The sequence below is a fragment of the Paenibacillus beijingensis genome (assembly GCF_000961095.1).
Lineage (GTDB): Bacteria > Bacillota > Bacilli > Paenibacillales > Paenibacillaceae > Paenibacillus_O > Paenibacillus_O beijingensis.
The window spans coordinates 5,308,610-5,366,280 of sequence record NZ_CP011058.1; the positions used below are offsets into that span (position 1 = coordinate 5,308,610).

A 57,671-nucleotide genomic window follows, 5' to 3' on the forward strand; every position below is an offset into this window, starting at 1 on the left:
CATCGCGCGGAGTCATCTCGACAATCGTCCCGTCAGCCGTGCAAATGATAAAGGCTGTCAAACGAGTCAAGCCGGCGGGAGCGGGGGTCAGCGCGGATAGCTCCATTTCAAGCTCCACATCGACCAAACTTCCACGCGCTTCCATTTTCGGATAAAAGGCATGAAAACGAAGCTCGTTCCACTCGTCGGAACCGTATCGGATCATGGTTACCCTCCCCTTTCAATAACTTCGGCACGTTGAACTGCCATTTTTTTCGTCCTCTCAGCAGTGCCGGTTTAACTGTTATCGGGTATGTTAAACAGATAGAAAAAGCGCCCTGCAGGCGCCTTTTCGTTTAGCAATATTAAATATCCGTTCCAAACACTACTGGCTGCTTAAGGAAGCATCGAAGAGCCCATTAAATACTTGTCCACTTCGCGGGCAGCTTCGCGTCCTTCATTGATCGCCCAAACGATCAGACTTTGACCGCGGCGCATATCGCCGGCAGCAAATACTTTGTCCACGTTCGTCCGGTAATCGCCGTAACGAGCCTTCACGTTGGAGCGGCGGTCCTGTTCGAGCGCGAATTGATCGATCAGCGTGTTCTCCGGACCTTCAAAACCGACGGCAACAAGCACAAGTTCGGCCGGCCAAACTTTTTCCGTTCCCGGAATTTCTTTATAAATTTTGCGGCCCGTTTCGTCGACAATCCGTTCGATTTGCACCGTGTGCAGCTCTTTCAGGTTGCCGTTATCGTCGCCGACAAATTTCTTGGTCAGAACGGAAAATGCGCGCGGATCTTCGCCATACAACGCTTTTGCCTCTTCATGCGCATAATCGAGCGTGTACACATGCGGGAACTCCGGCCAAGGGTTCTGAATCGGATCGCGCTGCAGCGGCGCTTTGGCATGCGTACCGAATTGGGTGACGGACTTGCAGCCGTGACGAAGCGCGGTTGCGACACAGTCCGTTCCGGTATCCCCGCCGCCGATCACGATGACGTTTTTATCTTTTGCCGAAATATAATTGCCGTCTTCCAGGTTCGAATCCAGATAACTCTTGATCGTACCGTTCAAGTAGTCCATCGCCATATGAACGCCGTTCAGATCGTGGCCTTCGATATCCAGTCCGCGTGCTTTCGTTGCGCCGCCGCACAGAACGATGGCGTCGAATTCCGCTTTCAGCTCGTCAGCCTGTACATCCTTGCCGATTTCCGTGTTGACGACGAAGTTAACGCCCTCTTCCGCCAAAATATCGACACGGCGCTGTACAATGCCTTTATCCAGCTTCATCGTCGGAATGCCGTAGGTGAGCAGGCCGCCGATACGATCCGCACGCTCATATACCGTTACCGTATGACCGGCCTTGTTCAGCTGCGCCGCGCAGGCAAGTCCCGCAGGACCGGAGCCGACGACGGCTACCTTTTTGCCGGTGCGCATCTTCGGAGGCTGCGGCACTACCCAGCCTTCTTCAAAGCCGCGGTCGATAATCGCTTGTTCGATCGTCTTGATCGTAACCGGATCGCCAATAAGGCCGACCGTACAGGAACCTTCACATGGCGCCGGACATACGCGTCCGGTAAATTCCGGGAAGTTGTTCGTTTTATGCAGTCTCTCGAGCGCTTCCCGCCACAAGCCGCGGTAAATCAAATTGTTCCATTCCGGAATAAGGTTGTTGACCGGACAGCCGGAAGCAGATCCCGCAAGTTCCATCCCCGTATGGCAGTAAGGCGTGCCGCAATCCATACAGCGGGCGCCCTGCGTCCGAAGCTGGTCGTCCGAGAAATGCTTATGAAATTCATCCCAATCCTTAATCCGTTCTATCGGGTCACGATCTGCAGGCAGCTCGCGTTTGTATTCCATAAAACCAGTTGGTGTAGACATTTTCGCATTTCCTCCATCCTTGAAATCCCGTTAAACCGTGTTGCTCTCTATAAAACTATATCGGTAAACTTGTCAGAATTCAACCACAAACTTTTGTATTTTCATTCGAAATACCGAATTAAAATGCGGAAATAAATGAATATCCAATAAATGGGTATGCCATGTCACCATAGCCGACATCAACTGCAAAAATATAACACAAACATTTCGTATCGCGTTAGAAAACTGCCGGCTCTCATCCGGAAAGAAGTCAGGCTCGATCCCGGTCCGTTCAGATGCGGACGTAAGTTTGAAAGTTGAAGTCGTACTTGTTTTTCTCATCCCGCTGTCCCGGTACGCTTGCGTCCAGTTTCCACTCGCGTTCATCAAGCTCCGGAAAATAAGCGTCCGTGCCTCCAAACGCCTCGTCGATCTCGGTCAGCAGCACCCGATCCGCATAGGGCAGCAGCTGGCGGTAAATATCCTCCCCGCCGATGACCATCAGCTCCCCGTCGCCGGCATAACGGCCGAGCGCTTCCTCGATCGACGAAACGGTCTCCGCACCCTCGGGACGATAGTCGGCGCTGCGAGTTAATATAACGTTGCGGCGGTCTTTTAGAGGTTTTTCCCCGAACGACTGAAACGTCTTGCGGCCCATCAGAACCGTTTTGCCCGTCGTCTGCCGAATAAAATACTTCATATCCGCCGGCAGCCTCCACGGCAGCCCGTTGTTTGTTCCGATCGCCCGGTTGCGGTCCATTGCCGCAATCAGTGTGATGGACATCCTTGATGACCCCTTTCTATACGGATACATCCGCCTTGATCGTCGGGTGATGCGCATAATCAAGCAGTTCAAAATCGTCAAACCGGTAGTCGAATATGGAATCCGGCTTGCGCTTGATGAGCAGCTTCGGCAGCGGAAACGGCTCCCGCGTTAGCTGAAGCTTCACCTGGTCCAGGTGATTGGAATAAATATGGACGTCGGATCCGGAATAAATGAGTTCCCCCGGTTCAAGACCGCACTGCTCGGCGATCATATGCGTCAGCAGCGCATATTGCGCAAGATTAAACGGCAGGCCGAGGAACGTATCCGAGGAGCGCATCGTAAACATGCAGCTCAGCTTCCCGCCGCTGACATAAAATTGAAAAACATAATGGCATGGCGGAAGCTTCATTTCGTCGATCTTCGCGACGTTCCATGCGCTCACCATATGCCGGCGGGAGTCGGGATTGTTGCGGATCGACTCTACGACGGCCGCAATTTGGTCGTAAAGACGTCCGTCTTCCCCTTCCCAGGCCCGCCACTGGGAGCCGTAGACCGGCCCAAGATCGCCGTTTTCGTCCGCCCACTCGTTCCAGATGCGCACTCCGTTTTCCTGCAAATAGCGGACGTTCGTATCGCCGCTCAAAAACCAGAGCAGCTCATGAACGATCGATTTCATATGAACCCGCTTCGTCGTTACAATCGGAAAGCCCTCGCTCAAGTCAAAGCGGAGCATGCGTCCAAACACCGAAATGGTGCCGGTGCCGGTGCGGTCATCTTTAACCGTACCGTTCTCCAAAATATCCTTTAGCAAATCCAAATACGCTTTCACAAATCTGCACCGCCTGTCACCTATTGATATCCAACTATCGTACCATTATTCAGCCGGTCCGTGTGCGACATTTCATACCAATCGAAATGCATCTCGTTTCAAATACGCGCAGTATTCTTACGGAAAGTATGATCCGAATATACGCAGCGGAACACCATCACGGCGAATGTAAAAGGAAGAAAAAAGAGGCCGGCAGACATCGAGCCTGCGCAGCCTCTGAAATATCCGATTATCCGCGTCCGCTGCCCGATTCCGGCGGCAGACGGACAAACCGGCGGATTAGGTTACTTTACAAACGTATGGATCGGATGGCCAAGCGCCACTTCCGCAGCATCCAGCACAATTTCGCCGAGAGTCGGGTGAGCATGAATGGTGAGTGCGATATCTTCGAGCGTCGCGCCCATTTCAATCGCCAGTCCCAGCTCCGCAATCATGTTGGAAGCTTCGATGCCGGCAATGTGAGCACCGAGCACGAAGCCGCTGTCCGCGTCGGCAACGATCTTCACAAAACCTTCCGCTCCGTTAAGAGACAAGGCGCGGCCGTTGGCGGCAAACGGGAATTTGCCGACCTTCACGTTGTGGCCTTTCTCCTTCGCTTCCTTCTCCGTGTAACCGACGCTTGCGCATTCCGGATCCGAGAAGCAGACGGCAGGCATGCACTTGTAGTCCACTTTGCTCGGCAGCCCCGCAATGACTTCGGCTGCAACGCGGCCCTCATACATTGCTTTGTGAGCGAGCGCGAGTCCCGGAACAATATCGCCGATAGCGAAAATATGCGGAATGCTCGTACGGCCTTCGTCATTCACTTCGATCAGACCGCGATCGGTCATTTTCAGGTTGATCAGATCAAGACCGAGATCGCCGTCGGTGTTCGGACGGCGACCGACCGTAACAAGCAGGTAATCAGCCGTAATTTTCTCTTCCTTGTCGCCGACCGAATACGTGACGGTAACGTCTTTGTCGGTTTGCTCCGCGCCTTTGGCCTGTGCGCCCGTAATGATCGTCGCATCTTTGCCTTTCAGCTTCTTCGCCACGAGTGAGGACATGTCTTTGTCGAAGCCCGGCAGGATGGAGTCGGAGCCTTCGATGACCGTCACTTTCGTGCCGAATTTGGAGAACATTTGGCTGAGCTCGATTCCGATATAACCGCCGCCGATAACGACGAGGCTCTTCGGAATTTCCGGCAGCGACAGCGCGCCGGTCGACGAAACGATACGGCCGCCGAACGGGAATGCTTTCAGCTCGATCGGGCGGGAGCCGGTCGCGATGATGCAGTTTTTGAACCGGTAGCGCGGCGCTTCCTGGTCGTTGAAAACGCGGGCTTCATTTTCGTTGATGAACATCACTTCGCCGTTGAAATATTGAACTTTGTTCGCTTTCAGCAGAGAAGCAACGCCGCCGGTCAGCTTTTTCACTACGCCGCCTTTGAATTCTTGCACTTTGGACCAATCGACCGAAGCGTTGTCCGCCGTGATGCCCATGGAAGCGGCATGACCGATGGACTCATATTGATGGGAAGCCGAAATGAGCGCTTTGGACGGAATACAGCCGACGTTCAAGCAGACGCCGCCGACGTATTCTTTTTCCACGCACAGTACGCTTTGGCCCAGCTGGGCGGCACGGATTGCCGCCACATAGCCGCCGGGGCCGGCGCCGATGACCAGTGTATCGATATCGAGAGATGCGTCTCCTACTACCATGGATTAAACCTCCATAACGAGCAGTTCCGGATCGGCCAGAAGCTGCTTAATATAGTTCATAAAGTTTTGTGCGGTTGCGCCGTCGATCAGACGATGGTCGAAGCTGAGCGACAGAGCCATTACCGATGCAGGCACAATTTCGCCGTTTTTAACAACCGGTTTCTGCGAAATGCGGCCCGTGCCGAGAATCGCCACTTCAGGGAAGTTGATGACAGGCGTAAAGAACATGCCGCCGGCGGAGCCGATGTTCGAAATTGTAATCGTGCTTCCTTTCAGCTCGTTTCCGGCAAGCTTGCCGTCGCGGCCGCGCACGGCCAAATCTTTGATTTTCTCGGCGATCATCCATACGTTTTTGCGGTCGGCATGCTCGATTACCGGCACGATCAGACCGTTCTCCGTATCGGTAGCAATCCCGATGTTATAGTATTTGCGCAGTACGATTTCCTGATTTTCTTCGTCCAGCGTCGCGTTCATGATCGGGAATTGACGGCACGCCGCGACCAGCGCCTTCACGATGAAAGGCAGGTAAGTCAGCTTCACGCCTTTCTTCTCGGCAACCGGCTTCGCTTTCGTGCGCAGCTCAACAAGCGCGGTTACGTCCACTTCGTCCATGATCGTAACGTGAGGAGCGGTGTAGACCGATTTGGACATTGCGTTTGCAATGATTTTGCGGATGCCTTTGAACGGCAGCCGCTCTTCCGGACGGTCTCCGCCTTGCGCAGCAACCGGAGCCGCTTTCGCTTCGGCAGCGCCCTTGGCCGCTGCAGCCGCGTTGTCGGCCGCGGCAGGAGCCGCCGCGCCGCCGGTGAACGATTCCACGTCTTCGCGGGTAATTCGGCCGTTTTTGCCGGTGCCGCTCACTGCGGCAATATCGACGCCTTTTTCGCGTGCAAACTTGCGGATGCTCGGCGTTGCGAGCACAAGCGCGCCCGCCGGCTTCGAAGCTTCCGCTCCGCCTGCTGCCGGTACTTCTTTCGCCTTCACTTCGGCGTCGGCTTTGACCGCGCCCGGAGCGACGGATTCGGCTTCAGCCTTCGCAACTTCCGCGCTGCTGTCTTCTCCAGGCACCGCGCCTTCCGGCAGATCGCCTTCCGCGTCGATGACGGCAACCACTTCACCGACTTTGCACACTTGACCGTCTTTTGCTTTTACTTCCAAAATGGTACCGTTCACAGGGCACGGAACCTCGACAATCGCCTTGTCGTTTTGGACTTCCATAATAATATCGTCATCTGTTACTTTATCGCCGGGCTTGATGTGCATCTTAATAATTTCGCCTTCATGCAACCCTTCGCCCAGCTCTGGAAACCGGTATTCAAATTTCGCCACCTTGCGAGCCTCCTTCATATCTGCACTGCCATAAAAATCCATTACTGCGGGACAAGCCGAGTCTGCAGCCGGACTAACGCCCGGCTGCAGACTGGGTGCCGTTCCACGACATACTGGCAAGCGGTGCTGTCAGTTTCGTCTATTGTTGCCGTTAAGAAATAGGAAAGGGATTAAAATTCCAGCACATTTTTGGCAGCCGCCACAATACGGGCAGGTGTAGGCAGCCAAGCATCTTCGATTTGAGCGAACGGATAAACGGTATCCGGGCCTGCTACCCGCAGCACGGGAGCTTCAAGATGAAGAATCGCTTTTTCGTTAATTTGCGCGATGATTTCCGCAGCCGCACCGGACGTTTTTTGTGCTTCCTGCACAACGATTGCCCGGTTCGTTTTTTGGATGGAAGCAACGATCGTGTCGATATCAAGCGGCAGCAGCGTACGCAGGTCGATGACTTCCGCTTTGATGCCGTTCTTTTCAAGCTCGTCGGCCGCTTTGACGGCGGTATGAACCATCATGCCGTAAGCGATAATCGTAACATCCGTGCCTTCGCGAACGACGTTCGCTTTGCCGATCGGCACCGTGTACTCGCCTTCCGGAACTTCGGCGCGGAATGCCCGGTACAGATTGAGGTGCTCCATGAAAAAGACAGGGTCGTTGTCGCGGATCGCCGAGATCATCAAGCCTTTGGCATCGTACGGGTTGGAAGGCACGATAACTTTGATGCCCGGCGTTTGCAGCGCGAGACCTTCCAGGGAATCGGTATGCAGCTCGGCAGCTTTTACCCCGCCGCCGAACGGCGTGCGGAATACGATCGGGGCGTTGTAGCGTCCGCCGGAGCGGTAACGCATGCGCGCCGCCTGAACGAACATTTGGTCAAGCGCTTCATAAATGAAGCCGACAAACTGGATTTCCGCGATGGGACGGAAGCCTTGCACGCCCATCCCGACCGCCATACCGGCGATAGCGGATTCGGCCAGCGGCGTATCGAAGACGCGGTCTTCGCCGAATTCTTTCTGCAGCCCTTCCGTTACCCGGAACACGCCGCCCGTATGACCGACGTCCTCGCCGAAAATAAACACGTTTGGATCGTTTTTAAGCTCCGTCCGCATGGCGTCGCGGAGTGCTTCAAGCATATTCATTTGAGCCATGATTACAGGTTCCTCCTTCAATCGATCAGCGAATTCAGCAATCTATATTATTGGAAATCGGATTTTTGCTCTTCCAGATGTTGCGGTGTTTGTTCAAACATCGTGTCGATCAGGCCGGCAACCGTCATTTTTTCCGTCGCTTCGGCTTTCTTGATGTTTTCGTTTACAGCCGCTTTCGCTTCCTCTTTGACGCGCTCCGTATCTTCTTCCGACCAAAGACCTTTCTTGGCCAGGTACTTGCCGAAACGGATAATCGGATCCTTCAGGCTCCATTCGCCTTCTTCGTCTTTCGTACGGTATTTGGTCGTGTCGTCAGCCAAGGAGTGCGGACGGAAACGGTACGTCAGCAGCTCGATCAGCGTTGCGCCTTCGCCGTTGCGGCCGCGCTCCGCCGCTTCCGATACCGCTTTGTAAACCGCAAGAACGTCCATGCCGTCGACTTGAACGCCTTTAATGCCGGCGGCAAGCGCTTTGTGGGCGATCGATTGGGCAGCCGTCTGTTTCTCGTACGGAGTCGTAATCGCGTAGCGGTTGTTTTGAACCGTGTAAATGACCGGCAGCTTGTAAGCACCGGCAAAGTTCAAGCCTTCGTAGAAATCGCCTTCGGAAGAACCGCCATCGCCGGTATACGTAATCGCGACGCGCTTCTCGCCTTTTTTCTTAAACGCCATCGCAACTCCGGTTGCATGCAAAATTTGCGCGCCGATAATGATCTGCGGCATCAAAACATGCACGTCTTCCGGAATTTGTCCGCCGTGCTGATGACCGCGGGAATACAGAAACGCCTGGTACAACGGCAGTCCGTGCCATACGATCTGCGGCATATCGCGGTAGCCCGGGCAAATGAAGTCGTCTTTGTTCAGCGCGTATTCGCTGCCGATCATGGAAGCTTCCTGGCCGGATACCGGCGCATAGAAGCCGAGACGTCCTTGACGGCCGAGATTAACGGCGCGTTCGTCCCATGTACGGGTAAATACCATACGGTACATTAATTCTTTCAATTGTTCGTCGCTCAAATTCGGCATCAGATCAGGATTTACAACTTCGCCCTCCGGCGATAAAATCGTCAGCGCTTCAACGTCTGGACTTTCAACTTCGTAAGGAACTTTGTTAAGCAGCTTGCTCATAATCAACGATCACCTCGATCAAAATATTTGAATATCGTTGTCTTCTGTTATAGAATTATTATAAACCTGTTTAGCGAAATTGGTCAAAATAAAAAAGTGAAAATACCGCATTTTTCATTGATTTGGGCTTTTTTTCGGGGAAATTGTATGTGTAACAGTTTAACAAAATCAATAATACAGAGTAGTACAATAGCGTTTTCACCGATCCGGCACCGCAGCCGCAGCACGGGGCCTTTGAATGCCCTAATTCCGATGCTGTATCTCATTCTATTGTTTACCCGAAAGCGTATCATTCCATGCAGCAAATAAAGGAGAAATCGAAATGACGGACGACCGCTATTTAAAACGGACGATTGTAAAAGAAACGGCCGTAAGCTCCTTTCTTCCGGAAGGAAGCCGCGACCTGCGCATTTATTTGCCGCCCGGTTACAACGAAGTGCTCAGTTATCCGGCCGTGTACTGCCAGGACGGCGAAGACTTCTTCAACTTCGGGCGGATCGCCACGATTGCCAACAAGCTGATCCTGGACGGCGAGCTGGAGCCTTTTGTTATTATTGGCGTCGATGTGAACAAAAAACTGCGTACGAGCGAGTATTCGCCTGACGGCGGGCGTCACGAGGCATATGTACGCTTCTTCGGCGAAGAATTGGTTCCTTTCCTGGAATCGCGGTACCCGATCCGCCGGGAACGCTCGGAGCGGCTGCTTGCCGGCGATTCGCTGGGAGGCACGGTATCGCTGCATCTGGCGCTGCGCTATCCGGATCTGTTCTCCAACATTTTGTCCCTTTCCGGCGCTTTTTATGAAGCTTCCCAGGCAATCGTGGCAGCAGCTGACAATCTTGCCGGGCTGAATCTGTACATGCATGTCGGGCTCCAGGAAACCGCTTATGAGACCGATCACGGGACGTTCGACTTCGTAACGCTGAATCGGCAGATGAAAGAGTTGCTTGAAGCGCGCGGCGCCAGCCTCCATTATACCGAGAAAGACGGCAAACACCAGTGGGGCTCTTGGCAAAAGGAGCTTCCGGACGGTCTCGCCTACTTTTTGGACTAACCGCGAAAGCAGGCTCTAGACATAATGAAACCCCCGGACTTGGCGGACTGCCAAGCTCGGGGGTTTTCCATATTACCGGGATTCGCTCACAATCCGTTCAAGCAGCCGCTCGCAACCGGCGCGGACCAGCTCATACACTTCATCAAAATTACCGGTGTAATAAGGGTCTGGCACACCGTCAACTCCCTTGTCAGGCACCAGATCGGTTAACTTGAACACCTTCCCGGAAGCGGAAAGCCCATGCTTCGCAGCCGCCACCAGCACACCGGATACATTGCTGTCGTCCATACATACCAAGTAGTCGAACGTCTCCAGGTCGCCGCGGCGAAGCTGCCGCGCAATGAGGCCGTCCGCGCGGATGCCTTCCCTTTCAAGTAGCTGTCTCGTCCCTTTATGAGGCGGATGACCGACATGCCAATCCCCCGTTCCGGCGGAATCAACCTTAATCGAGCCGGCGAGCCCTCTTTCCTCAATCAAATGCCGCATGACCGCTTCCGCCATTGGAGAACGGCAAATATTGCCCAAGCATACAAACAGCACGCTGACCGGTTTATGATCCATACGTTTCTCTCCCCTTCCCATTAACGCTCGCCGTCTCCGCCGATGCGGCCCTTGACTCGCTTTCCTCCGAACAGACTGGCGAAAAGGGCAGGTCTGCCGTGAATGAGCGAAACGTTCGGTTCCGCCGAAAAGCCGTACAGCGAACGCCTCGGCAGCTTCCATTTAAACGTGACCGAGAGCATGCGCACCACAATGACGGATACAAACAGCAGCATCAGTTCAACGGTCGTTTGAACCCATCCAAAGCCTACTGCCGCTCCGGCCAGCATCGCCCATACCGCGTAAATTTCGTCTCTGAGCACAAGCGGCTTGCGGCCGGCAAGAATATCGCGGATCATGCCTCCGCCGATGCCGGTCAGTACCGCCGCTACGAGCACTGCGCTGAGCGGATGCTTCATCTCCGTTGCGTAAATCGCACCCTGTATGGCAAAAGCCGAAAGGCCGATGGCGTCAAACAGCGCTTCGCCTCTCCTCCACGTCTTCAGCCATCCCTTCGGCATTAAAAATGCGACGGCTGTTGCGGCCAGCGCCACTTTAAGCAGCGTCCCCTGATTCCACAGCGTCGATGCCGGCACTCCGATGAGCAGATTGCGGATAACCCCGCCGCCGAATGCGGTCACAAGCCCAAGCACAAATACGCCCAATATGTCGTATTCCTCTTCCATGGCGACAACCGCGCCGCTGATGGCGAAAGCGGCCGTACCGATAATGCTGAATATTGTAAAAATTTCCGTATCCAATTGCTTCTTCCTCCGAATTTTAGTTAACAATCGAAACCATTTTTTGTTTTATGCCCGTTCTATTGTATCGCCAGCCGCCGCTTCGCGCAATAACGCATTTTACGCCTTCCGGTTGCCCCCTGCCGCCAGCACGGGTATACTTTCTAACATCATGAATTGCTTTTCGCGGAAAGGACGAATGCGATATGGACCTTCAGATGAGCAGCAGCCGCGTTGTGATCTTCACGGGGGGCAACCTCGGTGATTGGGCGCTGCGGCTGCCGCAGCCGGGCGATTATTTGATAGGTGCAGACAAAGGCGCATTTTTTCTGCTGGAGGCCGGTTTCACGCCCGATCTCGCCGTCGGCGACTTCGACACCGTTACGCCGGAGCAGCTCGAGGCGGTTCGCAGCGGCAGCCGCGTTTTTCGCGGCTTCGATCCGATCGACAAAGATTACACCGATACCGAGCTCGCTTTCCGGATTGCGCTGGAACGTGCGCCTGCGCAAATCGTCATTGCCGGGGGCTCGGAAGCCGTTTTGACCACTCGCTTGCCAATGTGCATCTGCTTCGAACCGCGGGTGAAGCGGGTGTTGACACCGTCGTGATGGATGCCGACAATGCCGTGCGTCTCATCGGCCCCCGCGGGGCGCTCTGCATTCGCAGCGAAGGCTACGATCAAGTTTCGCTGCTGCCGCTGTCGCCTGTCGTTACGGGCATTACATTAACCGGATTTCAGTATCCGCTGACGGATGCGGAGCTGACAATCGGGCAATCGCTCGGCATCAGCAACCGGCTTTTGGACCGCACCGGCACCATTTCCATCTCCGAAGGGCATCTGCTCGTTATCCAAAGCAGGGGCTGATTAGCCCCTTTTCCCCCATAACGCTCATTTTCCGAACCGACCTCCCGGGTGCTCCCTTTTTCTTCCGAAAACATACACTAACGTTAATATCTTAGAGGTGAAACATTTTGCACGCAAAGGTATAATATTTAAGGTTATAGCCAGCAACTGCTTTCACCGTCCTATTGGCGATCGAAGTTTCGCGCCGCAATGTGAAAGTTAAAGTGTGCAGCTAAAAATGTTCTTATCTTTAATCAAGGCGCAGGGAAGTGATCAATTGAAAGCGCAGCGGCTCCTAACTTATTATTTGCGGTCAAAAGCGTTCTACTACTTGTTCGCCATTCTGTTGATTGCGGCAGGCAACGTGATTCAAGCCTACTACCCCAAAGTGCTCGGACAGTTTACCGACCGCCTGAAAAGCGGCAGCATCACCATTCCCGACATCGAACGGTACGGACTTATTCTGCTGGTGATCGGCCTGCTGTACGGCTCGATGGCCGGGCTCGGCCAATATGTCATTATGCGGCTGGGACGCGGGTTCGAGCTCTTGACTCGCGGCAGCCTGTTCCGCCACTTCACAAGCTTAAGCGAATCGTATTATTCCAAACATGGAGTCGGACAGATGCTCAGCTACGTTATGAATGACGTCACCTCTGTCCGGGAATCGATTTCCGTTTGTCTCAACCATACGACGAATGCTTCCATCCTCATTTTGTCCGCCGTCGTCATGATGCTGACCAGCTCCATCCCTCCGTTTCTAATCGTTACCTGCGTCGCTCCGCTGCTGTTCATTCCATGGCTGGTCGTCCGGTTCGGCCCGCAAATCCGGCAGCGTTCGATGACCGTGCAAAATTCGCTCGGCGCCATGACCGAAGCGGCGGAAGAACAGTTCGGCGGCATCCGGGTAACGAAAAAATTCGCCGTGGAACGGATTATGATTACCCGTTTCGGCGCCAAGGTGGACGATATTAAAGCGAATCAGCTGCAGCTCGTACGGATCTCCTCGGTTTTTCAGGCGCTGCTTCCGTTTCTCGGCACGCTTTCGCTTATCGTGACGATCGCATACGGCGGGTTTTTGACGATGCGGGGAAGCATCTCGATGGGCAGCTTCGTGTCGCTGACGCTGTACGTCCGGCTCATGATTAACCCCCTTCAACAAATCGGCAACGTCATCAACACGATGCAGCGCTCGCGCGCATCGCTGGAGCGCATCGGGAAGCTGCTGGCTACCGAAGGCGACATCCAAGAGCAGAAGGAAGCGGCGCCGCTGCTTCAGCATAGTGCGGATATCCACATCCGTTCCCTGTCGTTCCGTTATCCCGGGTCCGGCCGCGATGCGCTTCTCGGCATCAATCTTACGATACCGGACGGAAAAACAGTCGGCATCATCGGCAAAACAGGCAGCGGCAAAACGACGCTCGTCAAGCTGCTGCTGCGCATTTACGACGCGCCAGCAGGCACGATATATATCGGCGGGCGCGAAATCCGCACCGTTACGCTCGAAAGTTTGCGCGGCGACATCGCTTACGTTCCGCAGGACGGATTTCTGTTCAGCACGACGCTGCGGGACAATATCGCCTTCTCGCAGCGGGACGCATCGCTTGCGGCTGTGGAAGCGGCGTCCAAAGAAGCGCACATTTATGACAGCATAATGGGCTTCAAGGAAGGCTTCGGCACGAAGCTGGGCGAACGGGGAGTCACCCTCTCCGGCGGTCAGCGGCAGCGCACTTCGCTTGCGAGAGGACTGATCAAAGACGCGCCCATTCTCATTCTGGACGACAGCGTCAGCGCCGTCGACGCCGTCACGGAAACGGCGATTATCGGCAACATCCGGCGGCTGCGCAAAAAGAAGACGACGCTCATTATCGCTCACCGGATCAGCGCGCTGAAGCACGCCGATGAAATCATCGTGCTCGATGAAGGGCGGATCGCGCAGCGGGGAACGCACAGCAAGCTGCTGCTGGAGGAAGGAATATACCGGGAGCTGTATCGCCTGCAGGAAGGAGGCGCGAAAAATGCGTCCGCAACGTAACCGCACAGACAGCCGAAACGAGGGCACAGGCAGTATCGCTCCCGCCGTATCCGGCAACAACGCGATACCGGGAAAAGCGTCTTTCAAAGGCATTCTCGCTTATGCCAAGCCGCACCGCAAAACATTCTTCGGCGTCTTCGGCTGCACGCTCATTGCCATTTCCGCCGATTTGCTGCAGCCTTATCTCGTCAAAATCGCCATCGACGACAACCTGATGATCGGCCGCAACGATTACGGCATGCTGCTTATTATTTGCGGCATTTATTTGCTGCTGTCGCTGCTCAGTTTCCTGTTCTCCTATTTGCAGAGCAACCTGATCCAATTCGCCGGCCAGAGCATCGTCGCCCGCATCCGCAAAGATCTGTTTGCGCATATTACGCGGTTGTCTCCGTCGTTTTTCGACCGCTTCTCCAGCGGAAGCCTCGTCACCCACGTGTCGAGCGACACCGAGACGATCAACCAGTTTTTTACGCAAGTTTGTCTCAGTCTCATGCGCGACGGTATGACGTTAATTTTTATTATCGTGCTGATGTTCCAGCTCGATCCCGTATTGGCCGGATACAGCATGTTGCTGCTGCCGGTCATTGCGCTGATTGCGGTCTCGTTCCGCTCCTATATGCGCAAAACGTACCAAGCGTCACGTTCCCGGCTCTCTCGCCTGATCGCTTTCGTGGCGGAAAATTTGGCAGGCATGAACCTTATTCAGGCGTTTCACCAGGAAAAGGAGCAGCAGCTCGAGTTTGACGAGCGGAACCGGTTCTATTACAAAGCGAATCTGCGGGAAATCCGCACAAGCGTGCTCTTCAACCGTTCCTTCGATCTGCTCGGCAATCTGTCCATCGCTTTTTTGACGTGGATCGGCGGCAGGGCGGTTTTTCATCACACGATCGAATTCGGCGTCTTGTACGCGTTCATTACGTATATCCGCCAGTTTTTTCAGCCGATCAACGCCATTACCCAGCAGTGGAACACGCTCCAATCGGCGTCGGTTTCAATGGAGCGGATCTGGAATCTGTTCCGCACGGAACCGGATGTGAAGGAAGCAGCCCGCCCATTATCGATGCCGGAATCACCAGTTCAGGGGCAAATCGATTACAACCGCGTCGTGTTCGGCTACAATGCGGAGGAACCGGTGCTGAAGGGGCTCGAACTTCATATCGCCCCTGGAGAAATGATCGGGATCGTCGGCACGACGGGCGCGGGCAAAAGCTCGCTGATCAGCCTGCTGTGCCGGTTTTATGACGTGCAGCAGGGCAGCGTGCGGATCGACGGCACCGACATCCGTGACATTCCGCTTGAGCAGCTGCAGCGGACGGTCGGGCTGGTGCAGCAGGAGCCGTATCTTTATTCCGGAAGCATCCTGGATAATGTGAGGCTGTTCGATGAAAGCATATCGAGGGAAGATGTCATTAGCGCCTGCCGTTTCGTCGGCGCGGACGATCTGGTGCGCAGGCTGCCCGCAGGCTATGAAACGATGCTGTCGGATAAAGGAAGCGGCTTGTCGGCCGGCGAAAGGCAGCTGATATCGTTTGCCCGGATCGTCGTATTCCAGCCGGCCATTCTTATACTGGACGAGGCGACGGCCAATCTCGATTCCCGGACAGAGCAGACGGTGCAGCAGGCGCTGCAGGCGGTTTCCAAGGGCAGAACGACACTTGTTATCGCCCACCGCCTCTCCACCGTTATGGGGGCCGACCGCATCATCGTAATGAGCGCCGGCATGATTGTCGAGGAAGGTACGCATGCGCAGCTGCTGCGCATGCGGGGTTACTACGAGCAGCTGTACCGGCATTCGCAGGGCAGCGCCGAGATGGGGATCGGGTAGCACGTATTTAAAAATAGAGCGGAAGACAGCGGTTGTAACCGGCTGTCTTCCGCTTTTTTAAATCTCCACCTTCATCCCCGTGCGCGCAAACTGCATTTGTTGCGGAAGTTCGTAGTCTTTGCGCAAATCAATGTCATGAGACAGATGAGTCAGTATCATTCGGCCCGGACGAAGTTCGTTCAGCAGCTCCATCGCTTCCGTTACGTCATATACCGACCGCGTTTCGTACGGATACGGTTCGTGATAAAAGCTGGTGCCCAATATGAACAAATCAAGGTCTTCGAAAGGGCGCTTCTGCTCCGCTGTCAAGCCGATCGAATCCGAGCAGTAAGCAAAGGCTCGCCCCGTCGTTTTATGTTCAAAACGGAAGGCGTAGGCATAGCCGTTTTTCCCATGATGAACTCTCCACGAGGAGACCTCCCAGTCGCCGAACATACGCGGGGCGTCCAGTTCATGGAAATCGATCTGTCCCTTCAACCATGGAAAGCGTCCCAACACTTCGGCAATAACCTCGGAAGGCGCATATGCCTGTCCTCTCGATTCGGTCCAGCGGCAGGCGTCCGCCCACTCGACAAGCCCGCCGATATGATCGAAATGAGCATGCGTGATCAGGATCCGCTTCGTTTGCCGCAGTCCCGCCGCCTCCATCTGTCTTCCCCAGTCGGGGCCGCAGTCAATGAGAATCGTGTTTTCTTCCTCGGTTCCATCCAAACCGTCAATCTGCAGCAGCGAGCGCAGCCTGCGGTTGCCGCCGACGGCCCGCGCCTCCTCGCAAACGGCGCAGGGGCAGTATACACGGGGCACTCCCATAGAGTCTCCGGTTCCCCGAAACGTTAATATAGCCACGGCTGTTCTCCCTTTTCATCGCTAAGTTTTGTCTATATGAGCATATCATTGTTGCTCATATTTGCGCAAAATATTGGCCGGAATTGTGCATTTCAAGCGTTATCAACCACCATCAGCCATAAACGCGTTGCATGAATAAGCACCGCTTGGGTCCGTTACAATATTCATGCGCTTTTTATTTCCTGCAAAAAAGCATCTGCCGAGTCCGAAAGGAATGTTTATTCATTTAGAATTAGAAAATTCTCACTCAATTCTCATAAAGACGTCTGAGACGCCGTAGATCAACACTTCCATCCTTCTTGGTAAATATTAGGTTATATAAATTATGGTAAAGTAACACTCAGATAAAGGATATTTCAGTCAGCATGATGGAGGGACAACAATAACTATGCGCAGCATGAGATGGATTCGTAAAGTCGTCGGCGTCAGCCTCTGCGCCGCCATCGGGTTTTCCTCGTTTGCTTTCGGCACTTCCGACAAGGCAGAAGCCGCCACTCCGAAAGCGGAAAAAATCCTCAAAACGGGCAAACAATATTTGGGCGTCAAATACCGCCTCGGCGCTCCGAGCGGCGTTACATACGCATTCGATTGTTCCTCGTTCATTCAATATATTTATAAGAAAAACGGAATTTCCCTTCCGCGGACGACACGGCAGCAAGTCACAAAGGGCAAAAAAGTTTCGCGCGGTTATTTGAGCAAAGGCGATCTTGTTTTCTTCACCGGCAGGTCGGGCAGGAGCATCGGCCATGTGGGCGTTTATGCAGGCGCTAACCGGATCTTGCATACATACGGCAAAACCGGAGTCACCATATCCAGCTTGGGTACATCTTATTGGAAAAATCATTACGCAACGGCACGCCGCGTCATCCTTTAGATAAACGGCTGAATACTGCCAATTGGTACCACCAGGATGAGTCAACCGCAGCAAAATGCAAAAGAACCTTCAGAACCACTATATATCGTGGGACTGAAGGTTCTTTGCATGTTATGGGAAAAACAGGGGCTGCTGCGTCGAATTACGAACGGGTAATGTCGGGAAACTGCAGCGTGATGGTCGTTCCTTTGCCGGGCTTGCTGAACACGTCGATCTGGCCTTCGTGCATATCGACGATCCGCTTGGCGATCGACAGTCCGAGCCCGACGCCGCCGGTCGTTCTTCTGCGCGCGCCATCCACCCGGTAAAACCGTTCAAACAAGAACGGGATATCATTTTCGGGGATGCCCATCCCTTTGTCCGTCACCAGAACACGCACCGTATGCCGGACGGAGCTGATCGTCACATCGATCGGCTCTTTGCTGTATTTAAGCGCATTGTCCAGCAAAATGACGAGCAGCTGGCGGATTTTGTCCTTGTCTCCGGTCATCTTCACGCCGGTTGCGACGGTGTGAACCCGGATTGGCCGCTGAAACGTGGCATGCAGCATTCCCGCCAGCTCGTCCACGAGCTGCACGACATCGAACGTTTGCAGGTTCAGCCAATCCTCCTGCTCCGCTTCCGCCAGCATAAGCATCGACTTGGTCAAATTTTGCAGCCGCTCCGCTTCCTTCGCGATCGCCTCGATCGCTTCGTTGCGCACGTTAACGTCGTCACTGCCCCACCGCTTCAACATGCCCGCATAGCTGCTGATGACCGTCAACGGTGTCTTCAATTCATGCGAGGCATCGGCGACGAACTGCTTCTGGCGCGCAAAGGTGCGGTCGAGACGGTCGATCATCTGGTTAAACGCCCGGATCAGCTGCAGCAGCTCTGCCGATTCCTCCTTGTCTCCCATCTCGATTTTGCGCAGCTTGCCGCTGCGGTCGATCTCCCGCATTGTCTGCACCATATGCTGGATCGGCGCAGTCAGACGCGATGTGAACCAGTACGTGCCGAAGATCGCAAACAGAATCGCTCCGCTGCTCGTAACGGCAAGCGCCACGACCAGCACCTGCAGATAGCTGTCGAGCGAATTCAGCTTGCGGTCGATCTCCAGCATCCCGATAATTTCCGTTCCGACATAAAGCGGAAACTTCGTATACAGGACCCGTTTGCCCGAAACCCTCATTTGCCCGGATTGGTGGATCGGCTGAAAGGTGGCGGGAATGGAAAGCAGCTCGTTGTCCGAGCCTTGAACGTTGACGGTCTTGCCGCTTGGCGTCACGATGCGGATTAACTCGTTCACATTATAAAATTCCCGGAGCAGCCCGGGATCGGCCAGCTGGCCGGCCGATTGAATTTTCGTGTTCTCCAAAATTAAGTTCATTTTGTTCGCCATCAGCTGCTGTTCGCTGCGCGTCGTAATTTTGATGACAAACAAATAAACGAAAATATTAAACAAAATCAGAATAAAAATAAGCCAAAAAATTGTAAATAAAGTAAACCGCTTGCGAAGAGTCATGCGTCCGGCTCCTTCATCATATAACCGACGCCCCGTACCGTATGAATCAGTTTATGGCGGAACCCTTTGTCCAGCTTCTGACGCAAGTACCGGATATAAACATCGACCAAATTTGTTTCGCCCATGAAGTCGTAGCCCCATACTTGCGACAAAATATCTTCACGGGATTTTTCCTCGTTCTTGTTCTCCGCCAAAAAAACGAGCAGCTCGAATTCCCGCGGCGTCAAATCGATGGCCAGCTCTTTGCGGTACACTTTGCGGGTGCGCAGCTCGATCGTCAAATCGCCGATCTTGATCAGGTCGGAGCCTTCCGATTCCTTCGGATTTTGCTGAAAAATGCGCAGCAGATTCCGTACCCTGGCGAGCAGCTCCTCCATTGCAAACGGCTTCGTCACATAGTCGTTGGCGCCGTGCTCAAAGCCGCTCACTTTGTCCGGCACCGTGTCGCGGGCAGTAATCAAAATAACGGGAATCGGATTGCCGGCCTGGCGCAGCCGCCTCAGCACCTCGATGCCGTTAAGCTCCGGCAGCATCACATCCAGCAGCACCAGATCCCATTCGTTGGAAGTGGCCATCGTAAAGCCCGTACGGCCATCGGTCGCATGTCCGACCGTATACCCTTCATGCTCGAGCTCAAGCTGCAATACACGTGCGATGCTTTCTTCGTCTTCAATGACCAATACGCGTTCATTCATCTTGATGTCTCACCTTCGCTCCTCCGGTCTTTCGTCCGTAAGAAGGACGCTATCTGTTATGCGCAAAGCAGCCTAAAAGTTGAAGAATCTTTTTCATCTATCGTAAAAAGAACGGCAGTCGCAATCAAACGGAGCTTAAGCGTTCATCGACCACGTCTCCACGTCCCACACCTTGGTCACCCAATCCTCGTAAAAATCGGGTTCGTGGGAAACGAGCACAACCGTGCCCTTGAACGCCTTCATTGCGCGCTTCAGTTCTTCTTTGGCCACAACATCCAAGTGGTTGGTCGGCTCGTCAAACGCAATCCAATTGCTTTCGCGCAGCATCAGCTTGCACAGCCGCACTTTGGCCTGCTCGCCGCCGCTGAGCTGATTCAGGTTGCGGGTAATATGCTCGTTTTTCAAGCCGCAGCGAGCCAGCGCGGCGCGAACTTCATGCTGGTTCATATGCGAAAATTCGTTCCACACGTCGTCCAGCGGCGTCATTTGCTGCGCCTTAACTTCCTGCTGGAAATAAGCCGGCAGCAAATAGTCGCCGTGGTAAACCGTACCCCCGAGCGGTTCGATCACGCCGAGAATCGTCTTCAGCAGCGTCGATTTGCCGACGCCGTTGCAGCCGACGATGGCGATTTTGTCTCCGCGTTCGATCAGCATGTCCATCTTCGGCAGGAGCGGCCGGTTGTAGCCGATGAGCAGCCCGCTGGCCTCGAACACCGTCTTGCCGCTCGTCCGGCCCTCCTTGAAGTTGAACGTCGGCTTGGCGGCTTCTTCCGGACGGTCGATCCGTTCGATCCTGTCAAGCTGCTTCTCCCGGCTCTTCGCCCGGCCGGAAGTGGATGCGCGCGCCTTGTTGCGCTGGATGAAATCTTCCTGCTTGCGGATATAATCCTGCTGCTTCTCATACGCATCGATATGCTGAGTTTTATTGATTTCCGCCATCTCCAGAAACTTCTCGTAGTTGCCGGTATAACGATTAAGCTTTGCAAATTCGAGATGATAAATAACATCGACGATCTGGTTCATAAAGGAGGTGTCATGGGAAATCAAAATAAAGGCATGCGGGTAATTGCGCAAATAACCGGCAAGCCACGAAATATGCTCATCGTCCAAATAGTTCGTCGGTTCGTCCAGAAGCAGTACGGTCGGTTTTTCCAGCAGCAGCTTTGCCAGCAGCACTTTCGTGCGCTGCCCGCCGCTGAGCGCGGCGACGTCGCGTTCCAGTCCGATCGCGTTCAAGCCGAGACCGTTAGCCATTTCATCGACCTTCACGTCCAGCAGGTAGAAATCGCCGATTTCCAGCTCCTCCTGGATTTCGCCCATCCGTACAAGCAGCTCCTCCAGCTTGTCGGGATCGGCATCGCCCATCGCTGCGGTTACTTCGCCGAGCTCCTGCTCCAGCTTAAGCAGCGGCAGGAAGGCTTCCTTCAGCACATCGCGGATCGTTTTGCCAGGTGTCAGCTTCGTATGCTGGTCCAGATAGCCGTACTGAACCTTGGGCGTCCATTCCACCCTGCCCTCGTCTTTGAGCAGATTGCCCGTCAAAATATTCATCAGCGTCGATTTGCCGGTGCCGTTGGCACCGACGAGCCCGACATGCTCGCCAGGCAGCAGACGGAACGAAACGTCCTTAAATAATACACGGTCACCGAATGTATGGGATAAATGTTCAACTGTAAGCAAACTCATTGCTGAATCTCCGTTTCTGTATAAACTTGTTCACATAGAATGAATCCCGACTATTGTACCATACGTTGAGGGTTAATGGATATTTTCATCGCAAATTGGGCGTTTCCGTTTGTTGTTTGCGCACCATATCGACGATCAGTCCGGTCACCCGTCCCAGCGCCCGGCCTACCGGCGCATACAGCTTGGGCGCATCATTCAGCCAGCCGCCGCTCCAGAGCTGCCGGTTCCATTCTCCGGTCGGCAGATGAGGCACGACGGCCGCCGGCGCGGACGGCAGCAGCCGCAGCCACTGTTCCCGCTGGGGAAATGCGGCGTCTTTGTTCGCGATCCATACCGTTTGCCGTCCCGCCTGCTCCCTCTCGCGGACAAGGTCGCGCATGACGCGCATCCGCTCAATCGTCCATCTTGCGGGGTTCGGATCGGCAACGACAACGAGCAGATCGGACGCAAGCAGCCCGTCTCTTCCGCTGCCGCCGAGCCAGCGCGACGAATAATCGACGACCGCCGCCGCTTCCCGCAACCCTGCCGCTAGCAGACGAAATTTCAAATCGTCATCCCGGCTATCCGTTTGCCTTGCGTGCGGCAGCAGCGTTTTCCACGTAACGCCTCCGTTTTTCCAGCCGGCATAACGGCTGTCCGCCTCAGACGGGTGCCCGCCCGGAGGGGAATGCCTATCTCCGCTTAGCAGCGCGTACCACTCCGGCTCGCAGACGGGGGCTTCAACCGCGGCGCAAGGAATTCGTTTATCCGCCAGCATATGAGCGAGCGTGATCGCAATGAATGTGGCCCCCGCGCCGGGGGAGATCGAGGCGACGGCTGCGGTCGGCGCAGTAATTGCGCCTTCGGCAGCGATATGGCCGGGCAGGATCCGTTTGGCAGATTGCCCGCGGTCCGCTACTGTCCCGGAATCGTACCACTTCCGCGGTCTGCGCTCCGCTTCGGTCGCGGGATCGTACCACTTCCGCAGCTCCCGCTCCGCTTCCTCCATCGTCCTGTACCGCAGCTCCTTGCGGCCGGCTACCATCGTTTCCAGCACATCGTTCAGTGGCTGCGGGATGCCCGGAAGGCAGAGGTCCCCGTCCTCCGCCCGGTAATGCCGTCCGCCGCTCAGCAAATAAACGAGCAGCGCGCCCAGTCCGTACACATCCGTCCGCTCGTCGCTCTGCCCTTCCCCCGCCTGCTCCGGCGCGGCGAAACCGGGCGTGCCGAGCAGAGCCGTATCTCGAAGCGAGCCGTCCTTGTAAGTGCGCGCAATTCCAAAATCGATCAAACGGACGTTTCCACGTGAATCAATCATAATGTTAGACGGCTTCAGGTCCCGGTGCACAATCGGCGGATGCTGCCGGTGCAGGTACGTAAGCGCTCCGCACAGCTGCAGCGCAATCGACAGCGCTTCCTTGAGGGGCACTGCGCCTCCCGATGCGCGAAACCGCTGCTCCAGCGTGACGCCGTCGATGTAATCCATTACCATAATTTCCATCCCGTCTTCATCAGGCGGAAAATAATCGAGCAGGTGCGGCAGATGCGGATGGCTGAGCCGCATCAGCAGCTCCGCTTCCTCCGCGCAGCCGCTCCTGTCGGAAAGGTTAACGGCATGCGTCTTTAACGCCCTTAATTTTCCTTGCAGCCGCAAATCCTCGGCGGCATATACACGGCCCATTCCGCCCTGTCCGATCAGGCAGCTGATGCGGTAACGTCCTCCTACGAGCGTTCCAATATCGAGCAGCCGCTGTTTCCGGGACCACTCGCGATTATCGTGATTCATCGGATCATCCTCCTTGCGAATTATGCATGAGCCGGCGACCAGGCTTATCCGTCTGGTGTCAATAAAAAAAGCATCCCGAAACCGGCGCGGCTGCCGCGCGGCTTCGGGATGCTTTCCCGTTCGGAAGTTTTTTCTAAGCACTTTGATCTGCTTCCGAGATTACCTTCAATCAGACTATATCTTCTTGCTTATTTCCTTGCTTACTTCTTGCTTATTCCAGTGCTTCTAAGAATCCTTCGACTTACTTCTTCGTCAAGTAAAGCGTAATTTCCTCCCGGTTGTGAAAAAGCTGCTTCGCCCTGTTTACCGTAAAGGACTCTTCCAGCTTCGCGATTACGTCCCGGATCGTTTGCAGCGGCTTGCGGTGCATCAGCTTGACGGTGACGATCGCTGCGGCGCCGGCTTTCAGCGACGGCGTCAAATCGAGCACCAGCCTGCACATTTGCATCGGACTCCAGCTCATGTCGCAAACGAGCAGATCGAAAGTTTCCGGGACAAACTTAACTTCGGAGGCGTTCTTTTTCAGCACGGTCAACGTCCGGTACTGAAGCAGCGAAGGATGCAGCTCGGCCGGATCGACGGCCGTCACGCGCAGTCCCCTTTCGAGCAGAAGCGACGTCCAGCCTCCCGGAGCTGCACCGATATCGAGCGCTTCGGAAAAGTCGGCATAGTTAAGCCCGAACTCCCGCTCCGCTTCCAGCAGCTTAAATTTCGCGCGCGAAATCTGGCCCTCTTCGCGCTGAAACCGGACCGCCCCTCCTGGCCAGTCCGAAAGCATGTCTGCAACCGAGCCGATGCCGATATACAGCTGTTCGCGGCCCGCATAGACGGCGACGAGCATGTCCGGCGACCTGACCTCCGGCTCCGCGCCGCTTTCCGCCAGCACCGCGTCGAGCACTGCTTTCGTATCGGCCGCGGAATAAGCAAACGGACTGCCTTCCGCGCGTCTGACATGAATTCCGGTCCGTTGTCCTTCCAGCTTGGAGCGGGAAAGCCGGACCGCGTCCGACAGCCAGTCCAAATCGTCGGCGTCGCCGGAGATTGTTCTCGATCCGTCAACAGGCTGCAAATAACGCAAAAAAACAGGCTCGCTGCGATGAATTTCCGTCAGCACCTCCTGGCGATCGAGCGGTATTTCCATCTTGAACGTCTCACCCGGAGCCAGCTGCGAAATATTCATCCCCTGGAAACGTTTGCGCAATTCCTCCATCGCATAGGATGCATAATTCCGGTTAGCCGTTCCAATCCAATGACTCACTTTATCCCTCCGCTTTCCGGCTTTACTTTCAGCCACGGCCGTCCATAACTCCAGTCCACCTCCAGCGGGAGCCCGTAGGCGCGGCTCAGCACTTCCGGGGTCAGCACTTCGGTTTTGGGACCGGCGGCGATCACTTCCCCGTCCGCAATGAGCGCAACGTGGGAGAACATCGGCATAATTTCTTCCATATGATGCGTCACATAGATGACCGTCATCCTGCGGGAAGCAAGCTTCTCCGTCTCAAGCAGCAGCTTTTCACGCTCATACAGATCAAGGCCCGAGCACGGCTCGTCCATAATAAGCAGCTCCGGCTCCGACATGAGCGCGCGGGCGAGCAGCACTTTTTTGCGCTCTCCCTGCGAAAGTGTCCCGAAAGGCTGCAAAGCAGCAGCTCCAAGACCGACTTCGTGCAGCAAACCGACCGCTTTGAGGCGTACTTGTTCCGGAATTTCCTGATAAAAGCGTAAAAACGCATATTCGCCGGTTGCGACCACTTCCCACACCGGGTCGCTCAGCGACAGCTTTTCGATGAGCGACTGGCTGATGTATCCGATCCGCTTGCGTACTTCCCTCACGTCGCACTCGCCGAACCGGCTGCCGAGTACGTCGACCGTTCCCGAAGTCGGAAACATATAACCCGTCATCATCTCGAGCAGCGTCGTTTTTCCGGAACCGTTGCGCCCCAGAATGACCCACTGTTCACCCCCCGAAATACGCAGGCTCGCCCCATTCAAAATCGTCCTCTCATCGCGCTGCAAAACTAAATCGTTCATGTCCACAACCGTTTGCGGCGATTGTTCCCCCATCTTCATATCCCCCGTCCTTCGGCCACCTCGCGCAGCCGCTCCTCCCGCATCGGACCTCCGAACAGCTTTACGCCGTCCGGAATATGTCGGGATAACAGCTCATACATCTGCATGCGGCCGGCATCGCTGGAAGTATGCAAGTAAATTTCCTGCGGATATTTCCCGATCTCCACCAAATGCCTGGCGACTTCATATCCTGTCGGCTCTCCCCAGCCCAAATCGTAATCCAGGGACAGAACGCCGATCGGACCTGCTTCGATCAGCAGCTTGCATTCTTCCGCCGTTTTGGCAGCCGTAAACCCTTGCGGGCATTTGCGGAAATCGTCCAAATAAACATGAATCAAGCCCGGTTCCCCCATTCCTGCATCGTCTTCAGCTGAGCTTTATGCGTCCCGTCGCCATCCGGCGCCGTTTCCAGCACAAAAGGCGCTTCCCGCAGCGCCGGAAGCGTGAGCAGCCAGCGCAGACCCGCCTCTCCGATCAATCCGCTCCCAATCTGCGCATGCCGGTCGCGTTTGGATCCGGACGGAAACAGCGAATCGTTGAAATGAACGGCCGCTATTTCCCGGAGCACGCCAAGCTTCTCCGCGGTTTCCGCCCATTTCGCATCCGGGTCGCCCTTCCAGACGCCGCTGGCGAACAAGTGGCACGAATCGAGACAAAACCCGATCCGCTCCGGATTTCGGCTCAAATTCCGGACTTGCGCAAGCTCTTCAAACGTCGTTCCCATATTCGCATGGTCGCCGGCCTGATTCTCAATAAGCAGCTTGGCGCTGCCGTTCCAGTTCGACGTAATTTCGTCCAGCGCGGCGATGATGTTGCGGTAGCCCTGCAATATATCCGGTCCTTTGTAGATGCCGAAATGAACGACGACGCCCACCGAGCCGCACGCCTCGGCAATGTCCAAATCGTTCAGCAGCGACAAAACCGTCCGTTTCCGCACGCCGTCGTCTTCCGACGCCAAATTGCAAGGATATGGCGAATGCGCGACCGAGACGATCCTGAGGCTCCGCGACAAAGAAGCGCAGCGTCCGGCATCTGTGCGGTCAAACGTTTTCGGCGCAAGCGATCGCGGGTTTTTCGGAAAATATTGAAACGATCCCGCTCCAAGCCGCTGCGCTTCCTTTACGGCGGCGGCATAACCTTTGCGGATGCTCAAGTGACTGCCGTACCGCATGGGCATCGCCGATCACCGTTCCTTCTGGCAGCTTGGACAGAAAAACACTTTGCGTGAGGACACCTCATGCTGCTCAATCGTTCCGCCGCAGCGGTAGCAGATCTCTCCCGGCCGGTCGTACACTTTGCAATCGTCGTTGTAGCCGCCCGTCAGCTCGTCGCCGGCATAAAGCGGGTGCTCCATATAACCGCCCTTGGATGCGGCCTCTTGGAGCATCGTATGCATGCCGGCGTACAGCCGCTCGAACGACTCCGGCGTCAAGCCGGTCAGCTTCGCATCCGGTCTTAGAGCGGCTTCATAAGCGATCTCGTCGGCATAGCAATTGCCGATGCCCGCAATGACCCGCTGGTCGACGAGCGCGGTCTTCAGCGTCCCGCGCTTGCCTTTGAACCGTTCGCGGAACCGCTCCAGCGTGAGCCGTTTGTCGAACGGCTCGGGTCCGAGCTCGGACAGCTTCGCATCGGCTTCTTTGGCGGACAGCAGATGCAAGTAACCGAGCCGCAAACCGATAAAATACAGATTGCCGCTCGGAAACGAAAGCGTCACTTGAACGGTCCGCTCCGGACGCTGCTCTTCCGTTCCGTAAAACAGCCAGCCGCCCAGCATCAAATGGAGAACGAGACGCTCACCGTTGTCGAGGTGAAAAAGAAGATGCTTGCCCCTGCGCTCCACGAACCAGACGCTTCGTCCGATCAGGCGCTGCCGGAATTGCTCCGGTGCGATATTGATTGATTTGTCTCTTGTAACTTTCGCTCCGACGATTTGCTGCCCCGCAATCCGTTCGCCGAGCAGCTGTCGGTAATGTTCCATCTCGGGGTATTCCGGCATGAATGCTTCTCTTCCCTTCTTTGCTGTTTGCTGCATTTGTTACTCTTATGACCTCATGAAAGAGGAAATATACGACATAAGCTCGGATAAATCGCCGCAAATAACGTCCGGCTCGCATCCGGCCGCTCTGGCATACTGTTCATAGTTGCCGCGTGTCGTCAGGCCGGTCAGCACGAGAATCGTCCCGCAGTCCGCCGCTTTGCCCGCCGCAATATCGGTCGCCATATTATCGCCGACGACCCACGTCTCTGCCGCATCCATCCCCAGCTCGGCAAGCGCATAATCCATCAAAATCGAGGACGGCTTGCCGATGACGACCGGCTTCTTGCCACCGGCCGCCGCGATCATCGCGCCGATGGAGCCGGCGCCGGGCTTAAGGCCGGATTCCGTCGGCAGCAGCAGATCGGGGTTGGTCATGACGAAGTCGGCGCCGCCGAGAATCGCCGCAACCGCCTCTGCCGCTTTTTCATATGTAAAAGCCCGGTCGATCCCCTGCACGACCACATCGGCTTGACGATCGACAACATTTAATCCTGCATCTAGAAGCGCGTCCCGCAGTCCGCTCTCGCCGATGACCAGCACCCGCGCACCCGGCCGCTTGTCCGCCACGTAGCGCGCCGCGGCCTGCGCCGACGTGCACACGTCCTGCGGCTGCGCGTCGATTCCCATCGTTTGCAGCCGCTTCGCCACCGTCTCCGGAGCGGCCGATGAATTGTTCGTCACAAAGCGGTAAGGGAGGCCGATTTCGTTCAGCCGGCGGATCAGCATGTCCGCTCCCGGAATCGGGACGCCGCCATGATAGATGGTGCCGTCCAGGTCGAGCAGCAGCCCTTTCAGCGGGCGGCTCTCCCCCTTGCCGCTTCCGCCGCTTAATCTGTTGTTCAACGAATGAGTCCCCCAGTCTTACGGAGCAGCCGCTCCTTCCGTTTGCGCAGCGCCTCCAGCTCGTCTCTCCGTTTGCTCCCGTTTTCCCTGCGCATGAGTGCCGGATTGCGCACGGCCAAGGAGAGAGCGACGGAGGCAAAAGTAAGCGCCTTGCCGAAATCTCTGCATTTATGCTCATAATACATCGCCAGCTCAACATGAGCCGACCAGGAAGGAATGGCGGCTTCTTCCATCGCAGCTGCGGCTTTCTGCCACAATAACACAGCCCGCTGCCAATTGCCAGCTTTCTTGTCGCGGGCCGCAAGCGGCAGCAGCGTCGAAGGGGATACCGCTTCCGCTGCGGTAACCCGCGCATATAACGCTTCCGCCTCCTCGCGGCGCCCCATTTTCTCCAGCCACAGCCCGGTGCGCAGCATCTCTTCCGGCTCCGACGGCGCCTGAAGCTCGCGGCCGATACCTCCGCCCAGCAAATGGCCGAAGCGGATGGCAAGGACAGCCAGCGACAGCATGTCCAGCTCGTTGTGCCTGAATACGCCCGCCAGCGGCTCGGGATTTCCGTCGGCCAGAAACTGAAAATAAATCGACGGCGCCAGCGAACCGGGAACGTCCTCCCCGCGTTCGATGCCGAGCTTCTCTTCTTCCACATGGCTCAATCTGCAGGAGACGAGCGTATTGCGCCAAATGCTGCGGGACGGGTGGAGCAGGTCCAGATGAAGCGGCCGCCAGATGCCGCGGCCCATCCCGTTCATGATGAAACGGTTCTCCATAACCGGCCAATCGAACGTTTTGCCGTTATAGGTGACCAAATAGCGGAACTTTGCCAGCTTCTCCGTCAGGTGACCCAGCATCGCCCGCTCTTCGGCCGGATGACGGATCAAATACTGTTCCACGACAAAGCTGCCGCCCTCGGCATAAGCGATGCCGACCATAAACGGCACATTTCCCGCCCCGACGCCGAGACCGGTCGTTTCCAGATCGAGAAAAAGCACCTGCTCCGCCTGCAACAAATCGTCGTCGCCGCTTTGTCCTCCGGTCCTGGTGCTTTGTCCGTCAGCTGCGGCCCTGGAATGAATAGCGGCCAAACGACCGGCGACCGTCCCCCATTCCGACAGACTGTGGTGGCCGTGGCGATGAAACAGCGGGTAAATCGTTTTGCGGAGCAAAAACTCGCCATATGCATTGCCCGCCATGCGCACCCCAAGCCGCCCCCACCTCGGATCGAGCTTCTCCGCGGCTGCATGTGTGTCATCCGTATCCCGCGCCGGCTCCTCCGGCAACCGGTTGCCGGTCTCCGGCGAAATTTCCGCCGCCTCCCAATTAGGCGCCTCCATAATAGGTTCCAGCGCCATCCGATCGTGCGGCCCGGGCAGACTTGCCTGTTCCGCTTCCATTTGCTCCCGAGCGCGCGATGCGGCTTCGGCTCCTTCCCGCTCCCGCTCGCCTGATAGCCCGCGCAGCCGGTTCATTCTCTCCCGCAGGCCGCTCATAGTGCACCCGCCTCCTCGATCAGCTGCAGCGCTTGCGACTTGCCGAGTAGTCCGACTTCCTCAATCGGGCCGACGCACGCCGGACAGCCGCTGAGACAGGTGCACGATTGAATCACCGACTTCGCCTGCCGCAGCAGCTCGTCATGCACTTCAAACAGCCGTTCACTCAGGCCCACTCCGCCCGGATAACGGTCGTAGAAGTAGATCGTGGGGCGCTGCGTATGCACCGCCTTTACCTGCGGCACGACCCGGATATCCATCGGGTCGCACATTAAATAGAGCGGTGCGATGTGGACGAGCACGTTGGCCAGTCCGAGCAGCGCAAACTGCATCTCGTTCGTTCCTCTGCGGGAAGCCGCCTCCTCGCTGAACGAGAACCAGTAGCCTGTCGTATGCAGTTCCTCCTCGGGGAGATGGATCGGTCCCGACCCGATGTTCTCATGCGTGCGCAGCCGGATTTTTTTGAAAATCGTCGGCTTCGCATTGACCGTCACTTCTCCGTACTGCCGCAGCAGTTCCCCGCTCTGCCGCTCCTTGTCCATATGGAGCACCTTCAGCTCAACGGCCAGACTCGCGTCCGTATAGTAATCGACGTTCACCTCGCGCACGTACGCTTTTTTCTCCGGGTAATCAAGCTTCTCGACCTGGTACTGCACCCCTTCGTGAATGTAGATCGCTTCCTCGTGCACAAGCGTCGGGGCGCTGAACCGGTCCACTTCTCCAAGCACGCGGCTGCCGTTTGTCATATCGATAATGATGACATTCTCCTGCGCGGCCGAACGAAGCGATATGTTATGGGCCGGAAACGACTGCTCCATCCAGTACCAGCGGCTGCCCGCCCGGTGCAGCACCTTTTCTTCGACGAGAAACTCGAGCATATCCTCGAGCCGCTCCCCGCCGAACGTTTCCCCGGCCTGAAACGGCAGCTCGTAGGCGGCACATTTCACATGGTCGATCAAGATGAGCAGGTTATCGGGATGGATGAGCGCGCGTTCGGGAGCCCGGTTGAAAAAGAAATCCGGATTCTGGATCATATATTGATCCAGCGGATTGCTGCTCGCCACCATGAAGGTGACGGAGCTCGTTTGCCGGCGTCCGGCGCGGCCTGACTGCTGCCACGTACTGGCGACCGTTCCGGGATAGCCGTTCAGCACGCACGCCTGCAGCTGGCCGATGTCGATTCCGAGCTCCAGCGCGTTCGTGCTGACGACGCCGCGGATTTCGCCGCTGCGCAGACCGCGCTCGATTTCCCGCCGCAGCTTCGGCAAATAGCCGCCACGGTAGCCGCGTATCGAAGGCGCCTCCACTTTATCGCGGATTAGATCCTGCAGATACGTGAGCAGCAGCTCCACCCGCACTCGGCTGCGGGCGAAGACAATCGTTTGCACGCCCTGCTGCAGCAGCATGCCCGCCAGCTTGCGCGTTTCCAGCACGCTGCTGCGGCGGATGCCGAGCTGGCGGTTGACGACCGGCGGGTTGTAAAAGACGAAGTGCTTCTCGCCCATCGGAGCGCCGTTGTTATCGATCAGCGCGACCTCTTCCCCCGTCAGCCGCTCCGCATGCTCCCGCGGATTGTCAATCGTTGCGGACGCGCAAATAAACTGCGGATTCGAACCGTAGAAACGGCAAATCCGCTTCAACCGCCGGACCACGTTCGCCACATGGCTGCCAAACACACCCCGGTACGAATGCAGCTCGTCGATAATGATATAGCGGATATTTTCAAACAGCTTCACCCACTTCGTATGATGAGGCAGAATCGCCGAATGGAGCATATCCGGATTCGTAACGACGATATGGCCGGCGTTGCGGATCGCCTGCCGCACCGTAGGCGGCGTATCCCCGTCGTAGGTGTGCGTTTTAATATCCACTTCCATTAAATCCGCCAGCTCCTGCAGTTCCGCCACCTGGTCCTGCGCCAGCGCCTTCGTCGGAAACAGGTAGAGCGCCCTTCCCGCTTCATGCTCGAGCAGCGACTGCAGCACCGGCAAGTTATAGCAAAGCGTCTTGCCCGATGCCGTCGGCGTAACCGCGACGACGTTGCGTCCGGCGCGTACAGCCCGGTAGCAATCGGACTGATGCGTATACAGCTCCCCGATGCCTTTCTTCCGCAGCGCGGCGGCCAGCCTCGGGTCAAGCTCCTCCGGCAGCGCTTCGCATCTGGCCTCCCGCGGAGGAATCGTATGCCAATGGGTTACGTTGTCCATCAGTTCGGGCTGTTTGCGCAGCTCGTGCAGCCATTCGTCGAGATCGGCCGCTCTCCCCGTCCAACGATTCATTTCCCCATCCCCATTTCATCGTTTCATAGTCGTTTAGAGTCATGAATTTATTTTACAGAATACATGTTCGCTCCGCAACGATTTATCAGCTCCTCCCTCTAAACTAGTTCACGTCCTTCCCTTTTTCAGCCGCAAAAAAAGCCCCTTCCGAAAGGAAGAGGCCCCGCAGCAGCCGCGAAAAAGGTGACATAATAGGAGTTACGTTGTTATGTTTTCGATTCGACCTTGAACACCTTGAAATCGGCTGCGGCAAAAGAATTGGGAAACACGCGCCGCGCTTCCAGCTCCAGCGACGGCAGATCGGCATGGGAGTAGCGGGAGCTGAAATGGGTCATCAGCAGCTGCCCGGCACCGGCCTCCCTGGCCGTTACCGCCGCTTGAACCGTTGTGGAATGTCCGTATTTGTGCGCCTTTTCCTCCATTCCTTCACGGAACGTCGCCTCGTGCACGAGCACGTCCGCGTCTTTCGCCAGCACGACGGCGCAATCGCACGGGATCGTATCCCCGAGCACTGTAATGATTCTTCCTTTCACAGCAGGTCCGACCACATCTTCGCCCTTCACGAGCGTGCCGTCGTCCAGCGTCACCGTTCCGCCCGCCTTGAGCCGGCCGTAAAGCGGTCCGGGCGGAACGCCGAGCGCTTTCAGCTTACCGGTCAACAGAGGGCCGGGCTTGTTTTTCTCGGTGAACCGGTACCCCCAGCTCGGAACCCGGTGCTTTAGCGGCGCCGCTTCCACCGTCATGCATTCATCCTTGTATATGACGCCCTCGGCTAATTCTTCGACGATGAGCTCGTAATCCAAAGCGGAGGAGGTATGCCGGAACATATCGTGCACCAGTTCCTTTACGCCTTCCGGGCCGAACAGGCGCAGCGGACCGGAGCCTTCATGGTAGGAGCGGCTGCTTAACAGCCCCGGAAGTCCGTATACGTGATCGCCGTGAAGATGCGTTATAAAGACCGCCTCAAGCTTGTTCAGCTTAAGCGGCGTTTGCAGCAGCTGATGCTGCGTCCCTTCGCCGGCATCGATCAGCCAAAAGCCGCCGCATTCCTGCGGCAGCATCAGCGCGATGGAGCTGACGTTGCGTTCTTTAGCCGGACGACCCGCCCCCGTTCCAAGAAACCGTATTTCCATTGCTGTCCGTACCTCCGTTTCAAAGCAAAAATCATCGCGAGCACGCGCACCCGATCCGTCTAATCAAGCCGCTTTGCCGGCCGGCTCGTTACGGCTCTTTCAGCTTACTAGTATGAGTATACCCAACCGCTGCAATGACGTAATCCGCCCGCTGCCTGCAGCCCTTTTTCGCATGAAGAAAGAAATCATGAGAAAAAACTCCAACCGGAGTCATTCTCATTCGAAGATGAGCGACCGCGGTTAGAGGAGGATGTGGTAAAAAAAACCCGCTGCCGTGCAAATGACGGCAGCAGAGGCTGATTGGTCAAAAACGGCTTACGATTTATCCACGTTAAAATACTGGGCTTCCGGATGGGCGAAGACCATCGCCGATACGGATGCTTCCGGCTCCATCATAAACCCTTCCGTCAGTTGCACCCCGATATCCTCCGGCTTCATCAGCTCGAACAGCGGCTCCTGATCTTCCAGATTCGGGCAGGCCGGATAGCCGAACGAGACGCGAATTCCCTGATAGCGGGCGCCGTGCCGCTGTTTCATCGTCATTTCCGGCGGATCCGGATAGCCCCAAACGTCGCGCATCCGGTGATGGATCCTCTCCGCCATGCCCTCCGCCACTTCAAGCGCCACGGACTGCAGCGCATGGGAGCGGAGATAGTCGCCCTTGTCTTTCCACTCTCCGGACAGCTCGCGCACGCCTTCGCCGGCCGTCACGACCAGGAAGCCGACGTAGTCCATCACGCCGCTGTCCACCGATTTCAGGAAATCCGCCAGACACAAGTAAGGCTCCACCTGCTGGCGCGGGAACGTGAACCGTTTGATTTCCTTCGTGAAATCTTGCGGATCGTAAATAATAATGTCGTTTCCTTGCGACTGCGCCGGGAAGAAGCGGTACATGCCGTGCGCTTTAATAATGCCTTCCGCAGCGGCTTCGCGCAATATGCCGTCCACCGTTTCTTTCAGCTGCACCGTCTTCTCGTCGCCCGCCTCGAGCAGCTTTTCCACGCTGCCCCTCACGCCGAGGTGATGTCCGAGCAGCATCTGCATGTTCACATAAGGCACGATGTGCGGAATCGGAACGTCTCTGAGCACATGCCGGTCCAGATCCGGCGGAACGAATACCGGCGCATCCTGCGACACGTTCGAGCGGACGGCGCGCGTCAATGCCGGAAGCGGCGCCTTCTCCTCTTCGGCGGCTCCTCCCGAAGCTTTAAATTCCGCATGCTCCCGTTCAAGTCTGGCGCGGTGGTCCGGGTCCATCAGCTTATTGGCGATATCAAGCCCGTCCATTGCGTCTTTGGCGTACATGACGAGCCCGTCGTATTCCGGACCGATCCGGGTTTTCGTAAACTTCCGGGTCAGGGCCGCGCCGCCGACAAGAATCGGCACGTGAATATCGGCGTTGCGCAGATCCTGGGCCGTAACGACCATCTGCTGCGCCGATTTGACGAGCAGGCCGGACAGGCCGATCGCGTCCGCTTTTTCTTTGCGGTACGCTTCGATCAGCTGCTCCGGCGGCACTTTAATGCCGAGGTTGACGATTTGGTAGCCGTTGTTGGACAAAATAATTTCCACGAGGTTTTTGCCGATATCGTGCACATCGCCTTTAACCGTCGCCAAAATAATTTTACCTTTCACCGACGTTTCGTTTTTCTCCATGAACGGCTCCAGGTGAGCAACCGACGCCTTCATCACTTCCGCGCTCTGCAGCACTTCGGCCACGATCAGCTCGTTATTGTTGAACAGCCGCCCGACTTCCTCCATTCCTTTCATGAGAGGGCCGTTAATGACTTCCAGCGGCGAATATTTGGTCAGCGCTTCGTTCAGGTCGGGCACAAGCCCTTCCTTCGTGCCTTCCACCACGTACGATGCAAGGCGCTCTTCCAGCGTCAAATTGGACACTTTTTCTTTCTTCGACACTTTCTTCTCGCGGAAGGCGGCAACGAAGGCGGCGAGCGTCTCGTCGTTCGTGCGGTAAATCAGATCTTCGGCCAGCTTGCGCTCCTCCTCCGGAATGGAGGCGTAGCGTTCCAGCTTCTCCGTGTTCACGATCGCGTAATCGAGCCCCGCCTTCGTACACTCGTACAAATAAACGGAGTTCAGCACTTCGCGGCCGGCTTCGGGCAGACCGAACGAAATGTTGCTGATGCCGAGTATCGTCTGGCACTCCGGCATTGCCTGCTTGATGAGCCGGATCCCTTCGACCGTCTCCTCTGCGGAACCGATGTACTGCTCGTCGCCCGTACCGACAGGGAACATGAGCGGGTCGAAAATAATGTCTTCCGGGTTCAGCCCGTACTTGTTCACCAGCAAATCGTAGGAACGCTTGGCAACCTCAAGCTTGTCTTCCCGCTTGATCGCCTGACCGCGCTCGTCGATCGTGCCGACGACGACGGCCGCGCCGTATTTGTGCACGATCGGCACGACATTCTCGAACTTTTCTTCGCCGTCCTCGAGGTTGATGGAATTGATGATCGCCTTGCCCTGCGAATATTTAAGGGATAGATCGATTACCTTCGGATCGGTCGTATCGATGACGAGCGGCACTTTCACCTTTTTCACAACCAGCTCCAAAAATTTGACCATATCGTCCGCTTCGTCGCGATCGGGGTCCTGAAGACAGACGTCGATGACGTGCGCGCCGTTCTTCACCTGTGCACGGGCGATTTCGGCCGCTTCCTCGTATTTGCCCTCCACGATCAAACGCTTGAATTTGCGCGAGCCGAGCACGTTCGTCCGCTCCCCGACCATATAGGGGCGGTTTTCGGGCTCAATATAAACCGTCTCGATGCCGGACACGGCCGGAGGGTGTACCCCTTCCTTGCGCCGCGGCTCATACTGCGCCATCGTCTCCGCAAGCGCCCGGATATGGTCCGGCGTCGTGCCGCAGCAGCCGCCGGCCATATTGAGCCAGCCGGCCTGCGCGAACGCGCTCATCTTTTGGGCCAACGTTTCCGGCGATTCATGGTAATTTCCGTTCTCATCGGGAAGTCCCGCGTTCGGGTAGCAGCTGATGGCCGATTTGGCAATCTCGCTCAAGGAACGGATATGGTCGCGCATAAATTCCGGCCCGGTCGCGCAGTTAAGCCCGATCGATATCGGCTTTAAATGCTCCAGCGAAATATAAAACGACTCGATATTTTGACCGGCAAGTGTCGTGCCCATCGGTTCGATCGTGCCGGAGATCATAATCGGCAGCTCGCGTTCCAGCGTCTTGAACGCCTTGCGGATCGCGATGCTGCCCGCCTTTACGTTCAGCGTATCCTGCGACGTTTCCAGCAAAATCGCGTCGACTCCGCCTTCGACAAGCGCAAGCGCCTGCTCGTAGTAGCTGTCCACGAGCTCGTCGAACGTTACACCGCCTGTAACGGAGAGCGTTTTCGTCGTCGGGCCGATCGCGCCGGCAACATAACGCGGCTTGTCCGGAGTCGAATATTTGCGGGCCGCTTCCACAGCAAGCGCTGCCGCAGCCAAGTTGATTTCACGCGCTTTCTCGGGTATATCGTATTCAGCCAGAACGACGCTCGCCGCTCCGAACGTATTGGTCTCCAAAATATCGGCGCCGGCTTCCAAATATTGCTCATGAATGCGGCGGATCACATCCGGTCTCGTCAGGACGAGCATTTCGTTGCAGCCTTCAAGCTCTTCGCCGCCGAAATCTTCGGCATGTAGATCCGCCTGTTGGATCATCGTGCCCATTGCACCGTCGAGGATGAGTATCCGCTGCTGCATCATTTCTTGTATTGTCGGTTTCGACACTGCCTACACCCTTCCCAAAAATCGTTAAACACTAGTGTATCAGAATAACAACCTTGTGAAAAGATGCAACATCGACAACAGCCTATTTTTGGATTATAATAAGAGGTAGAAATCTAATCAGTTAATTTTGATAGGAAAAGAGGGAATAATAATGGCTGAAATCGTCATTCGCAATACGCAGGAGCGCATTAAAGGGGAAGAAAACGTTTTGGCGTTTCTCGATAAGCAGGGTGTTTTGTACGAGCATTGGGATGCGGGCAAGCTGGACGCTTCGCTGCAAGAGAAATTCGTTCTTTCCGATGAGGAAAAACAACAAATTTTGAACACCTTCGATTCGGAGATCCGCGATTTGGCAGGACGCCGCGGTTATAAAACGTGGGATATTATCGCACTTTCCGACGCCACGCCGAATTTGGAAGAACTGCTTAAAAAGTTCGAATCCGTGCATACGCACACAGAAGATGAAGTTCGCGCCATTACGGCCGGACGCGGCATTTTCGTCATCAAGGGCGACGAAGAGACGGGATACTTTAACGTCGAGCTCGAAGCCGGGGACGTCATTTCCGTGCCGGAAACGATTCCGCATTTCTTTACGTTGATGGATAACCGGCAAATTGTCGCCGTCCGCCTCTTTATCGAAACCGAAGGCTGGATCGCCCATCCGTACGAGGATCCGACCTTCCAAAAAGCTTAATCCGTAGCTTCGGCAATTATAAATGCAGCAAACAGCCCGTCTTCTATCCAAGAGAAGACGGGCTGTTTGCCATTTCCGTATCTTATTGGAGCAGCGGAATCAACTGTTCCAGATGGGAGATTTCATGATCGGGCACAATGTCGTCATTGCGCGTTTTGCCGTCGCGGTTGACCCATACCGAAGTCATCCCGATCGTGTTGGCGCCGAGAATATCGGTCGTCAGCTTATCGCCGACCATAATGCCGTCCTCCGGCTCGATTCCGAGCCGCTCGAGCGCGTGCCGGAAGATGGAAGCCGCCGGCTTGCCTTCCCCGAACTCGCCGGAGATGATGATTTCGTCGAAGTAAGGCGCCAGCTCTGGCACTCCGGCCAGCTTCTCCTTTTGCAAATCGGGCGATCCGTTCGTCAGCAGCAGCAGCTTATATTTGCCCTTGAGCGCGTCCAGCAGACGGAACGTCTCCTCATAAACGATCGGTCTGCTGCGGCGCTCCGCCGGGAACATTTCGGCAAGCTCAGCACCGAGAGCTTCATCGTCGACGCCGAGCGACTTGAGACCTTTGGTCCAGGAGTCTTTGCGGTAACCGGGCGCGAGCGCTTCAAGCTGACGGAACGACGGATGGTCTCCGGCCCGGAACAGGGCCCACAATCCTTCAAACGGGTTAATGCCGATCATTTTCGTAAACGCAAACGTTTCATACGATTCATACAGCTTGCGGGCTTCGCTGCGAACCGCTTCTTCCAGCTTGAGATAAGGAATGGCTGTCTTTTCTTCCGCATATTTGCATGTCGCCTCAAAAGCTTCTTTTACGCTTCGCTCATCCCAGAGCAGTGTATCGTCCAAATCAAACAGAACCGCTTTTTTCGCCATTGCCGTTTCTCGCTCCATACGTTGTAATTTTTAGTTATCTTTCTTCAAACGTGATGTTATGCAGCTTTGCAAAGCTGCTCAGACGCTCTTTCATCTCATCGACGGGATAACGGTACAGCAGCCGCGAGAAGACCCAATTGGCCCCTTTAACCGGCTGGATGACAACATACCCCGGCTGTACCGAAATCGCTTTAATGTTTGCCGGCTGCAGACGGCGGTCTCCGAACATTCGGCGGGTCTGCACATAATCGGCGCCGACGGCCAGATAAGGCCTGCGCAAATAGAACATCAGCGCCAGCAGCAAATAAAGGCCGATCGTCGTCCAGGTCGTTCCCACGTTTTGTGTCGAGCCCGTAGATAAAAAGGCATAGACAGCAATGATCAGCAGGAGCACGATCGGAAAAATGTAGTTTCGGCCGCGAAAGCGGTCTACTTTTTCAGAATCGGGAACAAGCTGCCCCAGACCCTGTTTCTTTCTTTTTTGATTCATTTGCGCCGTATTGCGGCGCACCTTGCGTTCCCACGATCGTGACAACCGGGTTTCCTCCCTAATAAATGTGGTTGATTGCAGCCGTTAACGGCGTTAACTAAATCGAGCGTCTGAACTTCTCCAGAAACCGCTGCGGATATTCGACCGGCAGGGCGCTTGCAGCGTCAAGCTTGTCCCATACTTCCTGCGGCATTTCCCAGCCGGCCGCTCCGATATTGTCTTCGAATTGGGCCATCGTGCTTGCGCCGAATATCGGTGACGTAATGCCCGGCCGCTGAATGAGCCAGCGGAGCGCAATTTGCGCGGGCGTACGTTCCAGCTCGGCAGCCGCGCCTTGGACAGCGTCTAAAATGCTGAAATTTTTCTCTGTCGCCCGCAGCGGCCACGAGCTCTCGCCAACTTTACCGGCCAAGCGTCCCGATTCCGGCTCCTCCCTGCCGTACCGGCCGGTCAGAAACCCGCCGCCGAGCGGAGCCCACGGAATAACGCCTACGTTTTCTTCCAGACAAAGCGGCATTACTTCCCGATCCATTTCCCTGCTGACGAGACTGTATTGGGGCTGAATCGAAATAAAGCGGGACAACCCTTTGAAATCGCTAAGGCCGAGCGCTTTCATCAGCTGCCATGCCAAAAAGTTGGAGCACCCGACATAGCGCACTTTTCCGGACGAAACCAGATCGTCGAGCGCGCGCAGCGTTTCTTCGATCGGAGTTGCATAATCCCAGACATGCACCTGATAGAGGTCGATATAATCGGTCGCCAATCGATTCAAACTCGCCTCGACGCTTTCCATAATATGTTTGCGGGAAAGTCCGGCTCCATTCACATGGTCTTCGACCTGCATCCGTACTTTCGTGGCAAGCACATATTCCGACCGGCGGCCATTGATCGCCTTGCCGACGATTTCCTCCGAGCGGCCATTCACATAAACGTTGGCGGTATCGAGAAAATTACCGCCAAGCGATTGAAACGTATGAATCATTTCGATTGATTCCGCTTCACTCGTCGTGTTTCCGAATGTCATCGTACCCAAACATAATTCCGACACCGCAAGCCCGCTGCGGCCAAGCAGCCGATACTTCATTCCTCTCTACCTCCCGGCCTGAATATGTATCATCCAAGCGAGCGGTGATCGACGGCCGGTTCAGACCGTATTTCGCTCGCAATATCAGCCCGCTTGAATGGTTACGAATCGAATCGCACCTCAATATGTGATAATAGCGCTGTGTTTACTTTGCTCCGTAACGTTAATGCTTGGTTGATTCGTCTTCGTCTTCCGCCCACTTAATTGTATTAAGCTGGTTGCGGAAATTACGCTTGAAATTGTCCAAATAAAGACGGCGAAGATCATCCCGCTCTTTCAGCTCATCGGAATCGAGACCTACTGCTTTGTTTTTGCGGGAGAGCTCGTTAATACGGGCAATAAGCGTGTCAATATCCAATCTGTTATCCTCCTGTTCAAGACTCATTCCTTTACTTTGACATTACAGCAGCACCCTTGTCAAGAAAGCCAAAAAGAAGCCGTCCGTTTCCCGGGCGGCTTTGCACAGCGGCAATGAAATGCCAAAAATCATTCTTGTAGAAAAAATCATCAGTTTCGAGGCACAATAATCTGTTGTCCGGGCTCGATAACGGAGTTCTTCAAGCCGTTGCGTTCCTTGATTTTGAATATAATTTCCTGTATTCCGCCGTCAAGTCCGCTGTCTTTGGCTATCGACCACAGCGTATCTCCGGCTGTCACCACAACAATCTGTTCACCTGGCAAGGCCGGGTCAGGCTTTACCCCCTGGGCATCGATTCGGACAAGCGTAACGGACAACAATAGTAAGAAAAACAGGGCGGCTGCGATAAACGAGAGAAGACGCAAGCGGATTTTACGTGCATTGGATTTGGCGGGGTTATGATAACGTTTATGGGACTGAATCCCCTTACTGTTGATGGACATCACGAACATGAGCACCACTCCCAAACATTTGTTCTGTCTTTGTTGTTCTGATCATAACACGAACATTTGTTTGTCGTCAATCACTTTTAGAACATTTGTTCCCGGCTAAATGCGAACCTCTGTTTCTCGAACTTATGTTTGTACGAACTCCGGTTCTATGGTATAATTTTGTGCAAATACATTAATGGAGTGATTCAGGTGTCGAAAATTTCCAACCGTCAGCAAGCCATTCTTGATTTCATCAAGAATGAAGTCCGCGACAAGGGCTATCCCCCTTCGGTACGTGAAATCGGCGAAGCGGTCGGCCTCGCCTCCAGCTCCACGGTTCACGGTCACTTGGACAGACTGGAGAAGAAAGGAATGATTCGCCGCGACCCTACCAAGCCGCGGGCGATCGAAATATTGGGTCAGGAATCCGAAGTCGTTGATTTTCCACTGGCGGTAACCAAAATCCCCGTTGTCGGCAAAGTAACGGCCGGCATACCGATCACCGCAACGGAAAACATCGAAGAATACTTTCCGCTGCCGGCACATTATGTCGGAGATCACGACGTATTCATGCTGAATGTTATCGGCGAGAGCATGATCGAAGCCGGCATACATAACGGGGATTACGTTATTGTGCGCCAGCAGGCGACAGCCAATAACGGGGATATCGTCGTTGCGATGACCGAGGATGACGAAGCTACGGTGAAGACGTTCTACAAAGAAAAGGACCATGTCCGTCTCCAGCCGCAAAACCCGACAATGGAGCCGATCATTTTAAAGAACGTAACGATTTTAGGAAAAGTAGTCGGCTTGTTCCGCGACATTCACTAACGGTTTCGTACCGCACAGCTCTTGTCTTTTACCCGCATCAGCCAACAACCCCCAATGACACGCGATCGTCATTGGGGGTTGTTCAGCTTTATTGGCGGATTGCCGTTGCCAAGGGCCGCATTTCGGAGCATACCGCTCTAAAACAGCGATTCATGAAAAAATTCATTCATGTATACGTATCGTTCAGCCGGGTATTTGAACGCAAGCGAAAATCCCGATGGCCCGGTTTCGACAGCGATCAGAAACGTACTCTTTACATAAAGCCTGATTAATAGATTGAGCTTCCGCTTATCGCCGAGACGCACCGCATTTGCTACCGATTTGGCATACAGAGGGGAACTGCTTAGCCCCCGATAGAACGGCAGAACGGATGCGGAAAGGCGGCGAATTACAGAAGAGGAATAGGTAAACTGCACCGTTCCCGGCGGAATGGTCGTAGCGTTCGTATAGTATTCAAGTGGCTTCGGAAAGCTCAGATCGACGAAGAAACCGATTCCGTTCGTCGACAGCGACTCGATCCGCGCGGAAGGCACTTTAGAGCGGAACAGCTTTTGAATCGTTCCGAGGTCCGCCTCCCTGACGGCCTGGCACCACTTCGAGGCGAACAGACGGCTCTTTGCGAGCTCTTTATACAAGGGCAGCATGACGGCCGCCGTCTTCGCCAGAACGGGCCCCGTAACGTTTAAGTTGCCGCTTATGCGCGTTTTTTTCACGAATTTGTTCACCTCCGCCGGCAGCGCTATCGGTATCTTATACTTATGACCGTCTCAGCGCGATAAGAACGCAAGCAATAAGTGTCATTACAGCGGATTAGCGGCAGAGAGCGATTAATCTTATGCGGTCGATATCAGCTCTCTTTGAGTGACTCCTAAAACTTTTACGTTCGCCTACTCGTAAAATGAGTAAGTCTATATGTGGAGGTGAACTTAACTTGAGTTATTACTACGAATTGAGGACACCGTTAAAGCTGATAGGCATTCGGATTTTCAGAGATGACGACGGTATTTTATGGATCAAATTTTTTAACAGACACCGCAGACCGCTTCGAAAAATAAGAGCATCCTAACCCCCTCGGCAATTGCGCGGCTTCTTCTTTATCCGCAAATAAATTTCCCGAATAATAAAAAGAAGGAGCCGGCAACTTTATCATTCTAACCCCGTACAGCACACAGAGGTGTTGACATAAAGAAAAATGGAAACAAGGCTTGTCTCAACTTTAATTGCTTGCCCGATAGAGATATAATTCTCTTGAGGAGCTGATTTAATATGGATCATTCAGTTGCATTTATATATGCGCATCCGGACGACGAATCATTTCTGAGCGCAGGTCTGATAAGAGAACTGGCGGATGAACATGTCAATCCGGTTCTTCTTCTCGCCACAAAAGGGGATGCAGGGAACAAGAACGGTTACGTCAGCCATTTATCCCATGATCAGCTGGCATCTGTACGCGAAAAAGAAATGGAACATGCCGCGGAAATATTGGGGATATCTGTCATTGAACATTTGGGGTTCCCCGACGGCAAATTAACTCAAGTCGACGAAAATTTATTTGTTGGCGCTATCGTCAATTTCATCAACAAATATCAACCCAAAGTTATTTTCACTTTCCCCGAAGACGGCTGCAACTTTCACCCGGATCATATGACGATCTCCAAAATGACCACAACCGCGGTTCTAAGCGGGAAATGTCCTACTGTCCAGAAGCTGTACTACTGCATGTCGAACACATTAGCTGCGGATGGCCATCATCCCACGATCACAATCGATGTAGAAAAACATTGGCCGATGAAGGTTCGAGCGCTGCAGGCACACGAATCGCAAATATTGGCCATTAAAAGATTTTTCGGAGACTTACAATCTTTCCCTGAAAACCGAAGGTACGAATCATTTGTATTAAAATGGAATAAAGGATTGTTATGGACATCTATTGAAGAAAAGACAATTTTTGACGATCTAACCAGATAACAATCTAACCATGTATCGATCTAACCGTATAAACGTGAACCTTTGCGCGTTCTCCGATTTAAAAAAATCCCCTGCGCCGAATGGCGCAAGGGATTCATTAAGGTTTATTCAATTAGAACTGCGTCATATACTGATCGCGTTCCCATTGGTGAACTTGGGTCTTGTACATATCCCACTCAATTTCCTTCAGCTCGTAGAAGTGGGCAAGCGCATGGTCGCCAAGCGCTTCCGTAATGACCTGACTGCGGAGCAGCTCATCCAGCGCTTCCTTCAAGTCTTCCGGCAAGCTTGGGATGCCTTCGTCGATGCGCTCTTCTTCCGTCATAACATAGATGTTGCGGTCGATCGGAGCCGGCAGCGGCAATTTGTTTTGAATGCCGTCGAGTCCCGCTTTCAGCATAACGGCAAGCGCCAAATACGGATTCGCCGCCGGATCTGGATTGCGCACTTCCACGCGCGTGCTTAAACCGCGCGAAGCCGGAATACGGATCATCGGACTGCGGTTGCTTGCGGACCAAGCGATATAGTTAGGCGCCTCGTAGCCGGGAACAAGCCTTTTGAAGGAATTGACGGTCGGGTTCGTAATGGCGGCCATTGCACGGGCATGGCGCAAAACACCGGCCATATAATAGCGCGCCGTCGAGCTCAGACCGAGCTTATCGTTTTCATCATAAAACGCGTTTGTTCCGTCGATGAACAGCGACTGATGGCAGTGCATGCCGGAACCGTTCACACCGAATAGCGGCTTCGGCATAAACGTTGCGTGAAGTCCGTGCTGACGGGCAACTGTCTTCACGACAAGCTTGAACGTTTGAATCTGGTCTGCAGCTTTTATCGCATTCGCATATTTAAAGTCGATTTCGTGCTGCCCGGGCGCAACCTCATGATGCGAGGCTTCAATTTCAAAGCCCATTTCTTCCAACGTAAGCACGATCTCGCGGCGGCAGTTTTCCCCCAGATCCGTCGGCGCCAAGTCGAAATATCCGCCTTGGTCGTTCAGCTCCGTCGTCGGGTCGCCTTTCTCATCGGTTTTGAACAGGAAAAATTCCGGTTCCGGTCCGACATTCATTGCCGAGAACCCCATCTCTTCCGCTTCCTTCAAAACCCGCTTCAAAATTCCGCGCGGATCTCCCGCAAACGGCGTTCCGTCCGGCATGTAGACGTCGCAAATAAGCCGGGCCACTCTGTCTTGGGTCACCCACGGGAAGACGACCCATGTATCGAGATCCGGATACAGATACATATCGGATTCCTCGATGCGCACATAGCCTTCGATCGAAGAGCCGTCAAACATCATTTTATTGTCGAGCGCTTTTTCAAGCTGGCTTACAGGAATCTCCACATTCTTTACCGTACCGAGCAAATCGGTAAATTGAAGCCGGATAAACCGGACATTTTCTTCTTTGGCAATGCGCAATATATCTTCTTTCATATAGCTCACGACATCATCTCCTTATTCGACTTAACGGGATAATCTGGTAAATTCTTTGAAACCGAATTAACGCTTGTTGTAAAACCGGGTGAGTTGTCCTTGAATCATCGATGCCTTGCCCGGACGCTTCTCCAGCAGCTGCTGCTTGAGCATGCGGTGCAGCTGGGAGTCGGTCAATTCGCGGCGCTTTACTTCAGAAATTTCGTTCATGACGGTCGCTTCCTCCGACTCTTTGGAAACGGGATTCATCACTTGCTTAATGCCGGCAATATTGACGCCTTTCTCAATGAGGGATTTAATTTCCAGCAGCCTTTCCACATCGTTGAACGAAAACAGCCGCTGATTTCCCGATGTGCGCGCAGGCACAATTAATTCATGCTGTTCATAGTAACGGATTTGCCGGGCGCTTAAGTCCGTCAGCTTCATCACGATGCCGATCGGAAATAGGGCCATGTTCCGGCGAATATCATCAGCCATATTCACATCAACCTTCCACTAACTTGAGTAATGCCTCTATTGTAACCTCCTGTCAAAAACATGTCAAGTGATGTGAGGTTTAATGTGAGGTTTAATTACAATTATATCCTTTTCTAAAAGTAAAGACAACGAACTGAGCAATCCGTATTTGACGTGCGAATAGGTCAGGCCGCCCTGTACGTACGCAATATAAGGCTCGCGGATTGGCGCATCCGCCGACAGCTCCAAACTTCCTCCCTGAATAAATGCACCCGCTGCCATTATGACCGGATCGTCGTAGCCGGGCATGTCCCACGGTTCCGGCACGACATGGGAGTCAACCGCAGCCGCATGCTGAATGCCCTGCACAAATGCGATGAGCGCTTCCGGATTACCGAAGCGGATCGCCTGGATCAAGTCGGTACGCGGACCGTCCCAGCGGGGAGTCGTCTCAAAGCCGAGCTTTTCAAACAGGGCGGCCGCCAAAATGCTGCCCTTTACCGCTTGTCCGACAAGATGAGGCGCCAAAAATAATCCCTGGAACATGGACCGCATCGTACCGAGCATCGCCCCGACCTCGCTGCCGATGCCGGGCGCCGTGAGCCTGTAAGCCGCAGCTTCGACGAGGGCGGCTTTCCCGACGATATAACCTCCCGTCGGCGCAATGCCTCCTCCCGGATTTTTAATGAGCGATCCGGCCATTAGGTCGACTCCGACTTCGGTCGGCTCGAGCGGCTCGGTAAATTCCCCGTAACAATTGTCTACGAAAACGAATACATCCGGTTTCAACTTTTTAACCCGCCGGACCATTTCACCGATCTGCTCCACCGTAAACGAAGGGCGCCAATCATAGCCCCGCGAGCGCTGGATGCCGACCACTTTCGTACTCGGCGTGATGAGCTGAGCAACCTTCGTCCAGTCGACGGATCCATCCGGCATCAGCTGAGCTTCTTTGTAGCCGACGCCCCAATCCTGCAGCGAGCCGGTTCCGTCCTGGGGCTTGCCAATCACATTATGGAGCGTATCGTAAGGGCGGCCTGTAATGTACAGCAGCTCGTCACCCGGTCTCAGCAGGCCGAACAGCGCGCAGCCGATCGTATGGGTACCCGATACGAAGTGCGGCCTTACGAGCGCCGCCTCGGCGCCGAACACATCGGCATATACGTTGTCGAGTACCTCCCGTCCAACGTCGTTATAACCGTATCCCGTCGAACCGTTAAAATGAAAATCGCTTACTTTATGTTTTTGAAATGCCCGGATTACTTTCCAATGATTCCGTTCGGCGGTGCGATCGGCCGCTTTAAAGCGGTCAGCCGCCATTTCCTCCGCCTGCTCGGCGAAAAGTTCAATTTGATCCCAACTGTTCAAGCTTTATGTAGCCCCTTTCCTGTCTAAAACGAAAAAAACAAACCGTTATGCCCGTTAACCTGGGGCTTAAACTTCAAACGGCTGCAAACGGTGTCCGTTTACTTCATAATCGCCTTTATTCAGCTCGATTGTTAGGCGCAGCGAGTCCCCATCGACTTCCTGCGAGACCACCTCGCCGCAGCGGTAAGCAAGCGCAATCAGATCGCCTCGCTCCGCCGGCAGCGAGAACGTGCGCGTATCTCCGGCCAATTTGTCCTGTATGAGCTCCAGCAGCCTCTTCATATCGCCGCTGTCAAATGCGCTCACAAGCAGCGTTGACTCGCTGTCGGTCGGAAGGTAAACGTCCGGCAATTGCGGACGCAGGTCCTTTTTGTTAAAGACGGTTACCGTCGGTTTGCCGGACGCGCCAAGCTGCTCCAGCAATTCCTCCACGACCCGCATCTGCTCCTGCCGCATCGGCGAAGAGCTGTCCACGACATGCAGCACCAGATCGGCTTCGTTCACTTCTTCGAGCGTCGCGCGGAAAGCGGCGACAAGGTCGTGAGGCAAATTTTGGATAAAGCCGACCGTATCGGTCAATACGATTTCTTTGCCGCTCGGCAGCTCCAGCGTGCGCGACGTCGGATCCAAAGTCGCAAACAGCTGGTTTTCGACATAAACATCCGAGTTCGTCAGCTCGCGCAGCAGCGTCGATTTCCCTGCGTTGGTATAACCTACGAGAGCGGCTTGGATGACGCCGGATTTGCGCCGCCGTTCGCGGTGCAGCTGCCGGTGCCGCACGACCTCGGCCAATTGCGCCTTCAATTCGGATATGCGCCCTCTAATGTGCCGGCGGTCGGTTTCCAGCTTGCTTTCCCCCGGTCCGCGCGTTCCGATGCCCCCTCCGAGACGGGACAAATTTTTGCCGTGTCCGGAAAGTCTCGGCAGCAGGTAGCTCAGCTGGGCAAGCTCGACTTGGATAATCCCTTCGCGGGTTTTGGCCCTCCCGGCAAAAATGTCGAGAATGAGCTGTGTCCGGTCGATAATTTTCGCATCCAGCGCCTCTTCCAGGTTGCGTACCTGAGCCCCCGACAGCTCCTGATCGAAAATAATGGTGGTCGCTTCAAGTTCGTCCTTAACCGCGCGGATTTCTTCGACTTTCCCTTTGCCGATGAGCCATTTCGGATCCGCGGACTCCTTATTTTGCGTGACGGCCGTCAGCACTTCGACCCCGGCCGTTTCGGCCAGGTTAACGAGCTCCTCAAGCGAATGCTCGGGATCGGCCGGACCTCTTTTAATATCGGGCGTGATCAGACTGACGAGAATCGCTTTGTCGCGCATTCCGGTCTTCGTTTCATAAGTGGTGTTTCGCATCGGGCAACTCCTTTAATTATGATCCCATGTTATCCATTACCCATAAGTTCACGGATTATTTGGAATCCCATTTCAAATCTTCAGGCCGAACGGACATAAGCTCCTGTTTGCCGGGAGAAGCGCCCGGATATTGGCCAAGCAGCCGCACCGCTTGGTGACGGATCGCCTTCTCGATCAGGTTGCGCACATATCTCGCATTGCTGAACGAAAAAACGGAAACCGTTTTTTCCTGCATCAAATGCTGCCTCAGCTTGAATATCGATTGGGGCATCAGATTGTAATCCCGTTCTTTGGCCATAAGCTCCGCAATTTGAATCAATTGGTCAACCGAATAGTCGGGAAAGTCGATCTGAATCGGAAAACGGGAGGGCAGCCCCGGATTTGTGAGCAGAAAGCCTTCGATTTCCAGCGGATATCCCGCCAGAATCAATACGAACTGATTGCGGTGATCTTCCATCGCCTTGACAAGCGTATCGATCGCTTCTTTGCCGAAATCTTTCTCTCCGCCGCGGGCGAGGCTGTACGCCTCATCTACAAAAAGAACGCCTCCGAGCGCCTTTTTGACCAAATCGCGCGTCTTTTGCGCCGTATGTCCGATATATTCCCCGACGAGGTCGGCCCGTTCCACCTCGATAAGATGTCCTTTCGACAGCAATCCCATCTTCTGAAACAGCTTGGCGACGATGCGCGCGATCGTCGTTTTGCCGGTGCCGGGATTTCCTTTAAAAATCATATGATAGACATGAGAGCCGCCTAGAAGTCCCGCTTCGCTGCGCATCTGGCCGATCAGCAGCAAGGCATATATTTCATAAATCAGCGCCTTGACATTATCCATGCCGACCATCGGGTCCAATTCTTTCTGAATATCCGCGTAATGGTCGCCCGTCGGCAGCGGCTTAGTGAAGACCGCCGGCTCGTTGTCGACCATATGCGCAGCTGCGGCGCTGCCGCTGCTGTAATTCTCCTGACTGCGCAGCACCACGTTGATTTGGCGTGACGGTCTGCTGCCGCTCTGTGATCCCGATACACTGTGTCCGCTCATACGTTGCATCACCCATCCTTCACCCATCGCTGCTGGCTGCAGAACAATAACGATTTACATCGCAAGTAAACGTCCGATTGCCTTCGCCGCACTACAAGTGTATTCCCGAGTATGCACGCATATTAAAAGATTTACACGCCGCCCGTATCGCGCAATCCGATCAGCATCAACAGTTCATCGAGCTTCCATTTCGCAAACGCGGCCGTCTCCCGCGATTCATGGTAGGCTGCCGACAAAACCTTTGATTTGACTCCGTAAACGTAATACTCGCGGTCGTTAATAAATGCTGCGATGTCTTTGGCCCGAGCGGCATGATATTCATGCGTAACAATGATGACGCTCTCAATTCCTTGTTTGCTTGCAACCGCCGAACCAAGCAGCACGTTCTCATACGTGCTTCTGGCGGCGTTTTCGAGCAGTATCCGGCTGCCGGGCACATCTTTCGCCAGAAGATAGCGGCGCATTCCTTCGGCTTCCGTCAGTGTAGAGCCGTTATGGTCGAGCCCGCCGGAAACGATGATTCGCTTCACCTTGCCTTGCTTATAAAGACGCAATGCCCCATCCAGGCGCTCCTGCAGCCCGGGACTCGGCTTATCGTTCCACAAAGCAGCGCCGAGCACGAGCGCGGCGTCGGCCTGAGGTATCGGCGCGGGCGGCTTGTACTGGTTTATTTGCATAAAAAGCCATCCAAGCCACAGCGTAGCGACCGCCGCAGCAAACAAAGCCGCCTTAAGCAGGCTGCGGAGGCGGGTGCCGGCTTGTCCCTTTGCGGAACGCTTTCGCTTCCTTGGCGCAGACGCCTTTGCCGGTGATGGGCTGCGGACCGTTTTATTGGTTTCCTTATTCGGCTTCTTATTCGATTCCTTAATCGCTTCTTTATTCGGCTCCGCCTGCTTCACCCGCTTGCGTGACGCGGGCGCCGGTTTGACGGAGCCTTCTTTCTTCGCTGTCGTTGATTTCATGACTCGCTGACTTCTCCACTCCTCTCCCCTAAGCTTTTGCGGTGTTTTAAACTTAGCGTAAAGTAGCGGAATCGTCCCCCGCGGATGGAAGAAAGCAATCTGCCTGCCGTCTTGCGGGCCATTGCCGCTTCCTTGCGTGTAACATCGCCGTCCTTGACGGCATCCTCCAGCTCATCTTCGTCCATTAGAAACACTTCTCCCGATGGAAGCACGACAATATCCAAGTAAAGATCGTCGAACCAAGGCACCTGCTGATCGGTTAAACCTTGCGTTTTGCAAATGTCGATATACCACTGCACGACGCGTCCCTTATCGTCAAACATCGTCGTGACTACAAAGTGCTCGCCGCGCGGAAAGTGCTGCATCCACAGATAGCCTCTGTCGGCCAGGCATAATTTGCGTCCGTTATATTCTTTCCACAACGGTTCACGCAGCTCATGAATCCGGTAGAACGTTACCAGCCCTCTAAACTCGTCGCCATCCATCGTGAAGCAGGTGTAGCTTTTGCGCAGAATGCGCCGCCAGTTGGCCCGATCCGAAAATTTTCGTTTCATACCGGAACTACCTTTCCGTTAAGATGCGAAAGCTGCGCTTCTACCCGCGCCTGCTTCTCCTTTGTACTTATATTCCTTTACAAAAAAGCTTACCACATCTTTACGTCCATCTCCACCCGGACGGCAAAATAAACCAACCTCTCGTGTCCCGCCGGTTTGCCTCAGCATGCCTCCAAAACAAAACAGGCTGCCGGTTTCCGGCAGCCTGCAGGTCGGCTTCGGATTCCGAAGCGCGTTTGATGCTCTTATTGCACCTGCGAATTGAAGGACATGATCCATACCGAACCCGCCACGATAACGACGACGATAAACAGGCCGAGTATGAGAGCCATCACATTCCAACGCGGGCGCTCCCCTTCGCGGACGTGCATGAAGAAGAACAATTGCACGATCAATTGAAGAACCGCCGCCGCCATGATCGTAACGATCGTGGCCGTCCGGTTGAGCAAATCATTAAACACGATCACCATCGGGATGATCGTCAATATAATCGACAGAATGAACCCGATCGTATACGATTTGATGTTGCCGTGCGAGTGATCGTGAGCGTCGTGACCATGCGCTCCGTGTCCGTGCGCATTACCGTGACTGTTATGCGTCTGACTCATCTTACATCACCCCTATCAGATAGACGACGGTGAAAAGGAAAATCCACACGACGTCCAAAAAGTGCCAATACAAGCTGAAATTCGTAATTTTACGTTTCGTAACCGTGGTAATGCCGTATTTTTTCAATTGGATCATCAAGGCGATCACCCAGCCGATACCGACGGATACGTGAACGCCGTGCGTGCCGACCAGCGTGAAAAACGCCGACAGGAATGCGCTGGTAGATATCGTTGCGCCTTCGTGCACCATCTTTACGAACTCGGAAATTTCAAGATAAATAAAAGACAATCCGAGCAAGGCGGTGATGATCAGCCAGAAAATCATGCCGTTCACTTTCTTCGCCTGCATCTGCAGAACTGCGATGCCGCTTGTAAAGCTGCTGGTCAGCAGAATGAACGTTTCGGCCACAATTCCCGGAAGTTCAAACAGTTCCTTGCCGTCCGGACCCCCGGCTGTATTATGGACAAGAACGACGTACGTTGCAAACAGCGTTCCGAACAGGATGACGTCGGTAACGAGGAAAATCCAGAAACCGAGCATTTTCATCGATTCCTGCTCTTGCGTATGATGCTCGTGCACCTCAGGCGATACGATATGGTGGTTCATATTAGATCGCCCTCCCCATTTTAGCTTCGGTTTTTTTAACCTCATCGACCGGAATGTAATAGTCAACGTCATAAGTGAACGAACGGACGAACAAGCAGACGATGACGCCGATCAAACCGGAAATGCCCATCCAGTTCCATCCGAATGTAAACCCGAAGCCCGCAATAAACCAGAACGTCGACATTACGATCGGAACGGCGGAGTTTTTCGGCATATGAATCGGCTCCAGCTCCTGTTTCGGAGGCTTGATGCCTGCTTTCAGCTGCTGCTTGACATGCCACCATGCATCCATATGGCTTCCGTCCGGCGTTACAGCAAAGTTATAATGTGCAGGCGGCGAAGGAATCGACCATTCCAGCGTGCGTCCGTCCCACGGATCGCCCGTCGTGTCGCGCTCGCCTTTGCGGATGCTGTACACGATTTGCCACACTTGTAGAATGAAGCCGGCACCCATCAGGAATGCGCCGATCGTGGAAATAAAGTTAAGCGACGCCCAGCCCGTATCCCAGCTGTACGTGTATACACGGCGCGTCATGCCGTCCAGGCCGAGCCAGTACTGCGGCAGGAAGCAGACGTAGAAGCCGATGTTCCACAGCCAGAACGCCCAGGTGCCGATTTTTTCGTCCAGCTTGAAGCCGAACAGCTTCGGCCACCAGTAGTACATGCCGGCCAAATATCCGAAGACTACGCCGCCGATCAGCACTTGGTGGAAGTGGGCAATCAGGAAGTAACTGTTATGGTACTGGAAGTCGGCCGGCGCGACGGCCAGCATAACCCCGGTTGCGCCGCCGATCAGGAAACACGGAATGAATCCGAGCGTCCACAGCATCGGCTGCTTAATTGTAATCCGGCCTCTGAACATCGTGAAGAGCCAGTTGAATACTTTCACGCCTGTCGGTATCGCGATCGCCATCGTCGATATCGCAAAGAATGCGTTGACGTCCGCGCTTGAGCCCATCGTAAAGAAGTGATGCACCCACGTAAAGAACGACAGGATGCTAATAATCATCATGGCGAACACCATCGATTTGTAGCCGAAAATCGTTTTCTTCGAGAACGTGGCGACAATTTCGGAGAAAATGCCGAATGCCGGCAGGATAACGATGTAAACTTCGGGATGGCCCCACATCCAGATCAGGTTGATATACATCATCGGCATGCCGCCGCCGTCCATCGTAAAGAAATGGGCGCCGAAATAACGGTCAATAAACAGCAGCGCCAGCGTAATCGTCAGAATCGGGAATGCGAAAATGATTGTTACGCAAGTCGAAAATACGGACCATGTAAACAGCGGCATTTTCATCAGCTTCATGCCCGGCGCACGCATTTTTAAAATCGTGACGAGGAAGTTGATGCCTGTCGCAAGCGATCCGATACCGGAAATTTGAATACCCCAAATGTAAAAGTTTTGTCCGACGCCGGGACTTCCCGACAATTCGGAAAGAGGCGGATAACTGAGCCATCCTGCATTCGGAGATCCGCCGATAACAAACGACAGATTGAGCAGCATCGCGCCGAGAAAGAACAGCCAGAAGCTCAGTGCGTTAAGAAAAGGATACGCAACGTCGCGCGCCCCGATTTGCAGCGGCACGACCATGTTGAACAAAGCGAACATCATCGGCATCGCCATAAACAAAATCATAATGGTGCCGTGCGTCGTGAAAATTTCATTGTAGTGCTCGGCCTTCAGAAACGGAATGTCCGGAAGCGCCAGCTGCGTCCGCATCAGCAGGGCGTCGACCCCGCCGCGGAACAGCATGAGCAGCGATGCGATCAAATACATAATGCCGATTCGTTTATGGTCGACGGTCGTCAGCCATTCACGCCACAGCCATCCCCACTTTTTGAAATAGGTAAGGACGAACACAATGGCAATCGTAACCAGCACGATCGAAACGTCCGCACCGTAAATAAGCGGATCGCCGGTTACGAAGAAATCGGCGGCAAAGTCTTTTATTTTATCTAACATCCTTATATCCTCCCTGGCCCGCCTATTTGTGCATGTCCTTATCGGACATATCATGATTCATATTGGACATATCATGGTTGCCGTCCGCAGAGCCGCCCGAATGATCTGCGCCGTCCGAATCGGTTCCGTGAAGCGGGAACTGGCCGCGGATATCGAGTCCGTTGTTCGGATGATGGTGGCCTCCGTTCTTCAGGACGATTTGGGCAAACAAATTCTGATCCATCGACCCGAACGTCTGCTCGCCCATTGTGTTTTTCTCCGAAAGCTTCGCATAGGCGGCTTGATCAAGCGTCTGAGTGGACTTTTTCGATTCCGCAACCCAATTATTGAATTCACTTTCCGTTTGGGAAACAACATTGAACTGCATTCTTTCAAAATATTCGCCGGAAAAATTGGCGCCTTTGCCCGAGAATACGCCGGGCTCATCGGCTTGAACCCACATTCTCATCGCCATGCCGGGCATCGTGTACATCTGACCTGCGAGCTGCGGAACCCAGAAGGAGTTCATCGCGGCATCTGAAGTCATCACGAACTGAATCGGCACATCTTCGGGAATATGAAGGTAATTGACCGTTGCAATCCCTAGATCGGGGTATTGAAACAACCATTTCCAGTCCAAAGAGGTCACTTGAATCGTAATCGGCTCCGCCTTGGTGTCTTTAGGCGGCTCAACCAACGCATAAGTGGTCCGGACCGTGAAAAATCCAAGCAAAATAATGATGACGATCGGTATCCCCCACCAGATCGTTTCGAGCGTCGTGCTGTGCGACCAGTCCGGTTTGTACGGCGCTTTATTGCCGGGCTTGTCCCTGTAGCGCCAGACGATAAACGCGAACAATCCGATTACCGGAATGACGATAACCGCGCACAGGAGGATGGAAATCCAAATGAGGCTCTCGATTTCTGCTGCAACCGGTCCCTTTGAATCAAAAACGAGCAAATTGGCGTCACACCCCGTAAGTGCGGCCATTGCAATTACTCCCATCGCAATCGCTGCGATGTTCCGGAGCCGCTTGCGGGCTTTCCACATCAGGTTCATCTCCTTATCTTTGTCCAATCCTTGTTCCGGTTAACGATAAAATGTCCTTAATCAAGTTAACCATGTTCGGTGCATTTCAACCATCTTTCATAGCATACCAAAAAGGACGCTGTTCGGCGTCCCTTTTTACGAATCCGTCTCATTTTCGTACGATTTTCGTAATATTTTGTTCAACAAAAGTTTTGTTTTTTGCATTATTTTACCTGGTAAGCGTTTGCAATCAGCTGTTTGGGCTATTTTTGTCGTTTTTTGATCCATAATCTTCTGTAATACGGAACACCGCTTCGACAAGAAACAGCACCGGCGACGCGACCAGAAATCCAATTCCAATCATCAACCACGTATTGGTATCGCGAAACGGATTGCCGAAAAACAGACATAACAGCATACCGATCGCCACCGACGTCCAAGCGAACAGGCGAAGCATACGGCACATACGCTCATGCGTCCGGTTTGGTTTCACCTTCATCCCCCCTCGTTGATCGTGAGTCCGAATCCATCTGATACAGTATATTAAGGCGCGTCACAAATCGTTCACTTTTCATTCACTTTCAGGACACAATCAATTGACACAAACGGCGATGCCGCCGAATGAACGGCTAAGTTAAGGATACAAATCCGGTTTTCGAAAAAAAATAAGCCCGGACTGCGGTTTTGCCGCAGTCCGGACTAATTAGGCTAGCTTATTCGCTTTTGATGACGATGGAGTTGATTAGGACCTCTTCGGTCGGCTTGCTTTTGATTGTATTGCCCGGCCCCTCCTCAACGGGGGTTCCGGCAATATTTTTTACCGTCTCCATGCCGCTTTCAATGGTGCCGAAGATGGAGTATTTCGGCTCTTTATTCAAATTGTCCGCGTCGCTGCCGGTGCAAATAAAGAACTGGCTGCCGCCCGAATTGGGCTGGCCGGTGTTCGCCATCGCCACAATGCCTTCCTTGAACTTCAACTCCGTGTCGAATTCGTCCGGAATCGTATATCCCGGGCCGCCGGTGCCGTCTCCCTTAGGATCGCCGGTCTGTATCATGAAGTCATCGATAATGCGGTGAAACTTCAATCCGTTATAAAAATGATGCTGCGCCAGGAAAATGAAATTGTTCACCGTGATCGGGGCTTCTTTCGCAAACAGTTTGATCGTAAAGTCACCCTTCGTCGTGCTGACGTAAGCGACATACGATTTGTTCGGATTGACATTCAAATCCGGCATTTGACTGTAGACCGCTTTCGAGCCTCCGCTTTTGGCCAGTCCGGAAATTCTTTCTTGGCCGCATCCTGCAACGAGGATGGCAAGGATCGCAATCGAAACCGATACTATTGACATGGAGCGTCGTTTATCCATTTGTTGCTACCTTCTTTCTTTCCCCCTTGGCTCCCGTGTCAACGGTCAATTCGTTGACTCGCCCGCGGCGCCGGAATCGGTTGTATCCGGGACAGCCGTTTCGGCGCTCGGTACCGGCTCTACGCCGGTTTCGCCTTCTCCTTCAACGGGCGGAACGTCGGCAGGAGTCTCCGTACCGCCGTTTGTGCCCTGATCTCCATCGGCCGATCCGTTTCCGCTGTCGGCTCCGGTCGGACCGCCGCTGTCAGTGCCTTCGGAAAAGCCGCCTTCGCTGTCTTTCCCGTTTCCATTCCCGCCGTCTTTCCCTTTGCCATTGCCATTGCCTTTACCGTTCCCATTCCCGTTGCCGTCCGGGCCGGGGACCGGTTCAACCATATCCCCGCCGCCTCCGGCATCAGGAGGCAACGTTTCCGGATTCAACGTTTCGGCAGGAATTTCGAGGCGGACAGCGGACGATCGGTCGCTTTCCTTATCGTTTACGGAATTATAGGCGGTGACGTAATATTCGTACGTCATCCCCGGGGCAATGTTCATATCTTTAGCGTTATTGGTTGCAGAATCGATGATGCGCGAATAATCAGACTCACCGGAAGCCTTGCGGTATATCCGGTATGAGAGATTGTCGCCGTTCACCGTATCCCAGCTTAAATTCACCGCCGCTTGATCTTTATCGTAAGACGCGCTTAGACCTTGCACTGCGGACGGCTGGTCTTGGCTCTGATCCGGCCGGTCATCCGTTTGCGGCGATTTAAACCCGGTCTTCGGCACATCTTTCATCGCCTTTGACATCACTTCGGCAAACATGGCCGCCGCCTGCTTGCTGCTTTTCTTGAGCAGATGCTCCTTATCCGTTTTATCATACCCCATCCAAACGGCAGCCGTCCATTCCGGCGTGTACCCTACAAACCAGGCATCGCGGTTGTAGCTGGAACGAAGTCCGCTTATGCCGTGCTGTGTCGTCCCCGTCTTGCCTGCTACAGGGCGATCGATGGCCGCTCCGCTGCCCGTGCCTCCCCGGGAAACGACACCCTGCAAAATTTCCGTCATATAAGCGGCGCTCGACGGCTTCATGACCTGCTCGGATGATTTATCCTTGAACTCATATACCGTTTCGCCATTGTAGCCCACGATTTTCGAAATCGTATGAGCCTCCACCGATATTCCGTCATTGGCAAACGCGCTGTACGCCGTCGCCATTTGCAGCGGCGTCACCCCGTTCGTCAAACCGCCAAGCCCGATGGACAAATTCCGGTCGTTTTCCGAAAGCGGAATGCCAAGCCTTTCGGCAAATTCGACGCCTTTGTTAATGCCGATTTCGTTCAGCAGCCATACCGCGGAAGCGTTGCGCGATTCCTTGACCGACTGGCTCATCGACACGGGACCGATATATTTGATTCTGTTGGAA

The 57,671-nt window shown here is 54.5% G+C and carries 54 protein-coding genes (2 of these 54 running past the window's edge); 9 read left to right on the top strand and 45 right to left on the bottom strand.

Annotated features, from left to right (window positions below):
* From VN24_RS23970 to pdhA, 8 genes are all read right to left on the bottom strand, one after another.
* A protein-coding gene (locus VN24_RS23970) for a hypothetical protein (protein ID WP_045672472.1) crosses the window boundary here: on the bottom strand, nt 1-205 show its 5' portion. It extends 119 nt beyond the left edge of the window; 205 of the gene's 324 nt are visible here — the first part of the coding sequence; its start codon is at nt 203-205; the stop codon falls past the left edge of the window.
* 170 nt (nt 206-375) lie between these two features.
* Entirely contained in the window at nt 376-1,863 is a 1,488-nt protein-coding gene (locus VN24_RS23975; RefSeq protein WP_045672473.1) for a glutamate synthase subunit beta, read from the bottom strand.
* A 271-nt stretch (nt 1,864-2,134) separates the two neighbouring features.
* Complete coding sequence (locus VN24_RS23980) at nt 2,135-2,626, bottom strand: dihydrofolate reductase (protein WP_045672474.1); 492 nt, start codon at nt 2,624-2,626, stop codon at nt 2,135-2,137.
* 16 nt (nt 2,627-2,642) lie between these two features.
* The gene (locus VN24_RS23985) at nt 2,643-3,437 is read right to left on the bottom strand and encodes a thymidylate synthase (protein ID WP_045672475.1); all 795 of its coding nucleotides are present in this window, start codon (nt 3,435-3,437) and stop codon (nt 2,643-2,645) included.
* A 284-nt stretch (nt 3,438-3,721) separates the two neighbouring features.
* Nucleotides 3,722-5,137 (bottom strand): dihydrolipoyl dehydrogenase, encoded by a 1,416-nt coding sequence (lpdA, locus tag VN24_RS23990; protein WP_045672476.1) that lies wholly within the window; start codon nt 5,135-5,137, stop codon nt 3,722-3,724.
* 3 nt (nt 5,138-5,140) lie between these two features.
* Nucleotides 5,141-6,466: a dihydrolipoamide acetyltransferase family protein gene (locus tag VN24_RS23995; RefSeq protein WP_045672477.1), complete on the bottom strand. Its 1,326-nt coding sequence runs from the start codon at nt 6,464-6,466 to the stop codon at nt 5,141-5,143.
* A gap of 170 nt (nt 6,467-6,636) precedes the next feature.
* Nucleotides 6,637-7,614, bottom strand: a complete 978-nt coding sequence (locus VN24_RS24000) for an alpha-ketoacid dehydrogenase subunit beta (RefSeq protein WP_045672478.1) — start codon at nt 7,612-7,614, stop codon at nt 6,637-6,639.
* 47 nt (nt 7,615-7,661) lie between these two features.
* Nucleotides 7,662-8,741 carry a pyruvate dehydrogenase (acetyl-transferring) E1 component subunit alpha gene (pdhA, locus tag VN24_RS24005; protein ID WP_045672479.1) on the bottom strand — a complete coding sequence of 360 codons (1,080 nt, stop codon included), beginning with the start codon at nt 8,739-8,741 and terminating at the stop codon, nt 7,662-7,664.
* Nucleotides 8,742-9,063: 322 nt separating this feature from the next.
* On the opposite strand from pdhA, the gene VN24_RS24010 reads away from it, so the two are divergent.
* Nucleotides 9,064-9,795, top strand: a complete 732-nt coding sequence (locus tag VN24_RS24010; RefSeq protein WP_045672480.1) for an alpha/beta hydrolase — start codon at nt 9,064-9,066, stop codon at nt 9,793-9,795.
* Between the two features lie 72 nt (nt 9,796-9,867).
* Here the strand turns inward: VN24_RS24010 and VN24_RS24015 are convergent, their stop codons facing one another.
* The gene (locus VN24_RS24015) at nt 9,868-10,356 is read right to left on the bottom strand and encodes a low molecular weight protein-tyrosine-phosphatase (RefSeq protein ID WP_045672481.1); all 489 of its coding nucleotides are present in this window, start codon (nt 10,354-10,356) and stop codon (nt 9,868-9,870) included.
* Nucleotides 10,357-10,376: 20 nt separating this feature from the next.
* Complete coding sequence (locus tag VN24_RS24020) at nt 10,377-11,096, bottom strand: trimeric intracellular cation channel family protein (protein ID WP_082084114.1); 720 nt, start codon at nt 11,094-11,096, stop codon at nt 10,377-10,379.
* Nucleotides 11,097-11,281: 185 nt separating this feature from the next.
* Between VN24_RS24020 and VN24_RS28610 the strand changes: the two genes are divergently transcribed.
* The 4 genes from VN24_RS28610 (at nt 11,282) to VN24_RS24035 (ending at nt 15,776) form a co-directional block, all read left to right on the top strand.
* The gene (locus tag VN24_RS28610) at nt 11,282-11,683 is read left to right on the top strand and encodes a thiamine pyrophosphokinase (protein ID WP_338012200.1); all 402 of its coding nucleotides are present in this window, start codon (nt 11,282-11,284) and stop codon (nt 11,681-11,683) included.
* Nucleotides 11,683-11,940 carry a hypothetical protein gene (locus VN24_RS28615; RefSeq protein ID WP_338012242.1) on the top strand — a complete coding sequence of 86 codons (258 nt, stop codon included), beginning with the start codon at nt 11,683-11,685 and terminating at the stop codon, nt 11,938-11,940. Before VN24_RS28610 ends, VN24_RS28615 begins: the two co-directional genes overlap by 1 nt.
* 217 nt (nt 11,941-12,157) lie before the next feature.
* Nucleotides 12,158-13,951 carry an ABC transporter ATP-binding protein gene (locus VN24_RS24030; RefSeq protein ID WP_148505296.1) on the top strand — a complete coding sequence of 598 codons (1,794 nt, stop codon included), beginning with the start codon at nt 12,158-12,160 and terminating at the stop codon, nt 13,949-13,951.
* Nucleotides 13,935-15,776: an ABC transporter ATP-binding protein gene (locus VN24_RS24035; protein ID WP_082084115.1), complete on the top strand. Its 1,842-nt coding sequence runs from the start codon at nt 13,935-13,937 to the stop codon at nt 15,774-15,776. Before VN24_RS24030 ends, VN24_RS24035 begins: the two co-directional genes overlap by 17 nt.
* A 57-nt stretch (nt 15,777-15,833) precedes the next feature.
* Here the strand turns inward: VN24_RS24035 and VN24_RS24040 are convergent, their stop codons facing one another.
* Complete coding sequence (locus VN24_RS24040; protein WP_148505297.1) at nt 15,834-16,622, bottom strand: MBL fold metallo-hydrolase; 789 nt, start codon at nt 16,620-16,622, stop codon at nt 15,834-15,836.
* A gap of 388 nt (nt 16,623-17,010) precedes the next feature.
* Here VN24_RS24040 and VN24_RS24045 point away from each other — a divergent pair, with 388 nt between their 5' ends.
* Nucleotides 17,011-17,496 (top strand): C40 family peptidase, encoded by a 486-nt coding sequence (locus VN24_RS24045; protein ID WP_052703128.1) that lies wholly within the window; start codon nt 17,011-17,013, stop codon nt 17,494-17,496.
* Nucleotides 17,497-17,638: 142 nt separating this feature from the next.
* Here VN24_RS24045 and VN24_RS24050 read toward each other — a convergent pair whose 3' ends face one another.
* From VN24_RS24050 to metH, 14 genes are all read right to left on the bottom strand, one after another.
* Nucleotides 17,639-19,000, bottom strand: a complete 1,362-nt coding sequence (locus VN24_RS24050) for a HAMP domain-containing sensor histidine kinase (RefSeq protein ID WP_045672484.1) — start codon at nt 18,998-19,000, stop codon at nt 17,639-17,641.
* Complete coding sequence (locus tag VN24_RS24055; protein WP_045672485.1) at nt 18,997-19,695, bottom strand: response regulator transcription factor; 699 nt, start codon at nt 19,693-19,695, stop codon at nt 18,997-18,999. The genes VN24_RS24050 and VN24_RS24055 overlap by 4 nt, the downstream gene beginning before the upstream one ends.
* A gap of 135 nt (nt 19,696-19,830) precedes the next feature.
* Nucleotides 19,831-21,381, bottom strand: a complete 1,551-nt coding sequence (locus VN24_RS24060; protein ID WP_045672486.1) for an ABC-F family ATP-binding cassette domain-containing protein — start codon at nt 21,379-21,381, stop codon at nt 19,831-19,833.
* An 85-nt stretch (nt 21,382-21,466) separates the two neighbouring features.
* Nucleotides 21,467-23,146, bottom strand: a complete 1,680-nt coding sequence (locus VN24_RS26630) for a serine/threonine protein kinase (protein ID WP_148505298.1) — start codon at nt 23,144-23,146, stop codon at nt 21,467-21,469.
* Between the two features lie 241 nt (nt 23,147-23,387).
* Nucleotides 23,388-24,404, bottom strand: coding sequence for an SAM-dependent methyltransferase (locus VN24_RS24070; RefSeq protein ID WP_045672487.1), 1,017 nt, complete (start codon nt 24,402-24,404; stop codon nt 23,388-23,390).
* Entirely contained in the window at nt 24,401-25,210 is an 810-nt protein-coding gene (locus VN24_RS24075; RefSeq protein WP_045672488.1) for an ABC transporter ATP-binding protein, read from the bottom strand. The genes VN24_RS24070 and VN24_RS24075 overlap by 4 nt, the downstream gene beginning before the upstream one ends.
* 2 nt (nt 25,211-25,212) lie before the next feature.
* On the bottom strand, nt 25,213-25,554 hold the full coding sequence (locus VN24_RS24080) for a cyclic-phosphate processing receiver domain-containing protein (RefSeq protein ID WP_045672489.1): 342 nt from the start codon (nt 25,552-25,554) through the stop codon (nt 25,213-25,215).
* On the bottom strand, nt 25,551-26,393 hold the full coding sequence (locus VN24_RS24085; protein WP_338012201.1) for a deoxyribonuclease IV: 843 nt from the start codon (nt 26,391-26,393) through the stop codon (nt 25,551-25,553). The genes VN24_RS24080 and VN24_RS24085 overlap by 4 nt, the downstream gene beginning before the upstream one ends.
* A 6-nt stretch (nt 26,394-26,399) precedes the next feature.
* A complete protein-coding gene (locus tag VN24_RS24090) occupies nt 26,400-27,215 on the bottom strand; it encodes an Fpg/Nei family DNA glycosylase (RefSeq protein WP_045673660.1) in 816 nt (271 codons plus the stop codon).
* 45 nt (nt 27,216-27,260) lie between these two features.
* Nucleotides 27,261-28,100 (bottom strand): TIGR01457 family HAD-type hydrolase, encoded by an 840-nt coding sequence (locus tag VN24_RS24095; protein WP_045672490.1) that lies wholly within the window; start codon nt 28,098-28,100, stop codon nt 27,261-27,263.
* Complete coding sequence (locus VN24_RS24100; RefSeq protein WP_052703130.1) at nt 28,097-29,587, bottom strand: ribonuclease H-like domain-containing protein; 1,491 nt, start codon at nt 29,585-29,587, stop codon at nt 28,097-28,099. The genes VN24_RS24095 and VN24_RS24100 overlap by 4 nt, the downstream gene beginning before the upstream one ends.
* Complete coding sequence (locus VN24_RS24105) at nt 29,584-31,866, bottom strand: DEAD/DEAH box helicase (RefSeq protein WP_045672491.1); 2,283 nt, start codon at nt 31,864-31,866, stop codon at nt 29,584-29,586. The genes VN24_RS24100 and VN24_RS24105 overlap by 4 nt, the downstream gene beginning before the upstream one ends.
* 206 nt (nt 31,867-32,072) lie before the next feature.
* The gene (gene rnz, locus VN24_RS24110) at nt 32,073-32,999 is read right to left on the bottom strand and encodes a ribonuclease Z (RefSeq protein ID WP_045672492.1); all 927 of its coding nucleotides are present in this window, start codon (nt 32,997-32,999) and stop codon (nt 32,073-32,075) included.
* A gap of 315 nt (nt 33,000-33,314) precedes the next feature.
* Nucleotides 33,315-36,755 carry a methionine synthase gene (gene metH / locus VN24_RS24115; RefSeq protein ID WP_045672493.1) on the bottom strand — a complete coding sequence of 1,147 codons (3,441 nt, stop codon included), beginning with the start codon at nt 36,753-36,755 and terminating at the stop codon, nt 33,315-33,317.
* 151 nt (nt 36,756-36,906) lie between these two features.
* On the opposite strand from metH, the gene VN24_RS24120 reads away from it, so the two are divergent.
* Nucleotides 36,907-37,449, top strand: a complete 543-nt coding sequence (locus VN24_RS24120; protein WP_045672494.1) for a 1,2-dihydroxy-3-keto-5-methylthiopentene dioxygenase — start codon at nt 36,907-36,909, stop codon at nt 37,447-37,449.
* Between the two features lie 82 nt (nt 37,450-37,531).
* On the opposite strand, the gene VN24_RS24125 is transcribed toward VN24_RS24120, so the two are convergent.
* The 5 genes from VN24_RS24125 to VN24_RS24145 form a co-directional block, all read right to left on the bottom strand.
* Nucleotides 37,532-38,317 carry an HAD family hydrolase gene (locus VN24_RS24125; RefSeq protein WP_045672495.1) on the bottom strand — a complete coding sequence of 262 codons (786 nt, stop codon included), beginning with the start codon at nt 38,315-38,317 and terminating at the stop codon, nt 37,532-37,534.
* A gap of 34 nt (nt 38,318-38,351) precedes the next feature.
* Entirely contained in the window at nt 38,352-38,852 is a 501-nt protein-coding gene (locus tag VN24_RS24130; RefSeq protein ID WP_045672496.1) for a hypothetical protein, read from the bottom strand.
* A 52-nt stretch (nt 38,853-38,904) separates the two neighbouring features.
* A complete protein-coding gene (locus VN24_RS24135; protein ID WP_045672497.1) occupies nt 38,905-39,891 on the bottom strand; it encodes an aldo/keto reductase in 987 nt (328 codons plus the stop codon).
* A 163-nt stretch (nt 39,892-40,054) separates the two neighbouring features.
* A complete protein-coding gene (locus VN24_RS24140) occupies nt 40,055-40,249 on the bottom strand; it encodes a DUF896 domain-containing protein (RefSeq protein WP_045672498.1) in 195 nt (64 codons plus the stop codon).
* Nucleotides 40,250-40,398: 149 nt separating this feature from the next.
* Nucleotides 40,399-40,761, bottom strand: a complete 363-nt coding sequence (locus VN24_RS24145) for a LysM peptidoglycan-binding domain-containing protein (protein WP_045672499.1) — start codon at nt 40,759-40,761, stop codon at nt 40,399-40,401.
* 189 nt (nt 40,762-40,950) lie between these two features.
* Here VN24_RS24145 and lexA point away from each other — a divergent pair, with 189 nt between their 5' ends.
* Entirely contained in the window at nt 40,951-41,571 is a 621-nt protein-coding gene (lexA, locus tag VN24_RS24150; RefSeq protein WP_045672500.1) for a transcriptional repressor LexA, read from the top strand.
* Between the two features lie 137 nt (nt 41,572-41,708).
* On the opposite strand, the gene VN24_RS24155 is transcribed toward lexA, so the two are convergent.
* Nucleotides 41,709-42,284: a hypothetical protein gene (locus VN24_RS24155; protein WP_052703131.1), complete on the bottom strand. Its 576-nt coding sequence runs from the start codon at nt 42,282-42,284 to the stop codon at nt 41,709-41,711.
* Nucleotides 42,285-42,837: 553 nt separating this feature from the next.
* Here VN24_RS24155 and VN24_RS24160 point away from each other — a divergent pair.
* Nucleotides 42,838-43,539, top strand: coding sequence for a PIG-L deacetylase family protein (locus tag VN24_RS24160; protein WP_045672502.1), 702 nt, complete (start codon nt 42,838-42,840; stop codon nt 43,537-43,539).
* Nucleotides 43,540-43,651: 112 nt separating this feature from the next.
* Here VN24_RS24160 and glnA read toward each other — a convergent pair whose 3' ends face one another.
* The 14 genes from glnA to VN24_RS24230 form a co-directional block, all read right to left on the bottom strand.
* Nucleotides 43,652-44,980 carry a type I glutamate--ammonia ligase gene (gene glnA, locus VN24_RS24165; protein ID WP_045672503.1) on the bottom strand — a complete coding sequence of 443 codons (1,329 nt, stop codon included), beginning with the start codon at nt 44,978-44,980 and terminating at the stop codon, nt 43,652-43,654.
* Between the two features lie 57 nt (nt 44,981-45,037).
* Nucleotides 45,038-45,448 (bottom strand): MerR family transcriptional regulator, encoded by a 411-nt coding sequence (locus VN24_RS24170; RefSeq protein WP_045672504.1) that lies wholly within the window; start codon nt 45,446-45,448, stop codon nt 45,038-45,040.
* A gap of 63 nt (nt 45,449-45,511) precedes the next feature.
* The gene (locus VN24_RS24175) at nt 45,512-46,795 is read right to left on the bottom strand and encodes a methionine gamma-lyase family protein (RefSeq protein WP_274520399.1); all 1,284 of its coding nucleotides are present in this window, start codon (nt 46,793-46,795) and stop codon (nt 45,512-45,514) included.
* A gap of 66 nt (nt 46,796-46,861) precedes the next feature.
* The gene (gene hflX, locus VN24_RS24180; RefSeq protein WP_045672505.1) at nt 46,862-48,148 is read right to left on the bottom strand and encodes a GTPase HflX; all 1,287 of its coding nucleotides are present in this window, start codon (nt 48,146-48,148) and stop codon (nt 46,862-46,864) included.
* Between the two features lie 55 nt (nt 48,149-48,203).
* Nucleotides 48,204-49,190: an AAA family ATPase gene (locus tag VN24_RS24185; RefSeq protein WP_045672506.1), complete on the bottom strand. Its 987-nt coding sequence runs from the start codon at nt 49,188-49,190 to the stop codon at nt 48,204-48,206.
* Between the two features lie 131 nt (nt 49,191-49,321).
* On the bottom strand, nt 49,322-50,152 hold the full coding sequence (locus VN24_RS24190) for a YdcF family protein (RefSeq protein WP_052703132.1): 831 nt from the start codon (nt 50,150-50,152) through the stop codon (nt 49,322-49,324).
* Complete coding sequence (locus tag VN24_RS24195) at nt 50,149-50,706, bottom strand: ribonuclease FAU-1 family protein (RefSeq protein WP_045672507.1); 558 nt, start codon at nt 50,704-50,706, stop codon at nt 50,149-50,151. Before VN24_RS24195 ends, VN24_RS24190 begins: the two co-directional genes overlap by 4 nt.
* Nucleotides 50,707-50,951: 245 nt before the next feature.
* Nucleotides 50,952-51,314, bottom strand: a complete 363-nt coding sequence (gene cyoD / locus VN24_RS24200; RefSeq protein ID WP_045672508.1) for a cytochrome o ubiquinol oxidase subunit IV — start codon at nt 51,312-51,314, stop codon at nt 50,952-50,954.
* A gap of 1 nt (nt 51,315) precedes the next feature.
* Nucleotides 51,316-51,921 (bottom strand): cytochrome o ubiquinol oxidase subunit III, encoded by a 606-nt coding sequence (gene cyoC, locus VN24_RS24205; protein WP_045672509.1) that lies wholly within the window; start codon nt 51,919-51,921, stop codon nt 51,316-51,318.
* 1 nt (nt 51,922) lies between these two features.
* Nucleotides 51,923-53,890: a cbb3-type cytochrome c oxidase subunit I gene (locus VN24_RS24210; RefSeq protein WP_045672510.1), complete on the bottom strand. Its 1,968-nt coding sequence runs from the start codon at nt 53,888-53,890 to the stop codon at nt 51,923-51,925.
* Between the two features lie 22 nt (nt 53,891-53,912).
* A complete protein-coding gene (locus VN24_RS24215) occupies nt 53,913-54,920 on the bottom strand; it encodes a ubiquinol oxidase subunit II (protein ID WP_052703133.1) in 1,008 nt (335 codons plus the stop codon).
* Nucleotides 54,921-55,149: 229 nt separating this feature from the next.
* Complete coding sequence (locus tag VN24_RS24220) at nt 55,150-55,392, bottom strand: hypothetical protein (protein WP_052703134.1); 243 nt, start codon at nt 55,390-55,392, stop codon at nt 55,150-55,152.
* Between the two features lie 220 nt (nt 55,393-55,612).
* A complete protein-coding gene (locus VN24_RS24225) occupies nt 55,613-56,266 on the bottom strand; it encodes a peptidylprolyl isomerase (RefSeq protein ID WP_045672512.1) in 654 nt (217 codons plus the stop codon).
* A gap of 45 nt (nt 56,267-56,311) precedes the next feature.
* Nucleotides 56,312-57,671, bottom strand: the 3' portion of a protein-coding gene (locus tag VN24_RS24230) for a penicillin-binding protein 1A (protein ID WP_082084116.1). It continues 1,253 nt past the right edge of the window; 1,360 of the gene's 2,613 nt are visible here — the last part of the coding sequence; the start codon falls outside the window, past its right edge; its stop codon occupies nt 56,312-56,314.

Bases quoted from the DNA above. Each gene is read 5' to 3' on its own strand.
- rnz (WP_045672492.1), bottom strand. From the start codon at position 32,999: ATGGAAATACGGTTTCTTGGAACGGGGGCGGGTCGTCCGGCTAAAGAA.
- VN24_RS24225 (WP_045672512.1), bottom strand. From the start codon at position 56,266: ATGGATAAACGACGCTCCATGTCAATAGTATCGGTTTCGATTGCGATC.
- VN24_RS24125 (WP_045672495.1), bottom strand. From the start codon at position 38,317: ATGGCGAAAAAAGCGGTTCTGTTTGATTTGGACGATACACTGCTCTGG.
- VN24_RS23975 (WP_045672473.1), bottom strand. From the start codon at position 1,863: ATGTCTACACCAACTGGTTTTATGGAATACAAACGCGAGCTGCCTGCA.
- VN24_RS24075 (WP_045672488.1), bottom strand. From the start codon at position 25,210: ATGGGGGAACAATCGCCGCAAACGGTTGTGGACATGAACGATTTAGTT.
- VN24_RS24055 (WP_045672485.1), bottom strand. From the start codon at position 19,695: ATGAATGAACGCGTATTGGTCATTGAAGACGAAGAAAGCATCGCACGT.
- VN24_RS24210 (WP_045672510.1), bottom strand. From the start codon at position 53,890: ATGTTAGATAAAATAAAAGACTTTGCCGCCGATTTCTTCGTAACCGGC.
- lpdA (WP_045672476.1), bottom strand. From the start codon at position 5,137: ATGGTAGTAGGAGACGCATCTCTCGATATCGATACACTGGTCATCGGC.
- VN24_RS24135 (WP_045672497.1), bottom strand. From the start codon at position 39,891: ATGAAGTATCGGCTGCTTGGCCGCAGCGGGCTTGCGGTGTCGGAATTA.
- VN24_RS24085 (WP_338012201.1), bottom strand. From the start codon at position 26,393: ATGCCCATGCGGTACGGCAGTCACTTGAGCATCCGCAAAGGTTATGCC.
- VN24_RS26630 (WP_148505298.1), bottom strand. From the start codon at position 23,146: ATGAATCACGATAATCGCGAGTGGTCCCGGAAACAGCGGCTGCTCGAT.
- VN24_RS24105 (WP_045672491.1), bottom strand. From the start codon at position 31,866: ATGAATCGTTGGACGGGGAGAGCGGCCGATCTCGACGAATGGCTGCAC.
- VN24_RS24195 (WP_045672507.1), bottom strand. From the start codon at position 50,706: ATGAAACGAAAATTTTCGGATCGGGCCAACTGGCGGCGCATTCTGCGC.
- VN24_RS24120 (WP_045672494.1), top strand. From the start codon at position 36,907: ATGGCTGAAATCGTCATTCGCAATACGCAGGAGCGCATTAAAGGGGAA.
- VN24_RS24160 (WP_045672502.1), top strand. From the start codon at position 42,838: ATGGATCATTCAGTTGCATTTATATATGCGCATCCGGACGACGAATCA.
- VN24_RS28610 (WP_338012200.1), top strand. From the start codon at position 11,282: ATGGACCTTCAGATGAGCAGCAGCCGCGTTGTGATCTTCACGGGGGGC.
- VN24_RS24145 (WP_045672499.1), bottom strand. From the start codon at position 40,761: ATGTTCGTGATGTCCATCAACAGTAAGGGGATTCAGTCCCATAAACGT.
- pdhA (WP_045672479.1), bottom strand. From the start codon at position 8,741: ATGAGCAAGCTGCTTAACAAAGTTCCTTACGAAGTTGAAAGTCCAGAC.
- VN24_RS24045 (WP_052703128.1), top strand. From the start codon at position 17,011: ATGCGCAGCATGAGATGGATTCGTAAAGTCGTCGGCGTCAGCCTCTGC.
- VN24_RS24100 (WP_052703130.1), bottom strand. From the start codon at position 29,587: ATGAGCGGCCTGCGGGAGAGAATGAACCGGCTGCGCGGGCTATCAGGC.
- cyoC (WP_045672509.1), bottom strand. From the start codon at position 51,921: ATGAACCACCATATCGTATCGCCTGAGGTGCACGAGCATCATACGCAA.
- VN24_RS24185 (WP_045672506.1), bottom strand. From the start codon at position 49,190: ATGAGCGGACACAGTGTATCGGGATCACAGAGCGGCAGCAGACCGTCA.
- VN24_RS24010 (WP_045672480.1), top strand. From the start codon at position 9,064: ATGACGGACGACCGCTATTTAAAACGGACGATTGTAAAAGAAACGGCC.
- hflX (WP_045672505.1), bottom strand. From the start codon at position 48,148: ATGCGAAACACCACTTATGAAACGAAGACCGGAATGCGCGACAAAGCG.
- VN24_RS24015 (WP_045672481.1), bottom strand. From the start codon at position 10,356: ATGGATCATAAACCGGTCAGCGTGCTGTTTGTATGCTTGGGCAATATT.
- VN24_RS24030 (WP_148505296.1), top strand. From the start codon at position 12,158: ATGTTCTTATCTTTAATCAAGGCGCAGGGAAGTGATCAATTGAAAGCG.
- cyoD (WP_045672508.1), bottom strand. From the start codon at position 51,314: ATGAGTCAGACGCATAACAGTCACGGTAATGCGCACGGACACGGAGCG.
- VN24_RS24000 (WP_045672478.1), bottom strand. From the start codon at position 7,614: ATGGCTCAAATGAATATGCTTGAAGCACTCCGCGACGCCATGCGGACG.
- VN24_RS24170 (WP_045672504.1), bottom strand. From the start codon at position 45,448: ATGGCTGATGATATTCGCCGGAACATGGCCCTATTTCCGATCGGCATC.
- VN24_RS23980 (WP_045672474.1), bottom strand. From the start codon at position 2,626: ATGTCCATCACACTGATTGCGGCAATGGACCGCAACCGGGCGATCGGA.
- VN24_RS24090 (WP_045673660.1), bottom strand. From the start codon at position 27,215: ATGCCGGAATACCCCGAGATGGAACATTACCGACAGCTGCTCGGCGAA.
- VN24_RS24190 (WP_052703132.1), bottom strand. From the start codon at position 50,152: ATGAAATCAACGACAGCGAAGAAAGAAGGCTCCGTCAAACCGGCGCCC.
- VN24_RS24060 (WP_045672486.1), bottom strand. From the start codon at position 21,381: ATGAGTTTGCTTACAGTTGAACATTTATCCCATACATTCGGTGACCGT.
- VN24_RS24215 (WP_052703133.1), bottom strand. From the start codon at position 54,920: ATGTGGAAAGCCCGCAAGCGGCTCCGGAACATCGCAGCGATTGCGATG.
- VN24_RS24050 (WP_045672484.1), bottom strand. From the start codon at position 19,000: ATGACTCTTCGCAAGCGGTTTACTTTATTTACAATTTTTTGGCTTATT.
- VN24_RS24035 (WP_082084115.1), top strand. From the start codon at position 13,935: ATGCGTCCGCAACGTAACCGCACAGACAGCCGAAACGAGGGCACAGGC.
- VN24_RS28615 (WP_338012242.1), top strand. From the start codon at position 11,683: ATGGATGCCGACAATGCCGTGCGTCTCATCGGCCCCCGCGGGGCGCTC.